Below are 56,682 nucleotides of genomic sequence, written 5' to 3'. Positions count from 1 at the left end.
CTAAAAAGAAAGGTGTTAATGCAAAAAGAATTTTTGAGTTGTGATGAGGTTTTGCAAATACTAAATATTAATTCTAAAGAGTATTTGAGTAGATATTTAAAGAAAAATGGAGTCAAGGTTTTAAGAGGAAAAGCTAAACCTTATCCAAAAGAAGAAATATTAAAGTTAGCTAAAAAAAGACAAGATGACAATCACCATAACTCAAAGCAAAATGAAATAGCACTTTTTATAGACGAAAGCATTATAAAAGAAAAACCAAAAAACAAGCAAATGGTTAAAGATGAAGAAATAAGTAAAAGTAGCTTAAATTTTCAAGCAATAGAGCAAGAATTGGCTCAAAAAGTAAAAAATGACTTGATTAATTTAGGAATTTATGATGATCTTGAAGATGATATTATTAAAGTATATGCTAAAAATCTTATCTTATTGGAATGTTCAAGTAAAGAGGTGGAGAAAAAAGGTTTTTGCACCACAAGCGATAAAGGAACGCAGATTATCACTCCTGAGCTAGTTGCTTTTAACTCTTTAACTAAAAATGTAGTAGGCTTAGCAAAAATTTTAGGTATCGGTGCTCCAAGTAGAACAAGGGTAAATCCAAAAGAGCAAAAAGAAAGCTCTCCTTTTGACGTTTTATTGGGGAAAGAAGATGAATGATATTAAGTTAAGATCTAGGGAAGATATTTTAAATTATGCTAAAAAATATATAAAAGCAAAAAACGAAGAATTTCAAAATTCTCCATTTTATATAGATACAAAAATAGCTTTAAACGCAGTTGTTTTTGTGTCTTTATTAAAACATACCGATGGAGAATTAGCAGGAAAGCCATTTGTTCTTTTAAACTTTCAAATAGAATTTATAATAGATATTATCGCCACATATTCAAAAGAAAAAAATGCTAGGAGATATTCTTATGCCTTATTATTTATTCCGCGAAAAAATGGCAAAACAGAGCTTATAGGAGCTATTTTACTTTATTTTCTTTTTGTAGATAAAGAAAAAGGAAAGAAAATATATTGTGCGGCAAATGAAACTGAACAAGCAAAATTAGTTTTTAATGCAGCTTCATCTATGATAAGTCAAGAAAGGCACTTAAATGATATATGCTATCAATACAAGACTTATAGGGAAATCCGTAAAAAAAATACAAAATTTGAAGATTTTATAAAGGTTTTGACAGCCACTAGCGAAACTAAAGATGGATTAAGACCTTATGTTTTTATTTACGATGAGCTTCATGCTGCAAAAGATGGAAAATTATACAAGGTTTTAGAAGAAGGAACAGCAAGTCGTTCTAATTCTCTTTGCATAGTAATATCCACAGCAGGTTATAATCAAAATTCAGAGATGAAAAAACAATATGATTATTGTAAAAAGGTTGCTTGTGGTATTATAAATGATCCCTCTACATACTCTAAAATTTACGAACCAAGTGAAAATGATGATTGGCATGATGAAAAAGTGTGGGCAAAAGTAAATCCTGCTTTAGGGTATGGAGTTAAGATAGAAAAATTAAGAGAGTATTATGAAAAAGCAAAATCAAATGCAAATGATGAGGTTAGTTTTAAGACAAAGCATTTAAATATATGGACTTCAAATGCTGGTGCTTTTGTAAAAGATGATGATTTTATGAAGTGTAATCTTGGAAAAATAAATTTAACTTCTGATGTTTTTATGGGAATAGACCTTTCAGCTACGACAGATTTGACTGCACTAGCTATAATCTGCGAAATTGATAAAATTTTACATGTTGACTTTAAATTTTATGCTCCTAGACTATGTGCTGAGCAAAGAAGTAGAAGAGATAAGGTTCCATATTTAGAATGGGCTAGGCTTGGGTATTTGACTTTAACACCAGGTAATAGTGTAGATTATGATATGTTGATAGAAGATATTATTTGTTTTAGTAAAACACTTAATATCAAAATGATAGGTTATGATCCTTGGAATAGCACTGAAGTAGCCAAAAAACTTAGTGAAGAAAACTTAGAATGCGTACAAATTAGACAAGGTTTTGCAAGTATAAGCGAACCGCTAAAAGAGTATCAAATAAGAGTATTAAAACAAACTATAAACCATAATGCAAATCCTATTTTTAGATGGTGTAATAATAATTTGGTAATAGATAAAGATGCAAGGGAAAATATAAAACCTGATAAGAAAAAATCAAGCGAAAGAATAGATGCAATTTCAGCTTTAGTAACTGCTATAGCAACCAAAAATACCTTTGCAAAACCACAAGAAAGTATTTATGAAAAACGGGGTATTAGGAGCTTGTAAGGTTTAGGAAAGCCATAAGCTCTCCTTTCTAAAAACTAGCAAAAGCATTATAACCTTCTTTTTAGAAGCTAGCTAATTAAATTTTATTTTAAAAGGAATTTGTTATGAACACTATAAACAAATTTCTAAAAACTAGCCCATTAATTAAACCTACACAAACCAAACTAAAAGCTGCTTTTGCTTGGGTTGGTGGTAAAAACTATTTAGCTAAAGAAATCATTGCTTTAATGCCAGAGCATAAAACTTATATAGAAGTCTTTGGTGGAGCTTTAAGTGTTTTTTATCAAAAAAGCCCATCAAAAATAGAAGTTATTAATGATATAAATAACGAGCTTATCAATTTACACCTTTGCATAAGAAACAAACCTCAAAGTTTAAATAATGTATTAAATTCTTTATTTGTAAGTAGAAAGATATTTGCAATGATAAAAAATAAAGAATTAAAACCAAAAAATGATATAGAAAGAGCTGCTTTTTATTTTTATCTTATAAGCACTTCTTTTGGATCAAGTATGGGACAATTTGCTATGAGTAAGCAAAGAGCGCCAAAAAGATTACTTAGAGATTTTAGCTTACACACACAAAGGCTTAAGCATACTAGCATTGAAAATAAAAGCTTTGAATATATTTTAAAAGAATATGATTACAATGAGGCTTTATTTTATTTAGATCCACCTTATGTGGGAACTGAGAACTATTATAAAAACACTAATGGTTTTGGAATAAAAGAACATAAACTATTAAATGAATTGCTAAAAAATATCAAGGGTAAATTTATGCTTTCTTATAATGACTGTGAGCTTGTAAGAGAGCTTTATAAAGGCTTTAATATCAAAGAATTAAAGATAAGATATTCTTTAAATAACAATGTTTTAAAAAGAAAAGAAAGTAAGGAGGTTTTGATAATGAACTTTTAATTATTTTAGAGAATATTTATATTCTCTAAAATAATTTATTATTTAAGCAAAATGGTTAAAAATTCTAAAGCTTCTTTATTAGATTTTACCCCATACTCTAAATAATCTTTCTCTAAAGTAGCTCCGTATTTTAATAAGAGCAAAATAGCTCCAAAATTATTGTGATTAATAGCATAAATTATTGGTAGTGTTCCCATAGCTTCTTTTGTAGCACTCACACCATTTTGAAGATACTCTAATACAGCATCATTATCACTATTGCAAATTGCTCTTATAAAATCTCTTGTATAACCTTGTTTTATATTATTTTGTATTCTTGACATTTTATATCCTTTTGTTTTATTAAGACTACAATAGCTTGGTAATGCTGAATGTGTGCTGTTGTAAGCTATATTGTTTTAACCCAACTTGATACTACATTTAATAAATGATTATAGTCTTTACTTGTAGCTTCTTTAAAAAACTCATCTCTAATATTTTTGTGTATTTTAGCTTTTTTCAAAGCACTATCAACTCTAGCTAAAATTGAAAAAGCATTACCATCTTCTCCGATTAATTTAACTTTTATATTTGGATATTTTATACTCATTTTTAACCCCTTAAAATTCACAAAAAGTGCTTTTTAATTCATATCTTTGTTTTTTATCATTGTATTGAACTACAAATTTTCTACCAATTATGTATCTTTCAAATAAAGGCACTTGTATAATGGTTTTATCTTCATTCATTTTAAGTATTTTTGCAATAGAATAAGAGTTTATACCCATATTATAAATGCTCATAAGCTCTAAAATATTATCTCTTGCTAGATAATCTTTTTCTTTTGATAGTCTTTTATGTAAAATCTTAAATTCATCTTCTAAATCTTGCATAATTTTTTCTTTTAATTCTTTATCAGTATAGTTTTTAATCTCTTTCATTTTTTCTCCTTTTGTTGATTACACACACAATAGCTTGGCAAAGCTTATTGTGTGCTGTTAGATTTTAGAAAACTCTCCAACTACCACTCCAACTAATAAAAAATCTCCATTTTTATAAAATATGTCTTTATATAAATGGTTTAAAGAGTGTAAAATTACTCCATTATCTTGTTTTAAAACTTGTTTGATAAAAAGTCCATCTTTAGTATTAATTACACAAATACTTTTGTTTTTAAAAGTTTTATTTCTATCTATTACACAAATACTTTTATCTTTGATAATTGGTTCCATACTCTCACCATAGCAAGTAATAAGCTCACAATCTTTTGTTTTAAAAAAATCTAATATCTTTTGATCTATTAATATGTTTTCAAAATCTAAAATATCATTAATCCCACCTCCACCTAAACTAGCATTGGTTTTATATAGTTTTAAAATTTTATATTTGTATTCACATTCTAATTGATCTTTTGGAGAGCTTCCATAAAAGAAGTAATTAATACTAATGTTTCTTTTTTCTAAGAAGTTTAAAATGTGTGCATAGGGAATGGAGTTTCTAAATTTCATAGAATTAAAAGTGTCTGGGTGGATACCTAATTCTTTAGCTATATCTTTTGTTTTTAATTCACGCTTACCTTCACTTGCAAGTATATCTTTTAACTTCTCAATTACTTCTTGCATTTGCATATTAAATCCTTTTATTTTAATTTAAAAGAATTTAACAAAAAATTACAAAAAGCAATGAAAAGATTTTATTTTGAAAGCTATAAATTATTCTATTAGTAGCTTTCTTAATACACTATTTTGTGAATTTATATATTCTAAAACAACACTTTTTTTTATTTTATTTTCATCTAAATCTAAAAAATCTAAATAAGCTTGAAATAAATTATTATTTAAATCATCATCAAATTTATGACTTGCAACCATATTCATAGAAAAATGATTAAAAAATTTCTTACAAAAATCGTTATTATTTTTAAATAGCTGTACCAATTCTTCTCTTTTAAAAAAATTATATTGCTTAATCGCTTCAGGATAAAAACTACTTTCTATATTTTCATAGCTATTAATAAAAGCATTAATATTTTCATACTTGCCTGTTTTGTATTTTTCTTTGGTATCTTCATAATAACGCTTCCATTTTTCATCTTTTAATAATTTTAAAAGATCTTTATCTGATTTATAATCATCGCGAAAATCAAATTCTAATTCTTCCATAACAAGAGCTTTTATATAGTGTTTATTGATTTTTTCTTCTATGTTGCTTAATTTTTTATTTGTAATTTGTGTGTAGGTTGAAAGTAAAATTTGATAAAAACCATAAGGAAAGTGTGTCATTCCATTTTTTGAATAAAAATCTATTTTTAAAAGTGAATTTTCAATATCTTTTACGAATTGCTCATCGTTTAAATTACCTACTAAATATTCTATCTTGCAGTTTTGAAGTTTATAATAAAGATCAATTTTTAAAGTTTGATAAAAATCGCGTCTTAGTTGATATTTTTCTTCTTTACTTAAATAAAACATATTTTTTAGGTATTGTTCATAAAGATGGTAGTTTGAGGAAAATTCATTTTTTTCTATTGTAATAGAAAGATATTTTTTAGTTTTAGATATTAATGATTTATAACTTAATTTTAGAGCATCTGAAAATGTTTTTTTATTATCATACTTACAAAACAATAAAAAACATTGCGTGTTAAAATAATCTATATGCTCTAAGGCATGATATAATAATCTTAGATTTCCATTACATTGTTCTTTATATCTTTCGAAAATAATATTTTCAATAATATTTCTTATCTCATCTGTAATTTTAGTATATTTATTTACTTTATCTTTGATAATTGCCTTTGCTACTTCATCATTGTCTTTTATGGTTATTTCACAATCAATAACCTTCTCTTTGTATATTCGATACCAGTTTTTACTATTGTATTGTTTAGTCTGTTTTTCTTTATTGTTTTTAGCCAGATTGCTATCTTGTTCTTTTAATTCTTCCTCATGAAAAATCACAACAACATTGCATTCTTTTTCTTCTTTAAGTAAATTTACAAGTCCTAAAATTTCTTTCAAAGAAAGATTATCAGTTCTTCTTTCTATGTTATCAAAACATACAATAATATTATTAAAATCATCTTTTTTAGCAAAAGAAAAAATAGCATTAGGTTCTATTTTTATAAACTCACAACTTGCTTTTTCTATAAGCTTGCTTACAATATTGGAAGCTTTTTCTGTAATAGAATTATAAGTTCCATATAATTTAAAAACTATTTCTTCTAATATTTGCTTATAACTTTCTTTACCAAAAAGATCGATATAAACAACTTTTTTATCTGCATTTATTTTTTCTTCAACTTGTTTCCATAGATGAGTTTTACCTATACCCCAAGACCCATTTATAGCCAAACATTTTTTAGAGTTGCTATCTAAAAAATTTGCAATATTATCAATCTTATTCATTGTCTATTCCTATTAAATATTTACCATATATTATCAAAATTATTTTTTGCTTTTATACCAAATACGCATTCTAACGCCTCAAAGTTTTTTTAAAATACTTAGAAAAACGAGGTTTTGAATGTTAGATAAAATAAAATCATTTTTTAAAACACAAAAAAGAAATCAAGATTATCATGCCTTAGAGTTCCTTTCAGAAGAAAAGGTAAATTCTGATGAGCTTTCGGCTGTAATTGCAGCTATATCAAACATAAGCGAAACCATAGCTTCTTTACCACTAAATTTATACAAAAAAGAAAAAAATGGCTCTGTATTAGCCACTAATCATCCTTTGTTTGATCTTATAAAAATTGCACCAAATGAAACCATGACACCATTTACACTTATAGAGGCTTTTATGGTGCAAATGCTAATTTATGGAAATGGCTTTTTATATCCTATGCGAAGAAGAAATGGACAAATTTTCTCCATAGAACTTATACAAAACAAAGATATTTTGCTGTTTAAACAAAGTGGAAAATACTTTTATAGTGCATACTCTAGTAATGGCAGTGTTGTTTTAAGTTATGATGAAATGGTCAATGTTCCATATCATACAAAAGATGGTGTCAATGGAATAGCACCTTTAAGAAAAAGTAAAACCACAGCAAAGTTAGCTACAGCCATAGAGCAACATGGACTTAGCTTTTTTCAAAATGGTGCTTTTACAAGTGGTGTTATTACTGTTCCAAATGAGCTTAGTGATCAAGCATATGATAGATTGAAAAAATCATTTAAAGAAAATTATAGTCAAAAGAAAGCTTATAACATATCCATTTTAGAAAGTGGTTCTACATTTACTCAAACTACAAGTGCAAATAAAGATAGTCAATTTATAGAAAGCAAGCAATTTCAGATTATAGAAATTGCAAGATTATTTAATATACCACCGCATAAGCTAGGAGATCTTTCTAGAGCAACATTTTCTAATATAGAACAACAAGAAACAAACTACATGGTTCAAACAATCACGCCTCTTACTACAAAAATAGAACAAGCATTTAATCGCTTTTTGCTTACTAAAAGCGAATGGGGAAAATATTATTTTAAATTTAACATCAATGCTATTTTAAGAGCTGATAGCGCTTCAAGATGGGAAAGCTATACAAAAGCTTTAAATAATGGAGTTATGAGTATTAACGAGGTTAGAGCATTAGAGGAAATGAACCCAATTACCAATGGAAATGAGCATTTTGTAGCATTAAATTTAGGAAAATTAAATGAACTAAAGGATGAGGTTTGGAAAAAATAGAATTAGAAGGTCTCGTAGAATTAATGAAAGATTTAAACACGCTAAGTAATTCATCATTATCAAAAGCTGCTAGAAAAGGAGCTATGAGTGTAAGCAAGGAAATTACTAAGCTTTATAAAAAAACAGCACCTAAAGAAAGCGGTCTTTTAAGATCAAGTGTTAGATCTGTTACAAGTAGAAATTTAGAAAAAGGTGTTTATAGAGCAGCTGCTGTTGTATTTAAAAAGAAAAAAGTAAGTCAAAAAAGATATGAAAAACTAAAAGGTTTTAAAAAATGGACTTTAGAAAAAAAGAATGAAAGGAAAAACAAATTAGAATATTTTTCTAGCGCTTATTATGCACATTTTTTAGAGCATGGATTTTGGCATAGAGGAGGAAAAAACAAAAAAGGCAAAACAAGTTTTGTAAAAGGATATAAAACTATGGAAAATGCTATAAAAAAAATAGAACCAAAAGCAGACATTTTAGTCCAAAACGAATTAGAAAAAGAATTGAAAAAAATAGGGTTTTAAATGAAAATGCACAAAGAATTTTTAGTCCGCTTTTTGCAAAATTTAGAAAATGAATTAAAATTAGATATTTATCCTATAAAAGCTACTATAAATAACAAAGAAAATTTCATAGTTTATGAAATAAGCAATGAAGAAATTGTTTTAAGTATTGATAATAAATTATTAGTAAAAGAAATAGAAATATCCCTTATTATATATAGTAAAAAGTATCAAAAATTAAGAAACATAAAAGAAGATTTTGAAAGTTTATTATTTAGCATAGACAAAAAGCCATCAGATATACTCATAGCTGGAGAAGATGAAGAAGATGGATTTTATAAAAGTAGTATATTCTTGACTTTTAAAATTTAATACGCCTTTTAACGCCTCAAAGTTTTTTTAAAATCTCTTTGTATTTTATAACAAGGAGTAAAAATGCCAAAAGAAAAAATAATTTCAAATGCACCAGATGTTCAAGGACTTAGAGTATTGGTTTTATCAAGAGCTATGGAAGCTGCTGGTTCTACACCAATACAAGCAGGTTTTTTAACTAGCATTTCAGGGCTTAAAGGAGGAAGTAGAGAAAGTCAAAAACTAAGCCCAATTAATGATAGAGACTATGAAGAATTAAATGCAGTAGGTAAAAAAACAAGTGCTACTGTAAATATGTCTTTACTTTACAAATTTGCAAAAGATGGAAAAACACAAGATTTTGAAGGAGTAAATTATCTTGAAAAGGCTTTTGAAGAAAATGAAGAAGTTTTTATCATTGTTGAGGTTAATGATGAAAGAAAAACAACTTTAAAAATAAAAATGAAAATAACAGGCTTTGAAGTTACTAGTGAAGCTAACAATAAATTTAGTGCAAATATCACAGCAGAAAAAATAGGAGAAGCAAAAGACATCACTCCTTTTAGATTTGAAGATGGAGAAAATATAGAGCATACTAGCGATGCATTAGTAGTTGGTAATGTCTATTCAGATAAAAAATCAAAAATAGTTTATCACTATCCAAAAGCAAGCACCTTAAAAACACCACAAATTAATGATGAGAGATTTATATATATTTTTGATAGTGTTAGAGGGGTATGTCCACATGCTAAAAAGCAAGTTTTTGATAAGAGTAAAGAATTTATAGATAGTGAGCAAGAACAAGAAAACAAGTGGGAAAAAGAAAATGATGAAAATATCATTCATGAGACTGAAAATGAGCCAACCCAAGGACAATCTTATGAGGAATTAAAAGGTAAAACAATTTATTTTTACCCAAATCCTTTAACGCTAGCGTATCCAGCAAATAAAGATATAAGAAAAAAATATACTTGTGATGAAAGCAGTGGAGTAGCTTCATCTGCTACAGAGGAAGAATTTAATAACAATAATTTTGCACAAAAAGGAAGAAAAAGATGAATTTAAAAGATTTTTTACAAAATAATTCCCTTAAAACAAAAGAAATTAATGTTGATGGTATTGATGAAAAAATAACCATAAAGCAACTTTCCATGTTAGAACAATATGAGCTTATGAAAAATCATAAAATAGAGTTTAAAAAAGATAGTAAAGATGGGGATGATACTAATGAAATCAATATAGAAGCCATAAGTAATAATTCTAATTTTAGAACTGAAGTTGTTTTAAAAGGACTTGTAGAACCAAGATTAAGCAAAAAAGAAATCACGCAACTTAATCAAAATGCACTTATGATTATTTCTAAAATAGCTGATGAAATTTTAACCTTTAGTGTAGAAGTCCCAAAGCAAGAGAGCAAGGGCGATTAAAATATCGCCTAGCCCTTGCATTAGGAAAAACAATAGGCGAGTTAGAACAAAGCATCACACAAGCTGAATTTAACGAATGGATGGAATTTTTATCTAATGAGCCTTTAGCTTGTGATAGAAATGAAATACAAATAAGCATTTTGCTTAGTATGATTGCATCCTTTATGGGTGTTAAAAATAAATGTGAAGATTTTTTACTAAGTGAGCATTTAAAACCAATATCAATTAAGCAAAGTGCTAAGAAAAATCAAAACATAGATTTAGAAAAATTAAGTTTAGACTTTTTAGAGCTATTAGGATAATAAATTATGATTAAACTCTATAATAAATTCTTTCTCATTTGGATACTTTTGCAAAATCTGATAAAACTGCTTTTTTATAGAAACTGTAAAAAGATTATTTTTTATAGCAAATTGTATAGTTTGTCTACTAAGCAAAGTTTTTGTGGGCTTATTTTCTTTGAAAAAAATATCAATATTTTTAGCAAAATCAGCAAGCTCTTTATCAATAATCTTTTCTTTAAATTCTTTTTTACTCTTAGTTTTAGCCATAAAAAATACCACAAGCAAAAACAACAAAGTTGCAAAAGTAAGTGGCTCATAAGAGTAAAAAAACATCCTAATACCTTTTTTATTTTCATTCTAGCTAAATTAACATAAAAGGAAATTAAAGTGGCAAAAAATGTAAAAGTTGGCATAAGTGTTGATACAAACAAAGGAGTTGTCAGCGTTAATAAACTAAGTCAAAGCTTTGTTAATCTAAATCAAAAAACAAAAGATGTTAAAGAAAGTTTTTTGGGTTTATCTAAAGCTGTATTGAACATGAATGCACATTTTGTGCAAAGCTATCATGGTTATAAAGCTATGTTTGATAGCGTAAGCAATTATGCCAAATCTTTTATAGATTTAAATTCCCAATATGAAAAGACAAAGAAAAATATAGCTTCTTTAATCGCAGTAAATTCATCTAATGTTGCATCTTTTGGCAAGACATTAAATATACAAGAAAAATACCAATTATCATTAAAACAAAGTGCTAAAACACTAGAACAGTTTAATAATTTATCTTCTAAGTCAGGATATGCAGTATCAGATTTAGCGGATATTTTTTCTAGTTTTTATGCTGGTGTTTCAAAAAATATGAATTTTGATGAAAGCATAAAATCTTTTGAAAATTTAATGCAAACTCTTAAAATATCAGGTCTTGGAGTAGAACAGCTTAAAATGACAATAGATGGTCTTGGAAATGGAGTTGTATTATCAAGTTCTGATCTTGGTAGATTTTTAAAACAAATCGGACTTACCAATGAAGCTATTAAAGAAGCTAATGCAAATGGTAATTTATATAATTTAATTATTCAAAAAACAAGTGAAAATGTTAAGGTTGCTCAGCTAGCTCTTGGAGGTTATGAAGATAATATTAAACTTTTAAAATCAAATATAGATAAATTAAAAAGAGATTTAAGTAAGCCTATATTTGAAAGTGTAAATGAAAGCTTGTTAAAACTAAATATTTATATGGAAGAAAATAAAGATAGCATTTCTAGTTTTATTAAAACTTTTCAAAGCTTAACACCTATACTTATTAATGTTTCTTTGGCTTTTGCTAGTTTGAAGATATATTCTAAAATAGCTCCGATTTTATCCAAAGGATTTTTAGAGTTAAAAGCTTCAATACTAGATGCTAAAAATGCTTTATATTTACAAAGAGTTGGACTGCTTTCTAATGCTCAAAGTATAAGTGAAGTAAATAAAAGGACTATTGTTTTATCTCAAGGATTTAAAGCACTATCAAATGTTGCTAAGAACGCTATACCTTTAGTTTTAATAGAAAGATTATTTGCTATAGAAGATGCTTTGGATAAAGCATATGAGAAAACAGAAAAATTAAATTCTTCTTTTAAAAGAAAGATTGAAATTTTGGATATAGAGGATTTAAAAAAACAAAAAGATGAATTAGAAAAAGAATTAGAAAGTATATCAGATATTGGAAGATTTCAAAATACAATAGGTAATTTTTTAAAAGAATATTCATTTGATTTCATAGGCGAAGAATATAAAAACGCAGTTTCTTATTTGCAAAAAATAGATTTTTCTTTTATGGGAAATATTAGAAAACAAAGTGTCGAAGATGCAAGAGAGATTGCAAATGTAGCTCAAAAAATAGCATTTTTAGATGAAAAAATTAAGCAAAACGCAAAAGAGGAAGTAAAACTAAGGAGTGTAGAAAAACTTAATAAGGAATTAAATGATGCAGTTGAGTTAGTAACAAAAATTCAAATTCCAAAAATAGAAAGTCAGGAGTTGGAAAAAACAAACAAGGCTTTAGATGATTTAAATAAAAAATTATTAGAACTTGTTAGTATTAGCAATTGGGAGCAAAATAGTGCATTAGTAGAGCAAGTTGATATTATATCTAATGCATTAGCTCATGCTGTTAAAGCAGATGAGGTTAGAAAAATACTAGAGCAAGAAGAAAAAGCAAAACTTGCTCAAGAAAAGCATACACAAATCATAAAAGAGCAAAATCAAGCACTCAAAGAACTTTCACAAATCACTATGAGTGAGTATGAAAAAAGCTTAGAAGCTATCAATGAAAAATTGAAACATTTTAAAAAAATAGGTTTAGATGGCAAAACCATACAAAAAGCTAAAGAAGAAATGATTATAGATCTGGATTTAAAAGAAAGCCAAAAAGAATTTCAATCCTATAAGAGTTTAATGCTTGAATTTTATGAAAGTGTTGGTAAAAAACAAGAAGCTTGGGCATTAAAAGAAATAGAATTAAGAGAAAAATTTATAGATATTTTAGATGAAGAAGATCTTAAAAAACTCATAAAGACACAAAAAGAAGCTTTTTTAAATGTAGAAAAAAACGCATCAAAAACATTTAAAAATGTAGAAAATGATTATCTTAAGATGATAGCAAATATGCAAAGAACCATAGAAAGCCGTTTTTTTGATTTCATAGAAGGAAAAATAAAAAATTTAAAAGAATTATTCATAGGTTTAGGTAAATCTTTGGCTATGGATATGCTATCACCTGCCATTAGTTCTATTAGTGGTTCAATATCAGGCATTTTTACAAATTCATTAATGGGTGTGAACAATTCTTATCAAAATGTTAGTTTGATTTCTCAAGATTTGGGCTTAAAAAAAGATAATAATGGAAATTTTACAGGTGTTGTAGATGGTAAAGAAGTTGTTATATCTTCTAGTGGAGAGGTTGAAAAAGGACAAGATGTATTAAATGGTGTATCTAATGTACTAAGTGGATTTAATGCATTAGAAGGTATTTTAAGTGGTTCTACATTTGAAAAAATACAAAGTTTTACTAGTTTTGATTTTAGTGGTATTGGTGATAGCTTTACTTCTGTATTTCAAAATTTTTCTAATTTAATAAAGAATATAGGGACATTAGGAAGTAATATTTTAAGTTTAGGAAGTGCATATCTTGGTAATTTTTTTGGATCAACCGCTCTAACATCTTTTAGCTCTGGTGCTTTGTGGAGTTCTTTAGGTATTAGTGGAATGAATGGAGCTTTAAGTGGTGGTATTGGATCTACTTTGGGTTTTGTTGGTGGTTTAGCAACTAATGCATTAAGTGGTGGTCTTTTAGGTTATGGAATAGGAAAACTTGGGGATATGTTATTTAAAACTGATACTCATGCTGGAAATGGCGGTGCTATAGGTGGGATTTTAGGTTCTTTGATAGCTCCTGGCATAGGTACTTTAGTAGGAGGTCTTTTAGGCAGTGTTATAGGTGGAATTTTTGGAAAAACTAAAGCTACCGGAAGCGGTCTAAGACTTTGGCAAGATATAAATTTTAAAGATCATTTCTCACAAGGAAATTTACAAAGCTATATTGATTATCAAAAGAAAGGGTGGTTTAGCAAAAAAAGCTGGACTGAGTATCAAAATATAAATGATAGAAAGATAAAAGAGCTTAATTTATTCTTAGACAATCAATATGCATTATTAGAAAAGCTAGGGGCAAATTTAGACAAATATGAGATAAATGCTGGAAAATATAGCGGTAATTCTCTTATAGATACAGCCGTTCCAAATGCTTTATTAAAAAGTTTTTTAAACACTAATGATAAAGAATTAATCAACGAACAAATTAAATCCATACAGCAAGCTGCTAAAGAAGCAAATATATCTTATGCACAGCAACTTTCTAAGCAATTTGGTCAGTTTATGAGTATGCAAAGTAATATTTTAAGTCAAATATATAAAAATGATCCTGTAAAAGTAGCTAAAATTACTCTTGATGATACTATGTATGGATTAAAAACTGCCATTAGAAATATAAGTGGTGGTTTTGATATATTAGGGCTAAAAGAAAATGAATTTAAAAATATTTCACAAATTTCACTAGATAAACTTAATGAGGCTTATAATGAAAGCTTAAGAAATGATTTTTCAGCTGAAAATGTAGAAGCTTGGGAACAATTATTACAAGCCTTAGCAAATGCAAATGAGCAAGTAAATAATATCTTACAAACTATTATCAATAAAACAAGTGAGTTAATGCAGATAAATCAAAGCTTTGCTGGCGTTAATGGACTAGATACTAGTATTTTTAAAGTTAATGATTTACTCAATCAGTATGCTACTATAATGGGTGGTTTAAAAGATGATTTAAGCAAAGAAGAACAAGATATTTTCAAAGATATTTTTAATGCTAATGATAAGTTATTAAATCTTGGATATGATGGAATAAATGATTTTTTAAGCACTGGTAACACTGAGCTTAGAAAACAATTAATATCCATTATTACTTCCTTTGAGCAAATAATGAAAGAACAAGGTGGCTTGATTTTTTCATCAGAGCACTTAAATGAGTTAGCTAAGGTTGATGAACTTATAAAAGCGTATGAAGATGAAAATTCAAAAGAATATGCCAAAATTAAAATTAATGAAAATAACAAACTTTTAGAAAATTTAAATAACCAAAAAAATATTTTATCTTCTCTTACTAGCTTTAGTGATAATTTAATTAAACAAACTATTCAAACACCGCAAATGATAAATAAAAACTATGAGAAGTTACTAAAAAAGGCTAGTGAAGATTTTAAAAATAATAATTTTAATTCCTCTTCTTTTGAAGAATTAAAACAAGCAGCAAGTGCCAAAGCAAATGATTTAAGAAATTCCTCATCCTATGAAGAATATCAATTTCAAATGTTAAAAATGGCAAATGATATGAAAGATTTAGGAGGTGAAGCTGATTTAAATACCATACAAAATGAGATTAGTAAAATCATATTAGAAAATGAAAAAATAAACGAAAAACTTCAAGAAACTATAAAAGACACATCTTCTATGACATTAGAAGAATTAAAAAAATATAGAGAAACTCTTTTAGAGCAAAGTCAAAAAGAAGTTCAAGAAATGATTAAGTATCTTGGAGAAGATTCTCCTATAGCAAAATACTTAGATGGTATGATTAAAGAGTTGAAAAATGGCAGTTCTTTAAGTGTAGCTGCTATAGAAAATCTAAAATATGCTTTACTTGCGTATCAAAACAATTCTAATAAAGTAGATGATGCTTTAAATCAAGAAATAAAAAATCCAAATAAAAAAGCGGTCGCCTTTGCAGATGGTGGAATAATAACACAAAAAACAAATGCCATTATAGGAGAAAATGGATATCCTGAAGCTATTATTCCATTAAAAGATGGCAAAGGCTTAAAGGTTGATGTTTCTAATATGTTTGAAAAATTAGAATTAGCTCTTTTTAAAGGCATAGATAATGGTTTTAAGCAATTAAATTCTAAATTTGATGGACTAATTACAAAAATAGATAATGTAGATAAAGGCATTAAAAGACTTTGTATGGATATGTCAATACTCACAAAACAAACAAGAGAAATCGTAGAAAGGATTGAAGAATGATTATAGTTAGACCTTTAGAATTCATAATAGAACAAAACACCATAAGCAAAGATAAAACACCACTTTGGAGCAAAGAAAATACTTATAAAATTAATGATGAGGTTTCTTTTAAGGGTTATGTTTACAAAAGTGCAAATGATGAAGACAAACATGAAGAACCAGATATTTATTTTGACAAATGGGTAAAAATGCGACCAACAAATGAAAACGCATGTTTTGATGATGAAATAAATACTCAAAGCAAAGATAATAAAACTTGGAGTGTTATTATAGATACAAAAGAAAGTTTTGACGCTTTTGCTATTTTAAATGCAAATATATCTAAAATTAAAATTCAAACGTTAGATAAAAGAATTATTTATGAAAAATCTATGTTTTTTAAAAAATCACGCACTTGGTGGGAATATTTTTTTGGTAAATTTAAAATCAACAAAGATGATTTCATCTTTTTTGATTATCCAATTAATTCTAAGATAGAAATTACTTTTTACGCATTAAATGACATAGCTAATGTTGGACATATACTTTTGGGCAAAAAAGAAAAATTAGGTATTACTATACACCCTGCTAATCTTACTTATCTTAATTATTCTAAAACAAATACAAATGAATGGGGGCATACTACTGTAGTAGATGGTAAAAGGGCTAAATTTTTAGAATTCATAATTGCCTTAGAAAAAGTTCATTTTGATTATTATGATAATTTAATTGAAAGCATTTACAATAAAAAAACTTTATTTATAGCAGATGAAAGCGAAAATGGTTTTAAAAAATTAACTACATTTGGTATTTTAAAAGATTATTCAGCTCCTATTGAAGATTATGATTTTTTACAAATTAAATTAAATATACAAGGTCTAATTTAATCTAACACGCACTTTAACGCCTCAAAAAATTTATAAAATCTTTGCAAAATATATTTTTAAGGAAAAACATGAACCTTATAAGATCAGATACTGCAAAAATTAAAAGTGTAGATGAAACTGAAAGTATTTTAAGTTTTGTAATGATTTCAAATTCTAATGCTTGTATGCGTTGGGATTGGGAGTTAGGTGAATACATAGAAGAATTGGATGTTGGTGGTGCGAAATATAGCGAATTAAGAACACTTTTTAAAGATCATGAACCAAGTGTAGATAATGCTATAGCAAAAATTGAGAATATAAGAATTGAAAATGGTGAATTAGTTTGTGATTGTATTTTTGCTAAAGATGAAAAAAGTCAAAATATTTTTAAAAAATACAAAGATGGAATTTTAAGTGATGTATCTATAGGGTATAAAATCTTAAAAAAAACTACAGATAAAGACAGTATTCCTAAAAAAATTCTTGTAAATGAATTTGAAATTTTTGAACTCAGTGCTGTTTGGAAAGGTGCTGACAAAAATGCAAAAAAACGTTTTTTTGATGAACAATCTCAAAAAGAAGCTAAAGCTTTAGCTCAAGCTAGAGATCGTGAGCTAGAACTTATGATTAAAACACTTTAAAAGGAGAGAAAATGCAAAAAATAAGAGAAGATATAGGTGCTTTACATAAGCAGATGTCAGAACTTTCTAATAAAGCAAAAGATGAAAAAAGAACATTTAGCACAGAAGAAGAGCAAAAATATAACCAAATGGTTAAAGACTTTGAAAGCAAACGAAATGAGCTTTTAAGGCTTGAAGAAGAACAAAAAAGAGAGAGTTTTTTAAATGAAGTTGTAAGTGTAAGATTGGAACAAAATCCACATCCACAACGAGAAGATGAAAAAGACTCTATGAAATCTTTTGTTAAATACTTAAGAAGCGGAATTATCGATAAATCTTTGCAAAGAGATGCATTAAATGAAAGTGCAACAGATAAAGGTGGAGTTTTAGTTCCTACAACTTTGCAATCAAAAATTAGATCAAAATTAACAGATCTTAGTGTGATTAGAAAACTTGCGACGGTTCAAAAATCATCCACAAATCAAGACATACCAATACTTGAAGATATAAGCGGTTTTGGATGGATTGATGAAATGGCTAATTTTAATGAAGCCAACGCTTCTTTTTCAAAATTAACCATTGGAGCTCACAAACTCGGGGGTATTATTAAGATTAGTGAAGAATTACTAAATGACAATATCTCAAATTTAGAAAGCTTTTTAATTAGAAAAAGTGCTGAAAAAATCGCACAAACAGAGGAAGAAGCATTTATAAAAGGCGATGGAAATAAAAAACCAGCAGGTATTATAAATACAAAAACACAATACGAATTAGCAAGTAATAGCGGTATTACAAGTAATGATGTAATAGATGCGTTTTTTACTCTAAAGAGTGCGTATAGAACTAATGCTTCTTGGCTTGTAGGGGATGATTTTATGAAAGCACTTTATAAGTTAGTAGATGGTGATGGTAGGCCTTTGTGGATGCCAGCACTTAGTTCAGGTGGATATGACACTATTTTAGGTAAAAAAGTGACTTATTGTTCTTCTTTAGATGGTTTTGGTGCAAGTAAAACTCCTGCTATTTTTGGTGATTTTAGTTTTTATGAAATTTGGGATAGAGAAACTATGAGCTTTACAAGATTAAATGAGCTTTATGCTCAAAATGATTTAGTTGGGATTAAAGTTAGATCAAGACTTGATGCAAAACTAATTACAGATGAAGCAATTTGTAAAATTGTAACCCCATCTTAATTTCATTAAGGTCTAAGATATGAAAAAAGTAGAGTTTTTATTATGTTTAAGCGGAGATGTTTTTTATAAAAAAGGCGATGTTGTGGAGCTTGATGATAAAGAAGCTCTACACCTTAAAAATAAAAATATTGTAAAGATAATAGAAGAGCAAGTAGAAGAAGAGCAAGTAGAAGAAGAATTGCAAAACAAAAAAGGCAAAGGTAAAAAATGATTATCAAAGAATTAAATGTACCTGAAAAAACTCTTGTAGATATTAAAGAATTAAGAGAATTTCTAAGAATAGACAGTGATGTGTTTGATGAAAATTTAAATCAATCCTTGAAGGCTGCCATAACAGAATTTGAAAACAGAACTAATCGTATATTGGTTAAGAATAATTATGAAATATCTTTTTTTAATGAAAGAGTAGTGCTAGCTCCATTTAATTCTTTAGAAAATGCACAATTTAAAGCAGAATTTAAAACAAATTCTAATGTTTTATATTGTGAGGGTAGTGGAAGAATGATTGTAAGCTTAGGTTATGATATAGCACCTGAGGATATAAAACTTTGGCTAAAAAATTATTGTTTGCATGCTTTTGAAAATACAAATTTTCCTAATGTAAGTAAAGCTCTTATAAATAGATACAAAATAACATTTTTTTAAGGACTATTATGAATGCAAAAGCATTAAAACATCGTTTAAAAATATACAAAAAAGAGCAAATTAAGAATGAATTCCAAGAACTAGATCATGAAAAGGAAGTATTTGTTAAAGAAGTTTTTGCAAGTTGTAAAAATTTAATTATAGAAAACAAAGAGCACAATAATATATCTTGTAGGTTGTATCAATGCGAATTTGTAATTAGATTTTTAGAACTTGATATGTCTTATTTTTTTATATTTAAAAATGAAAAGTATGAAATTTTAAATATGCAAGATGAGGGCAATAATGGGCAGTTTTTAAAAATAAAGGCTAAGAAAATAAATGAAAACGATAACAACTAAAATAAACAAATTACCAAAAGCTCCAAATTTAGAAAATCCAATAGATTTTGACAAACATGCTGATATTTTTGTTAGATCTTTAAATCCTTTTGGCGATGAATTAAATGAATTAGCACAACAAATTAACGAGGTGAGTTTTTTTGTCGAGCAAAAATCAGATGAACTTGTGAATTTCATAAAGTTAAGATTAGAAGAAATTAAGTTAAAGTCTAACGAAGAAAAGCTAAATCTTTTAGAATATTCAAAAGAATTAGAAAATGTAATTTTAAAGCACACTCAAGATAAAACTAAAGAAGTCTTAAACATTATAGATGAAAAAGGATATGAAATTATAGAGCGATTAAATGATAATTGCTTGGGAGCTGATTATCTTGCTTTAAGCCAGTCTTTAGCACACAATATTTCTATCGAACGATTCTTATGGGAAAGCAATATAATAAAGCTTAGTCAAAAAGATATATCAAACAATGAACAACTAATCATAGAAACATTAATCAATAAAGATAATATTAAAAGTACAGCTAAAATTTTACAACAACTTCTAAGCCTTATCAATACACAAAATGAAATTAATCAAATTTTAAAAAAGGAGAATAATGATGAATCCAAGAGTTACTAATCTTATGTTGTATTCTACTTTAGAACAAGCAAGTAAAGATATAATAGCCATAAGAGAATATTTATACAATAGTAAAGACAAGATAGATGAATATATATTAGAGCATGTGAGCGATTTTGAAAAAAAAGTAAAAGATGCTTTATCTTCTTATGAAAATTTAAGTAAAGAAAAACTAAGAATTCTTGAAGAGCTTTATGAGCAAGTGGTATATCCTTTTGATTATGCAAGTAGTGACAATAAGCCAATTAATCCAAAAATAAATCAAATATGGTTTAAAAAATCTACATGTCAAATTTTACAATTTTTACAAAATCCTACTATTAATTTTATACAAAAAAATCCACCTAATCAAAAGAATGAAGGTGCTATTTGGTTTAAACCTCTTAACGAGGAAGACATCACAGAAGGAGAAATTTATGTTTGCGAGAAAGTTTTAAAAAATAAAACTTGGATAAATCCAGCCTTACCAAGAGAATTAAATCCTGCTTTTATTAGTGAAGAAGAGCCAAGCCAAGCTAATTTAGGTGACATTTGGAAAAAACAAAGCACTGGGGAGTATTTTGTATATGTAAGAACAACAGATGATAATACTTGGGTTTTAAAACAAGATTTAAAAATAGATCCATATATTTGGGTTGATCAAAAAGATGAAGATATTAAATATATACTTTCTTTGCTTGGTGATTTGCAAAGCAAAGATGAGGTTCAAGAAAAACATGAGAATGAAGTATTAGAAAAAGAACAAGAACTAAATAGCAAAAAAGATGAATTAGAAAATATAAAAAATCAAATTCAAGAAGAACTTAATAAAGTTCCATCAGGTGATGTTTCTTCCTTAGAAAAAGAAAAAACAAAACTTGAAGAAGAAATTAGCCAAATTCAAGAAGAGTTAAATGGTAAAAAAGAAGAGCTAGAAACTATTTTAGAAGAAAAAAGACTTGTAAATAAAAAAATGTTAGATGAGGCTTTGAAAACAAAAGTTTCTATAGAAGGAAACAAGACAATAAACGGAAATATAACTTTAAGTGGTGCTTTAACGGCAAATGGAACTACTAATTTAAATGGAAATACTACTTTTAAGCTTATTCCAAATTGTGCGGTTGATCCAACAGCTGATACACATTTGGTTAGAAAGTGGTATGTAGATTATGGTGGTGGGATTAAAAATCTAGGAGCAGTAGGATTAATAGACATGGACTTAAGCCAAGCTCAGCATTTTGAGCTAATTGCTAATGCTGGAACTCAATTAGGAGTAGCTAATTGGGGTGGGGCAGGCAAAAGCGGGACTATAACCATACACAATTGCCAAAATGTTACAGCCTTTAAAGCCCCATTTAATTTTAGAATACCTCAAAGTGGTTTTAGTGGAACTGAGACCTTTGCTTACTTTTGTATAGCAGCAAATAACATCAGATTAGTAAGGTCTTAACATGAATGCTCTAATGCTTGCAAATTCAATATTTCAAGTTGATTTACCTCCAGAACTTGGCGGAGGCGTGGCTAATTATAATTATATGTTTAGTTTAAATAATCTAGTAAGACCTAATGAATATGTGGTGCCTGCTAATTTAGCAAATAAAGAAGTTTTAGTTATAGGAGAGGTTTGGAGTGCTTATAATATGAATAATAGAACTTCAGCCAATTCCATAGCCTTAACTTGGAATAATTATTCTAATTCACATACTTTATATGGAACAGCAAGGAAGTATGAAGCTAATAAAAAAATACCTATAAAAATGAAAATTGTTTTTAGTTCTATAAACTCAAATAAAATTAAATTTTCTTCCTATCAAACTGGTAGTCATAATGCTAGTAGAGGATGGGATACTAGAGATTGTAATTTGCAATGTAGAGGAAATTTAACATTTTTTTATAATTAAAGGAGAGTAAATGTTTTATAAGATAGATGAAGAAGTTTTTTTTAACCAAAATGTATATATAAAAAAAGTTGATTTAGAGGGCTTAGAAGGAGAAGATACTTATTTTTTAGATAAATTAAATGATGATGAGCTTAAAGCTCTTGGTTTTGCTAGAGTGAGTGAGCAAGAATTGCCAAGTTTTGATGAAAAAACACAAGATCTTATAAGGGAAGAAGGGCTTGATGAGTCAAGTAATACCTTTCATATAAGATACAGAGTGCAAGAAAAAAGCTTAGATGCTCTTAAAGAAATCAAACTTGACGAAATAAGAGCTAAAAGAGATGAAGCTTTAGAAAGTGGAATTGTTTATAATGAACATACTTTCCAAACAAGCCAAAAAGACAAACTCAATATCAACGGAGCAGTAACTAATTTAATGCTTGATATGCAAAGTAGATCAGGAAGTATCAAAGAAATTGTTTGGATTGATATTGAAGATAAAAAAGTAATTTTTACACCGCAAGAGTTTTTACAATTTGCTGCAGCAGTGGCTTACAATACTCAAGAAATCACTTTTAAAGCTAATGCACTTAAAGAAAAAGTAGAGCAAGCAATTTCCAAAGAAGAGTTAGAGGGTGTAAAATGGGAGATATAAATCCAAGTCAAGAAGCCATAACTAATACTTTACTTTTTAGTGGTAGTGCGATAATGGCTTTTTTTTATCAATCTTTAGCATTTTTAGGTATTAATACCGCCCAAGTTATAACATTACTAGCTATATTTACTTTTAGTGCTATCGTTGGATTTTTTAAAACTCTAACTTTTAGTGATTCTTTAAGAGTTTATATGCTTGGAGATTTATTAGCTAAGACTTTATTACTTGGCGTTCCTTTTATATTTGCTTTGGGTGCAAAACAAATTAGTGCATTATATTATTTTGTAGATTATAGTTTTAGTTTTTTGATTTTAGGAGAAATTCTAACAATTGTTATCAATATACAAGCTATTAGAACAAGAAAAAAAATAGAAGAAGTGGATATTTATAATGTTTTTGTCGAAAAAATGAAAAGATTTACTTCAAAAATCATAGAAAGTAATGTTTATATCAAAGAAGATAAGCATTCAAAAAAGGATTAGCATGTTAAAAAAAGTCATAGTAAAGCCTTTTAATAAGGATAGATTTGAACTTCAAAAGGAATTTGAAGTTAGTTTGTGTAATTTAAAAATTACTATACCAAAAGGTTTTACAAGTAATGGAGCAAATATTCCTAGAATTTTTTGGAGTATTTTTCCACCTAATTCGCCTGAATATCTAAGTGCGGTTGTTGTACATGATTATTTGTGCCAAAAATCAAATTCAAGAGATGATTATAAAATAGCAGATTTGGCTTTAAAAGAAGCTATGCAAGAATTAGGATGTTCAAGATTTAAAACCTTTGTTTTTTATCATGCATGCAATAGTTTTCATCTTGTTAAATGTTTTTTAAAGGAGTTTAAATGAAATCCGTATTAGAAGAAATTAGCAAAAATGCAAAAGAATTAAATAAAGAATTTGATGAAAGTTTAGATATTTTAAAAGAACTTTATAAAAATGGAATAAAACTAGATGATGTACAAATTAAAAAAAATGTATTAGAAATTTTAGAAAGTAGTAAATATAAAGGTGAAAAAGGTGATGCAGGAGAAAAAGGAGATACTGGACAAAGTGCTTATGAGCTTTGGCTTAGCAAAGAAGGAAATGAAGGAAAAAGCGAAGATGATTTTTTAGCTTCCTTAAAAGGAGAAGCTGGCGAAAAAGGTGATACGGGAGAAAATGTTTCTAAAGAGGAATTACAACCTATAGTAGAAGAAATTATAAGTAATTTACCTCAAAAAAGTGGGAGTATAGTTACTTCTTTTGAATTACCAGATCCTGATATAAAAGCTGAAGTTGGAAGCTTGATAAATTATGTTAATGAGGAAAGCTCTACTATTTATTTATGTATAAGAAATCAAGGTAGAGGTTCAGTGTGGCTTGATTTGTTTTCTAAGAAAAAAATAGCTAACCAAGAATACACAAAAATAAAATTTAAAGTAAAAACTCTTTCAGGACAATATGGAGGATGTTTAAGTGATGTATTGTTTGCTTTTTCTAATGGATTTGCACATACTATAATGACTGATGAGTATAGAAATGATAATTTAGAAGAAGGTAACTTTATAATCAAAAAAAGTGGAATAGGAGGAACTTCATCTACTTCTCAACCTCAAAGAGGAGATTGTATCTCTCAGGTATTAGCTAAAGATGAAGTTTTAGGGAAAATTAAAACTACAGGAATATATCCAGCCTCAGGACATAATATTCATAATTCTTTAGCAAGGTATTTTAATTTTGATGATAGTGCTGCAAATGAGCAATCTTATTATACTTGTTGTTTATGGAATCAAAGTGGTGAATATGAAGTTGAAATCATACTTTTTAATGATGAAGTACCTAATAAATTTTTTGTAAGAGGGACTGGATATTACGGACAAGTATATATTCATAGTCTAAGTGTCGAAAAAATTGTTGCTAAGGGTGATGAGATTAAAGAAACCATACCTTTTAACACTCAAGTTTTACCACCTTTTGGCACCGCTAAAGAAGATGAAAATCACGCTGGATATATTTTTGATGATTATTATAAAGCTTATTATCAAAGTAATACTAGTGCCAATGATGAACAAAATAATTTATTTAGTGATTATGGACAATTTGCTAATTTATTTTTAATTACACAAAAGGAGAATGAATGAAAAAAAATGAATATTTTAAAGAAAATGAATTTAAGTGCAAATGTGGTAAGTGTGAATTGCCTGCTAATGTTCCAAGTGATGAGCTTATAGATATACTTTGTGAAATTAGAGAGCATTTTAACTCACCTTTGATTATAAATAGTGGATATAGATGCCCCAAGCATAATGCTAAAGTTGGAGGAGCTACTAAAAGTCAACATACCACAGGAAGTGCAGCGGACTTTATAATTAAAGGTGTTAAAACAGAAGATGTGCATGAGTATATTTTAAAAACATATGATGATAAACCTTTAGGAATTGCCATAAAGCATAATTTTGATAATCCTTACATGGGTTTTGTGCATATTGATACGCGTGGCAAAAAAGCACGATGGACTTATGCTTAAAAATTAAGAAAGGAGTAAATTTAAAGTAGGTTACCACATAATCCCCTTAAAAAAAGGGGAACAAGGTTAATAAGCCTTGACTATAATCATACTTAGTAGTATAATTGTAGAGATTATGTGGATTGTAAGCTTAAATTAATCACCTACTTTCTAGGGTTAGATTAAGCCATAGGGGGTCAGACCTACGGCTAACCCTTGAAAGTATTATACAAAAACCTACTTTAAACTACAAACAATATGTCATTTTTATTTGGAAATACAAAGCTTTATATTGCTTTAGCTTTAATGCTTGCACTTAATGTGTTTTTATATTTAAAACTAGATAGCACAAATGCAAGATTAGAAAAAAGTCAAAGTGATTTAAATTTAGCTTTAGGAATTAATAATGAACTCACGAGGATTACTCGGGAGTTGAAAATAAGACACGAGCAAGAATTAAAAGTACTTACTAATGCAAACATTCAAAAAAATCAAATCAAAACAAAGGTTGATGATGTTAAAAACTATATATCCAAAAGTAATGAAACCAACACTACTAAGCTTTTTAATACTATGCTTGATAGGTTGTTCGAATAAAACACAAGTTTTAACCAAGGTTCAAATTCAAAAGGTGCAAATACCAAATGAGCTTTTAAAGTTAGAACCTTTAAAAAAACCCATTGTTGAAAATGAATTAGATATATTAAAAGCTTATAATGAACTTTTTTATCACTACAAGCAATGTGAGATCAATATAGAAAAAATCAAGGAGTTGAATCAGTGAGAAGCGCAATGATATTTTATAAAATTAGTAGTAGTGTTCGGTTTTTGCTAAAAATAATCCAATTACATTTATATTTGGATCTAGTTTTTCTAATAAGATATTCTTACAAGCTTTAAAATGTCCTCCAGTTGTTAATACATCATCTATTAAAAATATGTTCTTATCAAAAAGAATTGGTGGATTAAATAATATTTCTTGTTTTAAATCATTAGGATTTCTACATCCATTATGATGTGCTGGTACTAAGTTATTTTGAACATCAAAACAATCAAATATTTTATAGCTACTATCTAATTTTAATAATTCTTCCATAGTTTGTATTAGTCTATTGTTAAATTCTGTTGAATTCTTTGGCTTTGATGTAGGCATTGGAATAATATTGAATATATTTTTATTTATATTTAAAAATGCATTGTTTATCATTTTTGCAAATTCTTTAATAGCATCATTTCTATAATACCAAGATGAATGATTTTTAAATGATAAATCTTTTTTAAAGTTAAATACCAACGAGTTAACATCGAAACCGGAATTTGGCTTATAGTCTAAAAAATAATAACAAGCGTCATCAAAATTTAGATAAGGGATGCTATCTATATTTAAATCAACTTTAATAGGTTTCATAGGTTATCCAAAATATCTTCAATTTTTTTAACTCTAATTGCACCTTTTTTTTCGTAAGTATATGGCCATTTTAAACCATTTTCAAAGCATGAATTTAATATAAAAAGCTTTCTTCCAATTTCAATACAAGCTCTAGCTTGTGTTAAAGTTCCACTCGTTTCACTTGCTTCTACAATGACTGTAGCATCCGATATTGCAGCCATAACCGCATTTCTTTCAGGAAAGTAAAATTTCTTAGTTGAAAATGGCTGTTTAGAGTATTTATAAAAAGGTACATGACTTACTAAAAGATGTTTATTTGCTATCTCATCTTGAAGTTCTTTGTTTTCAATAGGATAATATTCATTAATAGGTGTACCTATTACCCCAATAAGATTTCCATTGTTTTTAAGAGTAGATTTCATTGCCGCTGTATCAATTCCATGTGCCAATCCAGAAACAATTATAAAACCTTTGTTCGATAGTTCTTTTGATAATTTTATAGCTCTTTTTATTCCATCTTCTGTCGCATTTCTTGCTCCAACTATGGCGATTTTTCTAGGCTTACTAAGTAAATCTAAATTTCCTTTATAGTAAAGTGATTTTATATATGTATCTTTTAAATTTTTAGGAAATTGATAGTTATATTCAGTTAAAATAGAGAAGTCTTTTTTATCTAATTTCAATAGGAAATCTTGTATTTTTTCTTTTGTATCTTGAGAAGTAAAATCTTGCTGTATTATTTGTAAATCTTTAAACTTTTTTAGACTTGAATTTTTAATACTACTCCATACAAATTCGTATTTTAACATTTCCTCATATAAATTTATGGCATTTAAAGACAACATAATAAATCCTTTTTTATATAACAGAATTATATTTTATCACAATTAAACTTATATCTTTTTATAGTTAAATTTTCCATTTCATAATTTGGAACTTTATAACATTCTTTAAAATTATTACCTTTTACAATCTTAATATAAGAGATTGGAATAGCAATTTGATTTTTTATTCTTTGTGGGTTGCTATCATAATTAACTAAATTTAAAACTTCAATTTCTCCAAGCTTTAAAGCTGCTTGTCTTTCTCTTTTTTCAATCTTATTCCATACTTTTTGATTAATTTGTGGATTTTGTGGAGTAATATTACTCATTAAGAATGTACTTCTTTGGGCTTGAGTAGTTTTTCTCATAGAAGCATTGGAAAGAGTGTGTCCTCTATCATAACCACTATTTTTATAATCATTCCAAGTAGTGCGATATTTTTTAGGTATATTTGTATCATCTTCAAAGCGTGGGCGTTTTTTGATTTGTTCTCCTTTTAGATTATCTGCTTCTAATTTATAAGCTACTGCTTTAGTACCTTTATAGTTATAATCATAGCAATTAATATAATAAAATTTATCTAAAACTTGAGAGCAGTTTTGTTTAGTAAAATACTTCGCAAAATCTTCACTCGGTTCATATTGTGTGTACTTTGCAAAAGACAATGAGGTAAATAACGCTAATAAAAATATCTTTTTAAGCATTTTAAACCCTTTCTATTTGATTTAAGAATGTTTTAGTGTTACACGAACAAATTACTACACCTAAAAATACATAATCTTTTAATGCAGATTTTTTGATTTTTTTGTCTTCAAAACCTATATTGTCACTACTTATGATAATTTCATCATCAAGGACATTTTTTCTTATGCGTTTACAAAATAATTCACCATCGTATCTAAAAATAGCCACATCCGCATTTTTGATTTTATCGAGTGAATTTTTATTAGTATCAACTATAACAAAACTTCCATTTTGTATAAAAGGCTCCATGCTATCGCCAAATATTTTTATCATATCATATTGCGTCTTATAAGGAATACCTAATATTTCTACTAAAAAATTTTTATCAAGGTATATAGTTTGAAAGTTTTCATCACTATTATCATTGCCAAAACCTGCACTAGCGTAAACATTAGGAAAATATCTGATTTTAATTATATTTTCTATATTGCTTGTATTATTTATATTCATTTGAGTATATTTAAGTATATTTTTTTCTGGTATATAACCTCTTTGTTTCCAAATATCTATAGTATTTGCGGCAACACCTAGATAATTTGCTAGTTCTTTATAGGTTTTCAGGTTTTGTTCTAGCATCCATTTTTTCAATATTTCTTTTACTTCCATAATGTGAGTATTATTAGTTGGAAAATTAACAGAGTTGTTTTTGCCTTGCAATATGATATTTTCATTCTCTTTAGAATTAATATCCCAGTTGATAATTGTATCAATATTAACACCCAGTTTCTCTGAAAATTCTTTGATTCTTTTTAGGGGGATTTCCCCTCTAACCGCCCAAGTGTTAAATGTAGTATAATTTACATTAAGTATTTCGCTTAAATCTTTGATAGTATCAGCATTGGCAATTTTTTTTAGTATTCTAATAACTTCTTCATAATCCACGGCTATATCCTTAAAAAATAATTTAATATTACAAATCAAAAAGAATTGATTTTAAAATATTTTTATATTTTGACTTGACAATTAATTCAAAATGAATTATAATTCTACACATAATTAATTTTAAAACATAAAAATAATTATTTTTTAGCAAAAAGAATACCAACTTTTTGCTTAAGTATAAAAAAGGATACATAATGCAAGATTTGATTATAGCTGGTGTGATTATAGTTGTCTTATCAATTATACTCGTAGTTATAAATATAAAGGAAGCAAAATGATAAGTGCATACGCAAATACTATTATGAGTATAGTTAAAGATGAAAAATCTATAAAAAAAGACGCGCTTTTTAAACGAATGAATATGAAAGAAAGTGAATTTAATGAGAGTTTAGGCTTTTTACATGAGCATGCATTTATAAGGCTTGAAGCTATCAGTGATGGTTTATTTGAAGCTATCATAGTTCATTATGAGGGTAATTAAATGTGTATTAATGAAAAAATTAAAGAAAAATTAGGACTAAAAACTTTTGATGAAGTAGAAAGAAAACTCAATTTAAAAAATCAAACATTAAAAGTTTGGCTTAGTGATAAAAGTGTAACAAATTCTAAAGTAGAAAAAGCACTTTTAAGACTTGGTTTTTTAAATGAGGATTTAAGATTGTCTAAGAGATTAAAAGATTTAAAGCTAAAGCATAAAAAAATAATAGCTTTAGTAGAAGAAAAAACAAAAACCATACAAGAAATATCAGATATTTTAAAAGAAATTGATGAGGTAGCTTAAAAACCTCATTAAGCACATTTTTTAAGTGTGTTTAAATGGTTTTTAAAAGCTTGAAACTAGGTTTTAAGTGAATTTCCTTATAGCTAGCTTGATTACAGCTAGCTTGTTCTTTATTTATCACACTCCATGGCGACAGGTGGGAAAGTGGGCTTTTTAAAAAAGCTTTGTTGATAGTCAAAATACTAAAAGTTTAAATAACTTTGAATGCAGGCCCTATGTTTTGGCATAAGTAGTGTTTAAATGGGAGTTAAACTCCATTTTAGTCAATTAGACACTTTTTATTTTTGAATAAGCCACATATAGTGGCTTTTTTAACTTTCATTTAAGCACTATAAAGAAGGAAAAAAATGTCTTTTAAAGAAAAACTAAATACAGCCATAGAACATGTAAGAGCTTTGGCTTTAATTAACAAAGAATGCTTAGAGTTGGTTGATTATATGGAAGAGTGTGATGAAGAAGAAATAAGATCTAATCTAGATGATTTAAAAAAACTCTTGATAAAAGCAAAAGAATTGCTAAAAGGATAAAAATGAATTTCAAACCTATACAAAAAAACAATAAAGCTTTAGAAAAAGCAAGGAAAATAGAATGCTTGATTAGTGAACTTAGTTCAAAAGGTTTTGAACTTACAAAAGCAAATTCAAAATCTTTAGTTATGAAAAAAGGTTTTGATGAGGTAGCAAAATAACAAAAAAAAGAAAGGAATAAAATGCAAAACATAGGTTTTGATAGTATTAAATTTGTAATCCCGAAATTTGCATTTTACAAATTTCTTAAAAAACATGACTTATACACAAAGCTTAGAAAAACAAACCGCAATAAAGCTATAGAAAAATACACAAAAGAAAAATTCAAAAGTATAAAAACTAAAGATAAGTATTACGAATTTAAAGTTAGATATATAAATATAAAACCTAGAAATAAAAGTCTTTCAAATACCATAATAATAATAGAAAATTCAAAAGATACTCATGAGCTTGCTAGAAAAAATAAAAAGAAAAAAGACTATTATGTAGAAGTGCAATTCAATGGACTTTTTCAACCTAGCAAAAGTGTGATGGGTGATGTGTATAAAATTTTAAGCAAAATGGTTAAAAGATTTAAAGCTTATAGTTTTGATATATCTTGTGATTTTTTTGATGAAAATACTTCTTTAAGAAAATATGAAGATGCTTTACGTGAATTTTCATATGAAAAAGAACTTAATGGAGAAATGATTTTTTACAAAAAGTCTCTTTATGTAAATAAAGTACATAGTAAGTTTTTTAACCTTGATAGAATTTTGATTTATGATAAATATGAAAAGCAGACTAGTTATCATAAAGAAAAAATTAAAGAAGAATTTAAAGGCTGGAAAAGATTAGAATTAACTTTCAAACTAAGAGATAAATTTTTAAAATACATTCAACATAAACATATTTATGATGCTTTAGATTTTATATATGACTTTATAGCTTTGCTTGATAAAACTGACAATTTTACAAAAGAAGTGCTACTTATTAAACAAACAAAATATTTAATAAATCCAAGATGGGCAAAAGATATAAAACCATATGCATTAAAGGAGGCTGTATGAGTAAGCCAACACATATAATTGAAGCGAATGAATTAGCTCGTGCATGTTTAAAAACAGATTTAAAACATAGTTTAAAAGAAGCAAGGATTATTTATAGTGCAGAAGAAAGGATGTTGTGTTTTTACTTTGACAATCCTTTTGCTATAGCTTTGTTTGAAAAAAATAAAGAAGTCATTAAAAATGATCTAAGAATTGAATATAAGAAAAAAATAGAATTTTACAAGCGTATTGACTTTGTGTTTTATGATATTTGTTCTAAAAATACTAAAGAGCTTAGTTCAAGAACAACAGAAGAAAGACAAAGGCTTCAAAAGGGATTGGATATGCTAGAGGATATTATAAAAAGGAGTAAAAATGGAAAATATGAATGATCAAAGTGAGTTGAAAGAACTATCTATGAAGATTATATCTTTATATAAAGCTATAGAACATGCAGAGTATGAAAGAAGTTCTTTAAATTCAACTATTAAAGAATATAAGGAAAGTTTAAAAACAGCTATAAGAGAGCTTGAACAAATGAAAGAGCCAAATCCTTTTAATCAAGAAAACAAAGAGGAATGAAATGCAAAATATTAAAGGTTGTGATTTGAAATTAAAAAAAAGATTTTTTTAAAAGTGCAAATAAGATTATGTTTAAGTATTATATAAAGAAGTTTATTTGTCTCAGTAAAGTTTTGGTAAAATTAAAAAACTTAAATTATGGAGAGAAAAATGGGCTTATCAATAAATTCAATTGATGATTTGCTTACGATTTTTGAAAAACTTTCAAATGGAGAAAATGTTAAAATAACAGAAGTTGGCACAATACAACATACTATTAAGTTGCAGGGTGGGAGATTTGAGGATTATAATATAGGATATATAGATGCAGAAATTGCAAGAGTAATTGCTTCTTACCAAGATAGTTTTTATAGAGTTGCTGATATATTAAAAAAGGATTTTGGAATTGATGGTATTGATAAAAATAAATTAATTCGTTTTTATTTAGGAGAAGGTAGCTTAGAAATCAAAACAGACGAGCTTTTAACAAATTTATTAGGAGTGATTAAAGATATGGAAAGTCAAGATCAGCTTATTCTCTTAACTATAATAGCATTAATTATTGGAGGTTGTTGGGCATTTGGAAAATTTTTAACTCATAATGAAAAAATAGAAGAGATAAAAAGTAGAAATGAAGGTGGAAGAATTATAGCCGAAATCGCCAAAAATAAAGAATTACAAAATGCTTGCAATGCTCCAAAGACAACATTGGTTAAAATACTAAAAGATGATGAAAAAGCTAGCTTTAGTTTAGGAAATGATGTTATTACTAATCAAAATAAAGAAGATTACAACTTTAAAGAAATAGAAGACACCACACAAACAGAAGATGTTGAAGGAAATTTTAAAATTTTAGGTTTTGAAAAAACAAATGACAAGAAAAAATTTAAAATAATTTTAGACGGTAAAACTCATTGGGCTAATGCAGATATAATAGATGTTAACGCTAGAATGAAACTTGCCAAATCTAGCATACAAGAACAAGAAGCAAAACTAAAACTAAGAATAGTAAAAGAATATAATAAAATCAAAGAAATTGTTATATTAAATGTAGAATAAGTTTTATATAAAGGAGAAAAATGACAAGTGAAGAATTAAAACAATTTTGCAAGGAAAGAAACTTAACTTATAAAGAACTTGGCGAATTAAAAAATTAAAAAATATAAAAAAAGGAGTGTTATGATAGAACAAACCTATGAGTTAAAATTTGAATATCTTGACGAAGAAAACGCTACATTATTTTTCCAAAAAATTACAGATTTTTTATTAAGTATTGATAAGTTAAATAATTCTTTAGTGTCTATTTTTAGTGTAGAAGTTGATGTAAATATTCAAATTAAATCCATAGATAAAGGTTCTATAAAAATATGGATTGTTGAAAAACTTAGCAAAATAAGTGATGAAGATATCAAACACTATGTAAATAATCCAAAAGAATTATTTGCTGATCTACTTATAAAATCTAAAAAGATGATTTTAGAGAAGATACAAGCAAAGCAATGTTCAGATATTCCAAAAAAATACAAAGACATTATAGAAGAAAGTGATTTAAAAAATTTTGGATATAACAATAATGAAGCCGATTTATTAAGTTGTGTATCAGATTTAACATATAAAGCAAAGGAGTTTAAACATAAACCTATGATAATTTTTGAAGAAAAAGTATATGGTATAAATGAGACATTTGATTATAACCTAAAAACAGCTGATGGAGTTAAAGAGCAAATAAGTAGAATGCAAGGTGCCTTTATAATAAAAAAACCAGACTTAACTGGAGAGAGTAAATGGGAGATTGTTAACGACAAGATTATAAAAGTCAAAATTAATGATGAAAATTTTAAGAAGAAATTGAAAAATAGAAAAATAAAGCTATCTTATGGAGATATGATAGAAGGTAATTTAATTTGTAAAACTTATATTAGTAAAAATTTGGAAGTTTTAGAAAATGAGTATTTTTTAGAAGATATTAAAGGTGTTGTTGAGCCTAATTGTGTACAAGAGCAAAGTTTGTTTAAAGACAAGGAGAAATAATGGGATTAGATGTTTATAAATTAGATAGCATAACAAACGAAAGAATAGTCATAAATGGAACGCTTAAAGATAAAATTTTACTAAACACCAAAATAAAAAGAGGTAGTGAAAAAGAAATCATTGGTGAGATTTTACCACAAATAACAAATATATTAGGTTTTAAACCCTTTTATCATAATGGAGGAAATCATATAATTTTTAAAAACCCTAAAACAGATGAAAATCTTTATTGTATAGAATGGCATTTTGCGATGAATACAAAAGAAAACATTGTTAAAAAAGTTTGTAAAGAATTGGATATCACGCAAGCTGAGTTAGGAAGACAATTAGATGTCCCTGCTTCCACAATAAATACTTGGGCTAGTGGTAAAATTCCAAAAATGGCTGAAGTAGCATTAACTCTTATGTTAGAAAATAAACAGCAAAAAGAGATACTAGAAACAATTAAAAAAGCAAGAGATTTTATAGGTAGGATTTAAAATCCGTCCTATAATCGAACTTTTTTTAAAATAATATTCAAAAAATCGTTTATTATTATTGACTTTTATCTTAAAATCGTTTATTATTATAATAAAAAAACGAAAATAAGACAAAAGGACGATTTTATGAACGATTTAGTTACAAACCATAATGGAGCATTAGTTACTACACAAAATGATATTTCAACATTAACCAACAACAACGAAAACTCTATCCAAAAGTTAATTAGAATTTATAAGGCAGATTTGGAAGAATTTGGAATATTAGAGTTTGAAAACCAACTTATTATAAATTCAAAAAATGTTAAAAACTATAAAAAGATTTATTTCTTAAACGAACAACAGGCAACGCTACTTTTAACTTACATGAAAAATAGTGAAAGTGTAAGAAATGCTAAAAAAATTTTAGTTTTTGCTTTTTATCAAATGAAAGAAAAACTTAAAAACTTAGAACAAGAGCAAATGCAAAAGTTAGCTTTTCATCAAAGCTTAGGTTATAAATCTCAATTAAAACAACAAAAAACTAATTTCAAAAATCAAATTAAAGCTTTAAAATATGATTTAATCCAAACAAAAGATGAGTTAGATATTTGTAAAGGTGCATTAGAGGTTTTAAAAAGAAGAAAGGATTTTAGCAATGAAGAAAATTTAAGACTTTTACAAAAAGAACTAGCTAAATACGGCTTAGTAGTTTTTAATGAATTAGATTTTGCTTTATGGAGTGAAAATCTTACAAAAAACATCATAGGTGAAACAAAACGAAGGCTTGATGATTTAACAAAATATAATTATCAACTTTTGAAAGATAAATTCAATAAAAGATTACATATAAAGGATACAAAATGCTAAAAATGATGAAAGAATTTTCAAAACAAAGAAAATTGATAGAAGAACATTTAGAAGAAACAAAAAATCAATTAATGATAATGCTTAAAGAATTTCTTTCTGTACAAGATGATCTTTCTTTTTCTTATGGAAACAACTCTTTGAAAAAAGAAATAGAATGTTATTGGAAGATAGAAGCTTGGCTTGATTTTGAGCTTAAAAAAATATGTATAAAGGTTGTAGATACAAGGGTTTCTTATAATCGCTTTGAATTTGAAAATATTAAATTTTAATATCCCATTCTTTGAGCTATGAAGAACAAATAGCTATTATAAAATCATTAAATTTAGAAACAAATATAAAAAAGGATTAATATGAAATTATTAAGTACAAAAGAAGTTGCACAATATTTGGGTTTTAGTGTTGATAGGATAAGAAAAATGAGAATGAGAAAAAATCAAGCCATTTATAACTTTCCAAAGGGTGTTAGAGTAGGAAAAGTTTTAATGTATGAAAAGAAAGAAATCGATGATTGGATAAAATATTGCAAGGTTAGCTAAGCTTTCCTGCAAGTTTTTCTATATAATCTCCCCACCACTGCATTAATCTTCTTTTTAATTCTATATTTTTACTTCTATTATAAGCTTTTAATATTGCATTTTTTTGCTCATGAGCTAAGCATTGCTCTGCTATATCCATACTTACTCCATGTTCTAATTGCTTTTCGTTTGCAATGCTTCTAAACATAGCACGAAATCCATGTGCGCTTTGAATTCCTTTATATCCTAAGCGTTTATTGGTATTGCATGTGATATTTTCACTATTACATCCTTTTTAGAAGTACCAGCAAAAACATAATCATTGACTTTAATCGCATATTGATTTTTTAATATACTTATAGCTTGTTTGCTTAATGCTATATTATGCTCTTTACGCATTTTCATTTTTTGAGCTGATATAGTCCAAATTTCATTTTTAAAATCTATCTCATCCCAAGTAGCTTTTATAACATTGCCAGGTCTTTGAGCTGTTAAAAGTATAAAAAGCATTAAATTTTTATGACTTTGCTTGATATCTGAGTGAATTAGAGTGTTTATATATTCTTTAATATCAGATTCATCTAATAGGGTAGGTTGGTGTATAACCTGATTTGGTTTTTTAAATACAATATTATTTTTGATAGAAGCTACAGGATTGTTTTCTATGAGCTCAAGTTGCAAAGCATATTCAAATACTTTATTTATCCATATCTTTGCTTTTTGAAGCGTAGCGCTTTTATGCTCTATGGTCTTTAAAATATTAACAATATCTACTCTTTTTATATCATTAATATTTTTATATTCTAAAGATTTAAAAATACCTTCTTTATAGCTTAGTCCTCTTTGGATTGTTTTCGCTGCTAAATTACTCTTTCTTGCATTTTCTAATACTTCATCATATAATATGCCAAATTTCAATCTTTTCGCATTGCTTATGTTTTGACCCTTGGCTTTTAGTTTGTGCGAATTTATAGCTATTTCTCTAAGCTCTGCTAGGGAAAGCAAGGGGTATTCCCCAAGTGTTATATAAGTATCATTAGCTTGTCTTGTTTTAAATAGTTTTCTACCACTAGGATAAACAAAAACATATAATCCTTTTATGCTAGGATCACTAAATTTTATAAATTTTTTACCATTATCACATTTTACGCTTTTTAAGAAACTATCTGTAAGTTTATTAATTTTTGCCATTTTTATTCTTTGTATTATTGTAAAAAGTAACCCATTTAGTAGCCCACTTTTTTAAAAGTAACCCACTTTTTTTGTAATATTTTAACACAAAAAATAACAAAATAGAATAAAAAAGAATGCTTATATAAGTCCTTAACTATAAGACTTTAAAGACAATTTATTAAAAAATAACACTTGAGAGTAAAAAACAAATGGTGCCCGAGGTCGGACTCGAACCGACACAAGGTTGCCCTTACCAGATTTTGAGTCTGGCGCGTCTACCAGTTTCACCACTCGGGCTTCTTTGAAGAAAGAATTGAAATTATATTAATTTATTTTTAAAATAATATAAAATACAATAATAGCAAAAAAATATCAAATTATTGTCCTAGTTTGGAACTTTTTTTGCTTATATTTTTAATAAAAATTTGCACGGAGTTTAATATGAGAATAAGTAATCAATACAACTTCTACACATCGATACAAGGTTATACAGATGGTCAGGCTATGCTAAACAAATATAATCTTCAGCTTCAAACAGGACAACAAATACAGCACTCTTTTGAAAATGCAAATACTTACATAAATGGTTCGAGGTTAGAATACGAATTAGCAAATATTAATCAAATCATTCAAGGAACTCAATCAGCACAAGAAATTGCGAAAAATACAGATACTGCTTTAAAAAATATTACTGAGCTTTTGGAAAAATTTAAAGTACTTTTAACTAAAGCAGCAAGTGATGGTAATGATCAAACATCAAGAGAAGCTATAGCAAAAGAATTAAAACTTGTAAAAGAATCTATAGTTAATATCGCAAATACTAGTGTTAATGGGCAGTATCTTTTTGCAGGTTCAAACACGGCTATAAGACCTTTTGATAAAAATGGAAATTATAGCGGAAATAAAGATAATATCTTTGTCGTAAGCGGTTCAGGGACTGAAATACCTTATAATGTACCTGGTTGGGATTTGTTTTTTAAACCAGATAGCAATATAAAAAAAGTTATTTCTACTAATGTTTCTTTGATAGATAATAGATATGATGTAAAAAATAGTCCTAGCGATAAGAAGTATTTAAATGGAGATTCTAAATTTTCTCATCTTATAGGTCAAAATTATGTCGCAGGTGGTAAGCTTGATATAGACAAGGATTTTGAATACGAGAGCACCAAACTTCCTTTTCCAAAATCTTCTATGTATGTTCAAGGTGTAAAACCTGATGGAACAAGTTTTAAAGCTACTCTAAACATAGGTCCTGAAGATAAAATCGGTGATGTTTTAGAAAATATAGGTAAACTTTATGGTAATACAGATGCAAATAAACTTGTAGATGTTACTATAAATGATAGCGGTCAGATCGAGATTAAGAATTTAAAAGAAGGAAATAGTTCTTTAGATTTTCACGCTGTTGCTTTAACCCCGCAAGTGACAGACAAAGCACAACTTCAACAGTTACAAGATGCGGCTAGAGCAGCTGGATGGGATCAAGATCGACTTGCTAATGAGATAATGCGACAAGCTGCTCCTAATGGAAATTTGAATAATATCACTAATCCCGTAAATATAACTATTGGTAATCAAAATTTTCAATTAAATATCCATCAAACAGATTTTATAAAAAGTGATGTTAATGGTAATAAAACTAATGGAAAAGATTTTGATGTAGCTTTTGAAAAAGATGGCAATAAAGTCTTTGGAAATGTTTCTCAAGTTATTAGAGGAACAAGCCAATATGCAAGCGATGAGACAAAATTAAGCGAAGTAATAGCTAATGCTAATGGAAGCATGGCAGGACAAGAGCTTCAAATGAATATTACTTCTAAAAGTGGCAGGACTTATAATGTAAATATAAATTTGGAAACTTCTACAGTAAGTTATACTAATAATGCTGGTCAAACTATAAACTTTCCTATAACTCATTCCCAATACAATGAAGCAAATGGGACTACCACAGGTGTTGTTACTAATCCTCAAGATATTACTTATAAACAATTAAATGATATTTTAGGTATGTTTGCAAGTGATAATGTGCCAAATGCGACTATTAATGCAAATGCCAATGGCACCTTAAATAATAACGATTTTCAAACTATTCAACAAAACATATCCAATTCAAAAGATTTTGTTGAAGTAAGTATGGATTACAAAGGAAGAATCAGTATCAGTGATAAATTTTCAACCAATACAAACATTGGTTTAACTATGAAAGATACTAATTCAAATGCTAATTTTCCACCTTCAAATCCTCCTGGACAAGTAAGACCTGGATCAAGTTTTACCTTTAGTGCTAATAATTCTTTGACTATTGATGATCCTAATGTAGATTTAGTTAAAGATTTAGATGAGATGATAGATGCAGTTTTAAATGGCACTATGAGAGCAGATTCTGAAGGTAAAGATCCTAGAAATACTGGATTACAAGGTGCACTAGCAAGAATTGATCATTTACAAGAACATGTGAGAAAAACACATACAACCATAGGAGCATATACGAATTCTATAGAAGAAACTAACAAAAGAATGACTTTTTTAAATGTAAATGTATCTACTATTAAAAGCGGTGTAACTGATGCTGATTATGGAGAAACTTATATGCAATTTATGCAATCAATGGTGTCTTATCAAGCAATGCTTTCGGCAACAGCTAAAATTTCTCAAATGAGTTTGTTAAACTATATGTAATTGTAATTTTGATATAATAGCCTTTTTATTTTAAAGGATTTGCTATAAAAAAAGAGGCTATTTTTGTAATTTCTAATCTTTTGATTTTGTATTTTTGTTTTAGTGCCTTGATACCTGAGAAGTCTTTGGTAAGTATGCTAGGGTATTTTGTAGCACGACTTAGTTATTTTTTGTTTGGATCTTTAACCAAATTTTATCCCTTTACTTTATTTTGGTTTAATTACTTGTTTTATAAAAATGATTATAAGTTAGATTTCATAAAACGTAGACATAGTATTGCTGTGATTTCTTGTGTTATTGCTTTATTGATATTTGGTGCAATGTTTTTACAAGATAAAGGTTATATAGCTTCTGCAATGTTTTTGATACTCAATGGACTTTTTGGAAAAGTAGGTTCAGTTATTTTGATAATACTGCTTTTGTCTTTTGCTTTTAGTATAACTTACCCGCAAATTTTAAAAGAATTTTTTAAGATAGAAATTGATTTTGATTTTTATGTAAAACTTGAAACATTGATTAAAAATAAGATTTTTGGATTTTTTGGTGGTGATAAATACCAAGATGAAACCAAAGAAGAGCAAGAAAAACTTAAACAAGAATTGCTGATAAAAGAAAGAGAAGTTGAAATAAATTTAAAAAAAGAAAATGTGGTGAAAGAAGATCCGTTAGAAGAAAAGAAATTTAGTTTAGAGGAATTAAAAAATCAAAATTTAGATGAATTTGTGATAAATGATGATGAAAAAAATATGAGTTCTAGTTTTATACATGAACTTTCTGAGCCTGTGGCAAATTTCATGCAAAAGGCTAGTAAAATAAATACAAAGGAAGAAGAAATGACGCCTGAAGAATATTTATCGAAGTATAAAAATAAAAGCGAAGATATATATACTCAAATTTTAAAAAGTAAAAATTTAGATGAGCCAAGTTATAAAAGACGGAATATAGATGTAGAAGATGAGAAAGAAGTTCAAGAAGATTCTTTTTTTGCAAAAGAATTAAAACAAAGAGAAGAAATGCTTAAAAAGACTAGATTGCTTGAAGAGTATAAAGCCTTACAAAAAGAAAAAATCTTAGAAGAATTAAGTGAGGATTTTAAAAGAATAGAAGAGTTAAATGCAATCGAAGCACAAAAAGAAATTGAATTTAATAAAATCAAAGGTAAAACAAATTTTTTAGGCAGTGAAGAAACAAAAGAAATAAAAGAATTTAAAGATGAATATTTTTTTCCACAAAGTGAAGTTAAAGAGCTTGATTTTAGCGAAGAAGCTTTTGCAAAACCTATAAGTATCGATGAACTTAGAGCTAAAAAAGAGAAAGATGATTTTTTCTCTGAAGAAAAAGAAGAAATTATGATTTCTGAAGAATATTTTGTTATGGAAAAACAAGAAAAAGAAAAAGAGAACTTACGTCACCATTCTATAATAGATGGATTAAGTGAAAATAAAGCTCTATTAAAAGAACTTGAATTTGGAGTTTGTGAAAAACCACAAGATTTTATCTTGCCACCTTTAGATTTTTTATCTATGCCAAGTGAAGGTAAAAATGAAATTAATGAAGAAGAAATTGATAGAAAAATATATGATTTATTAGAAAAATTAAGACGATTTAAAATTGGTGGAGATGTTGTTAGAACCTACACTGGTCCTGTTGTAACAACTTTTGAATTTAGACCAGCTGCTGATGTAAAAGTAAGTAAAATTTTATCTTTGCAAGATGATTTAGCAATGGCTTTAAAAGCACAAACTATAAGAATTCAAGCGCCTATCCCTGGTAAAGATGTAGTTGGTATAGAAGTTCCAAATGAAAGAATAGAAACTATTTACTTAAGAGAAGTTTTAGAAAGTAATGTTTTTAAAAATTCAAACTCTCCTTTAACTATAGCTTTAGGAAAAGATATAGTAGGAGATCCTTTCGTTACGGATCTTAAAAAACTTCCCCATCTTTTAATAGCAGGAACTACAGGAAGTGGTAAAAGTGTAGGAATAAACTCTATGCTTTTGTCTTTACTTTATAGAAATTCTCCAAAAACTTTAAGACTTATGATGATTGATCCTAAAATGCTTGAATTTAGTATTTATAATGATATACCGCATTTGCTTACTCCTGTAATTACTGATCCTAAGAAAGCGGTAAATGCTTTGTCTAATATGGTAGCTGAAATGGAAAGAAGATATCGTTTAATGGCAGAAGCAAAAACTAAAAATATCGAAAATTACAATGAAAAAATTAAAGATCAAGGTGGAGAAATTTTACCTTTTATCGTCGTGATTATTGATGAACTTGCTGATTTAATGATGACAGCTGGCAAAGATGTAGAATTTTACATAGGACGTTTAGCGCAAATGGCAAGAGCAAGTGGTATTCATCTTATTGTTGCTACTCAAAGACCTTCTGTTGATGTGGTTACTGGTGTTGTTAAAGCAAATTTGCCAAGTAGAATTTCATACAAAGTAGGGCAAAAAATAGATTCCAAAGTTATACTTGATAGTATGGGTGCTGAAAGTCTCTTGGGTAGAGGAGATTGCTTATTTACTCCACCAGGAATAAGTTCTCTTGTGCGTTTGCATGCTCCATTTGCAAGTGAAAATGAGATAGAGAACATAGTGGAATTTTTAAAACAACAACAAATTGTAGAATATGATGAAAGTTTTTTAAAAGATGATAATTCCGAATTAAATAATAGAAGAAGTGATTTTAATGATGAAAATCTAGATGAGCTTTATGAAGAAGCTAAAGCTATAGTTATAGAAGATAGAAAAACTAGCATTTCCTATGTTCAAAGACGTTTAAAAATAGGTTATAATCGCGCTGCTAATATCATAGAACAACTCACTCAAATGGGTGTTTTAAGTGAGCCTGATTCTAAAGGACAAAGGGAAATTTTATAATTAATTTTTTATGGCTTTATTGTGATCTTTGAGATTAGTTGAAAAAATGTGTTTATTTGTTTTTTTATCTCTTACAAAGTATAAATAATCACTTTTAGCTGGGAAAATAGCAGCTTTTATCGCATCAATAGAAACATTACAAACAGCTTCTTTAGGGATTCCATTAAATTTATAGGTATTGTAAGAAGTATCATCTTGTCGAATTCTTTGAGGAGTTATTTTTTCATGGGAATATTTTCCATAGTTTAATGTCCCATCCATTTGTAATTTCATATCTTTTTTTAAGCGATTTCTAATAACTGAAGAAACTATTGGCATTTCTTGATTATTAGCGGCTTCTTTTTGTATGATCGATGCTATAATGATATAGTTATGCCATTTATTTTCATTATACTCTCTAAAAATTTTATAAGATATCTTTTTAAATTCGTTAGTAGAATAACTCAATAAATATTTGATTAAAAGTTCTTCAGTGATTCCTTTTGGAAATTTATAAGTCTCTGGAAAAAGCATTCCTTCTTTAAATGGACTTTGCTTTTGAAATTCTTGCATTAAAATCTTAGCATCTAAATCAAGTTTTGGTGCTAATTGTTCGAAAAATATTTCGGTTGTTTCACCAGGTATTAGTGTGATAGTTTCAAGTGCAGCTTTCGCAATGGTTAATTTGTATAAAAATTCAACCCTGTTTAAAGGTGCCAAGCCTATGTTTATCCAACCTGATTGAGGATGACCTAAAAAATATAAAATATATTTATCAATACTACTCATTTTATAATTATTTTTATTTAATTGAGTTATAATTTTAGCAACAGAACCTTGTGGGATAAATACTACAGAGTTTGTTTTAATAGGTAAGAGTAAGTAAAAGAAAATGGATAAAATAAAAATTAAAATCAAATCACAACTAATCAAAAAAATTCTTAAATTTTTAACTTTGCCTATAATATTATTCATTGCTTTGTTTATTTACCTTAAAATTGGAATTCATATCGAGAAATTAGAATTTTATTCTTATAATTTAGAGAAATTATATATTAAATTAGATAAAAAACTTATTTTAAATGTAAAAAAAGTAGATATTCATTCTAAAGAAAATAATTATAATGATGATGAAAAAACTTTAGTAAAGGCTATTGATCTCATTAAAGAATTAAAATATATTTATTGGTTTTTTGAAGAAATAGATATCAAAGAATTTTATATCAATAACTATCCTATAAAATTTTTATATAAAAATAATTTCTTTTTTGTTGATGGAAAAGATTTATTGGTAAAAGTTGATGTTAAAATAGAACATAATAATATCCAAGCAAACATCAATAATTTTTTGTTTAAAGATTATAACCTTAGTATGAATGGAGCTTTAATCATCAATCCTAATACTAAATTTTATAATTTTAAAGGAAAAATTATTAGCGATTTTCTAAAAGGTAATGTTAATTTATCTTCCAAAAGAGAAGAGCTTTTTTACGAATTAAGTAATGTTAGTTCTAATGATATTTCAAAAATTTTTAAAATTTTAAAAGAAAATAAAATTACATTACCAACAAATTTAGATATTTGGGTTGGTCAAAAAGTTAAAGCAGATTATTATTTTATAGAGAAACTTAGCGGTTTTATAGATTTTAATAAAAATAGATTCTATCTTGATAAAATTAATGCCAATGGTTATGTAAATAATTTAAAAATAGTTCTGGATGAAGGTGTTGATCCTATAACTAGTCCTTTTGTAAAACTTGATTTTAATAAGCAAAGATTAGATTTTAAGTTTGATGAACTTAAATTTAATAATTATAATTTAGCTCAAAGTCAAGTTTATATTTATGATATGCTTAACAATAAAGCAGGAATTTATATCAACATCAAAAGTGATGATGTTAGGGTTGATTATAGGGTAAATAAAATTTTACTTTTGTATCATATATATGTTCCTTTTTTGCAAGATAGTGGTAAAACTAAAACAAACTTAGTATTAAAATTTCCTTTTGAATACCCTGAAAAAATTGATTACAATGGACAATTTAACATAACAAATTCTAATATTAATATAAAAGATTTTAAAATTTTAAAAGCTAATATAGATCTTAAAAAAGATAAGCTTGAAATAAAAAATGCAAATATAGAAGGTGAACTTGCCAGTGGAGATCTTAATGCAAGTTTAAATTTAAAACAAAAAAAAGGATATGTTAATGCTTATGCTTCTTATGTAAAATTGCCATATGAAAGTTTGAATTTAATCAATAAAAATTTAGATATAGAATTAAACTTTGATCAAAATATTACTTTAGTCAATGATGAATTAGGAATTTTTGTTGATTTAAATCAAGGTTTAAAAACCTATATTGCACACCTATCAAAACTTAAACAATATTCTAATTTTATGCAAAAAAATAATATTTATGATGGAGAGTTAAGCATAAATACAAATGATTTTAAAAATTTTAAAATTGATTTAAACAATGCAAGTTTTGATTCTTTTTTGTTGCATAAAAATCACAATCCTTATGAATATGATAATTTTAGTATGGATATTAAAAATGGTGATTTTAATCTTACTAGTAAAAGTGGTGTCGTTTTAGTTCAAAGTGAAAATAATGAAACAAATATTACTTTAAATAATATCGATTTGTTAATTTCGCAAAAAGGTGCTAAAAATACCTTAGAAGATACTGACGAATATAATATTTATGCAAAAAATATTGATATTTTACTTAAAGATTATAATAAAACTTTAGCTTTTGATAATTTTAAAACAAAAATTAAAAAAAATTATTTAAAAGTAGATGCTAATAAAAATAATGCGAAATTTGATTTGTTATTAGATAAAGATAAAATTAAATTTCAAGTTTTGAAAATGGATGACAATTTTTTAAATACATTCATGGGAGAAGATATTTTCGAAAATGGTGAATTTGATTTGTATGTTGATGGTGATAATATAGATTTTTTTAAGGGAAAATTTTTGTTTAAAAATACCTATCTAAAGAATTTAAAATTTCATCAACAACTTTTAAGTTTTATTGATACTATTCCTAGCTTGTTGCTTTTTAAAGCTCCAACCTTTAATGAAAAAGGTTTTAATATAGAAAATGCTGGTATAAGTTTTAGCAGAAAAAAAGATTTATTTGATATTGACGCATTAAGTTTTAATGGGGATAGTGCTGATGTATTTGGAAAAATTAAGATAAATTTGCGAAATTTTGAACTTGATGGATTGTTAGAATTAAGAACTCTAAAATCCGCAACTTCGGTTATTTCAGCGGTTCCAATTATTAATCAAATTATTTTAGGTAAAGATAGACAAATTAGTACTTTGGTTAAACTTTCAGGAACCATAGATAATCCAAAATTTCAAACTCAGCTATTAAGTCAAGGTATACAACTGCCTTATAATTTGATCAAAAATATTTTTGAATTACCAGCAAATTTAATTAAATAAAAATTTTGTTAAATTATGAAATTTTAATTGTAAATGCTTATTTTTCTATATTTTTGTCTTTAGATGTTACTTTGCGTTATAAATTTCCTTTACTTTATATTTATCTTTTAAATATTATTTCATAAGAACCTAATTTAGATATAATGTGGGCTTTGATTAATATAAAAATTGTTAATATACCGATAAAATATTGAAAGGAAAGTAAATGGTTGCTCCAAAAGATACACCAGTGTGGGTAGATGAAACAAGATGCAAGGCCTGTAATATTTGTGTGAGTTATTGTCCTGCTGGTGTTTTGGCTATGAGAGATGAGATTAGTTCTGTGTTGGGACAGATGATTGAAGTTGTTCATCCGCAATCTTGTATAGGTTGTAGTGAGTGTGAAAGTCATTGTCCTGACTTTGCTATTTTTGTTGCTAAAAGAGATGAGTTTAAATTTGCAAAACTAACTCCAGAGGCTAAAGAAAGAGCACAAGCTGTCAAAGAAAATAAATATAAAAAACTAAATGCTTAGGAAAGAGTAATGAGAGAAGTAGTATCAACTGGTAATAATTTAGTAGCAAAAGCAGCCATTGATTGTGGTTGTAAATTTTTTGGTGGTTATCCTATTACCCCAAGTTCTGAAATAGCACATGAATTAAGTCATATGTTGCCAAAAAATGACGGTACTTTTATACAAATGGAAGATGAAATTTCAGGTATCAGTGTGGCTCTTGGTGCTAGTATGAGTGGTGTTAAATCAATGACTGCAAGTAGCGGTCCTGGTATTTCTTTAAAAGCTGAGCAAATTGGTTTAGGTTTTATTGCTGAAATTCCACTTGTTATTGTTAATGTTATGAGAGGTGGTCCTTCAACTGGTTTGCCAACTAGGGTTGCACAAGGAGATTTGTTTCAAGCAAAAAGTCCAACTCATGGAGATTATGCTAGTATAGCTTTAGCTCCAGCTTCACTAGAAGAAGCTTATACTGAAACTATTAGAGCGTTTAATTTAGCTGAAAAATATATGACCCCTGTTTTTTTGCTTTTAGACGAAACGGTTGGTCATATGAATGGTAAAGCTATTTTACCTGAATTAAGCGAACTTGAAATCATTAATCGTAAAAAATTTAGTGGTGATAAAAAAGATTATAAGCCTTATGCAGCAGGTGAAAATGAAGCAGCAACATTAAATCCATTTTTTCAAGGATATCGTTATCATATAACAGGTCTTCATCATGGTGATATAGGATTTCCAACCGAAGATGGTGTTATAGTCGATAAAAATATAAAAAGATTATTTGGTAAGATAAAAAATAATACAAATGAAATTTGCACTTGGGAAGAGTATATGATCGACGATGCAGAATTCTTAATTATTGCCTATGGAAGTGTAGCAAGATCGGCTAAAGAGGCTATTATGAGACTTAGAGAAGAAGGTTTAAAAGTAGGATTATTTAGACCTATTACACTTTATCCTGTTGCAGAGCAAAAGATAGCACAAGTTGTTAGCAAATTTAAGAAAGTTATGGTTAGTGAATTAAATATGGGTCAATATTTGGAAGAAATTCAAAGAGTAAGTAAAAGAGATGATTTTATTAGTTTACATCGTGCTAATGGTCGTCCTATAACTCCAAGCGAGATTATTGTTAAAGTAAAGGAGAATATATAAATGGCTTTTAATTATGATGAATATTTAAGGGTAGATAAACTTCCTACACAATGGTGCTGGGGATGCGGTGACGGTGTTGTTTTAAAAGCTATTATTAGAGCTATACAAAAATTAGGCTGGAATATGGATGATGTGTGTTTAGTTTCTGGTATAGGCTGTAGTGGCAGGATGAGTTCTTATGTTAATTGCAATACTGTGCATACAACTCATGGAAGAGCTATTGCTTATGCTACAGGAATTAAGCTTGCAAATCCTAATAAGCATGTTATTGTAGTAAGTGGTGATGGCGATACTTTAGCAATCGGAGGTAATCATACTATTCATGGCTGTAGAAGAAATATTGACTTAACTCATATTTTAATTAATAATTTTATTTATGGACTTACTAATTCTCAAACTTCTCCAACTACTCCACAAGGTTTTTATACAGTAACTGCTCAAGCTGGTAATATCGATCCGAACTTTGATGCATGCGAGTTAACAAAAGCAGCTGGAGCTTCTTTTATCGCAAGAACAAACGTTATAGAATCAAGCAAACTTGAAAATATTATATTTAAAGCCTTATCGCATAAAGGTTATAGTTTTGTAGATGTTTTTTCAAATTGTCATATTAATTTAGGTAGAAAAAATAAAATGGGCGAAGCTGTCACTATGCTTGATTGGATTAAAGATCGTTGTGTTGAAAAAAATAAATTTGAACAATTAGATGCCGAGCAAAGAAAAGATAAATTTCCTACAGGAATTTTACATCAAGATGAAAACAAAGCTGAATATTGTGATGCTTATGAAGAAGTTAGACGAGCATTAAAAGAAAAAAGAATGATTGACTTAGGAGCTCTAAAATGAAATACCAATTAAGATTTTGTGGCGAAGGTGGTCAAGGAGTTATTACTGCTGGAGAAATTTTAGCTAAAGCAGCTATTAAAGAAGGTCGAAATGCTTTTAAGGCTTCTACTTATACTTCTCAAGTAAGAGGTGGTCCTACTAAAGTAGATATCATTATTGATGATAATGAAATCTTTTTTCCATATGCTGTTGAAGGTGAAGTTAGTTTTATGTTATCAACTGCAGATAAAGGCTATCAAAGCTTTAAAGAAGGTGTTTCTAATGGTGGTATTATGGTAATAGAACCAAATTTAGTTCATCCTAGTAAAGAAGATTACGCAAGATGGAAAATTTTTGAAATTCCAATTATTACTATTGCTAAGGAAAAAGTAGGCAATGTAGCAACTCAATCAGTCGTAGCTTTAGCTATTGCTGCTTATATGAGTAAATGTATTGATATTCAAGCTTTAAAGACTATTATGTTGGATATGGTTCCATCTAAAACTAGAGATGCTAATGCTAAAGCATTTGATTTAGGATTAGAATACGCAAGTAATACTCAAGCAAATTCTTAATTTTAAGAATTTGCTTTCTAATTTCATATTTATTAAACTATAGTTATAATACTTCCCATTTTAATTAAAGGCAAAAAATGATAGAACTAAGTGGCTCGCAAATGATTTGCGAAGCACTAAAAGAGGAAAAAGTTAAAGTTGTTTTTGGCTATCCTGGTGGTGCTGCCTTAAACATTTATGATGAAATTTTTAAACAAAAATATTTTCGACATATCTTAGTAAGACATGAACAAGCTGCTTTGCATAGTGCTGATGCTTATGCTAGAATAAGTGGAGAGGTTGGTGTAGCTGTAGTAACTAGTGGTCCAGGTTTTACTAATACCGTAACAGGTTTAGCAACAGCCTATAGTGACTCAATTCCTCTTGTTTTGATTTCTGCTCAAGTTGCAAATTCTTTAATTGGAACAGATGCTTTTCAAGAAATTGACGCAATAGGTATTTCAAGACCTTGTGTAAAACATAATTATTTAGTGAAAAATATTGAAGAGTTGCCAAAAATTTTAAAAGAAGCTTTTTATATAGCAACAACTGGAAGAAAAGGTCCTGTGCATATTGATATTCCTAAAGATGTTACAGCTGATTTTGGTGTATGGGAATATCCAAAAGAAATTACTATGAAGACATATAAGCCAACTTATAAAGGTAATATTAAGCAAATTAAAAAATTAATCGAACTTCTTAAAAATTCGACTAAACCTTTATTTTATCTTGGTGGTGGTTGTATTGCATCAAATGCAAGTGAAGAAGTAAGATCATTAATTACTGTAACTCAAATTCCTGCCGTTGAAACACTTATGGCTTTAGGTACCTTAAAAAATGATGATAAATTAAATTTGAAAATGGCAGGTATGCACGGAAGTTATTGTGCTAATATAGCTTTAAGTGAATGTGATTTGTTAATAGCTGTTGGTGCAAGATTTGATGATAGAATTACAGGAAAAACAAGCGAATTTGCCAAACATGCAAAAATAGTTCATATTGATATAGATCCAAGTTCTATTTCTAAGATTATCGAAGCACATTTTCCTATAGTTGGAGATATAAAAAGTGTTATTGCTGATATTTTGAAAGAATTAAATAAAGAACATTTTGATTTTAAAAAGCATCAAGAATGGCTAAAAACTTTGGAAAATTATCAACAACTTTATCCTTTAACCTATGAAGATAGTGATGAATTTTTAAAACCTCAATGGGTTATACAAGAATGTGCAAAACTAGCACCTGATGCGAGAATTATCACTGACGTTGGACAACATCAAATGTGGGTAGCACAATTTTATCCTTTTAATTACCCAAGACAATTAGCAACTAGTGGAGGTCAAGGAACTATGGGATATTCTTTGCCTGCTGCTTTAGGGGCTAAATTGGCAGCTAAAAACGAAGAAATCGTGATAAATTTTGCCGGAGATGGATCTTTTTTGATGAATATTCAAGAATTGATGACTGCTAGCTCTCATAATATAAAAGTAATTAATATTATTTTGAATAATTCTTTTTTGGGCATGGTAAGACAATGGCAAAGTATGTTTTATAAAGAAAGATTTTCAAATACAGATTTAAGTGATCAACCAGATTTTATTAGTATAGCTAAGGGTTTTAAATGTGAAGCTTATGATGTATTTACAAAACAAGAATTTAAAGATGCTTTTGATAAAGCTTTAAAATCTCCTAAAACTTCTATTTTAAATGTGGCTATTGATAGATTTGAAGATGTATTACCTATGGTTCCAGCAGGTGGAGCTATTTATAATATGATTTTACCGAATTATAAAAACAAGGATAGAAAATGAAAAGAAGGGTAATTTCTGTTATTGTTTTAAATGAACATGGGGTTTTATCACGAGTTGTAGGCTTATTTTCTGGAAGAGGATACAATATAGAATCTCTCACAGTAGCACCTCTTGATAATAAGGAATTTTCTAGAATTAATATAGTGACTTTAGGAGATGAAAGAGTTTTTGAACAAATTATCAAGCAGCTTCATAAACTTATTCCAACTTATAGAGTAATAGATTCTAGTGATTTTATAGAAAAAGAAACAACTCTAGTTAAAATTCCTTTAAATGAAAATTTTGCAGGATTAGATGCGATTTTAAAAGCATATAATGGTAATGTTACTTATAGTGATAATGAAGGCATTATAGTTATGGCTAGCGATGATGCTTTGAAGATTGATAACTTTTTAAAAACAATAAAAAAATATAATCCTATTAGTATTGTAAGAAGTGGTTCTATTTTAATGGAGGTAAAATGAAAATTAGTGAAATAACAAAATTTTTAGGTATACAATATAATGGAAATGATATAGAAATAACAGCTTTAAATTCTTTAGATAATGCATCTTTTACAGAATTAAGTTATTGTGATGGAGAAAAAAATTCTAAAAAAATTTCAACTACAGGAGCTGGAGCTGTATTAATTTCAAAGGAATTTGAAAATTTAGTACCCGAAGATAGTATCAAGCTTGTAGTAGATAATCCTCATTTATCTTTTGCTTTATTGAGTAAATTATTTGCTAAGCCATTAAGTTTTCAAAATCAAGAAAAAAAAACAAAAATAGCAAAAAGTGCCAAGATTATGCCAAATGTATATATAGGAGATAATGTTGAAATAGGCGAAAATGTTGTTATTATGGCTGGAGCTTATATAGGAGACAATGTAAGTATAGGAGAATATACTATCATACATCCCAATGTTGTTATTTATAATGATACTAAGATAGGAAAAAAATGTCATTTGTTGGCAAATTGTGTCATAGGAAGCGATGGTTTTGGATATGCTCACACTAAAAATGGTGAACATTATAAAATTTATCATAATGGCAATGTAATTTTAGAAGATTTTGTAGAAATAGGAGCTTGCACAACTATTGATAGAGCAGTTTTTGAAAGTACAATTATAAAACAAGGGACTAAAATAGACAATTTGGTACAAGTAGGACATAATTGCGAAATAGGAGAAAATTGTATCATAGTTGCACAAAGTGGAATTTCTGGTTCAAGTATTTTAGGAAAAAATGTTACTATGGGGGGACAAAGTGCCACAAGTGGACATTTACAAATTGGAGATTTTGCTACCATTGCCGCAAGAGGTGGGGTAACTAAAAATTTGGAAGGCGCTAGGGTTTATGGAGGTTTTCCTATCATGCTTCAAAAAGATTGGTTAAAATTTCAAGCAAAAATTATTACAACATTTAAGGATAAGCATGAGTAAAAAAATTCTTAAAACAATTGAACTAAATGGTAGTAAAAGTGGAGAAATTAGCATATGTAATCTTTCTAGTCCTTACGGAGTAGGAAGTAATGATGTTTTAAGCATAGGAATTGCTTTAAAAAAAGAGAATGGGATGGATTGGAAAATTCATATTCCATATGAAAATTTAAAAGAATTAATCACAGCACTTCAAGAAATAGAAAAAATGAAATTTAATTCAAAAAATTAAATTTCATAAGATTTATATAGAATTATTATTCTTTTAAAAGAGTGGTGATTTTTTCTACAATCTCCAATTCATTCAAATTTTGCACTTCGTCTTTATTTAGAAAGTTCATTATAATATTTAGTTGTTTTGCACTAATAAAGCCAGGATAATTAAACATAGTCTTGGCTTTTTTATTTAAAATTACAATTGTTGGGGTTGCATTAATATTATATAAATTAGAAAGTTCTGTAGTACTTAGATCACTAGTATGATTTCTTTTAATAGTATGAATTTTTTTATAGCTAATATTGATGTAGTAAGAACTAAAATCATTTTTAATTTGATCTTGTAAATTTTGATCTTGTAAAATTTCTTTTTTTAATTTTTCACAGTATATACAATCATTAGCACCAAAAATAATTAAAATATTTTTATCATCATTTTGTATTTGAGTATTATCTTTAAATAAGTAGGCAACATCTTTATAAGATTGTACATCGACATTTGATTGCTTTATATCGTTCCCTTTATTATCAAAACATGCTATGAAACATAAATTAATAGCAGCCAATAAAAGTATTTTTATCATTTTTATTCCTTAAAATTACATTTTACTTATGGTACCTACAACTTTGCCTACGATTAAAAAATCACCATTTTGATAATGTACATCAGCATAGCTGAGATTAAAAGAGTGCAAATATACTCCCTTTGCACTTTTGAAAATTTGTTTGATAAATAAGCCATCTCTAGTATTTACTGCAAAAATTCCACCATCTTTGAAATTTTTATTTTTATCTATTAAACATAGAGAATCATCTTTTATTTCAGGTTCCATGCTATCGCCTATACACGGAATAATATCGCACTGATTAGAGCCAAAAAAATCACTAAGTTTGTTATCTATAATCACCTCAGAAAAACTAATATTATCATTTAAAGCTCCACCACCCATAGAAGCATTAACATCATAATACTTTAAAACTTTATATTCATTAATGGTATTTTCACTCAAAACATTTTCATAAAAGAATGTATTGATATTAATATTTTGTGTATGTAAAAATTGGAGTATTTGTTTATACGGAATAGAATTTCTAAATTTCATACTATAAAAAGTATCAGGATTTATATTTAATGCTTTAGCAACATCTATGTCTTTAGCATTAGGTAGTCCATTTTGCTGAAGAAGTATTTTTATTTTTTCTACAATTTCATTCATTTGCATATAAATTTCCTTTTTAAATGAAAAATTATAACAAATATGATTTTATTTTGCAAGATATCTTTTAAAATAAAAGATATCTATGATATTAAAAATTAATTTTTCATTAAGCTTTTAATGTATTGATCTGCCATATATAGACCATTACCATTGTCGCTTATTAATTTTATTTTATCCACAATGCCTCTAAAAAGAGCTTCTTCCTCGTGTTGTTCACTAACATACCATTGTAAGAAATTAAATGTTGAATAATCTTTACTAGAAAGCATGAAATCAACAAGATTATTTATAGAAGCAGTAATGCTTTGTTCATGTTGGAAAGTTTTTTCAAAAACATCTAATAAAGAATTATAATCACTACTAGGATTTTTAACTTCTTTTAATTCTACTTTAGAATCTGTCTCATTTAAGTATGTGATTAACTTTCTAGCGTGATCACTTTCTTCTTTAGCGTGTTCAAATAAAAACGCTCCAGCACCATCAAAACTATGTTCATAGCACCAAGAACTCATACTTAAGTATAAATTTGCTGCATACATTTCTTTGTTGATTTGCTCGTTTAATAAAGCTACTACTTCTTTTGAAAGCATTTTTTCTCCTTTTTTAATAATGATTTTATAATGATATATTTTAAAGTTTAAAATATACTAAATTTATATTTTATATATAATTACACTAAAAAATAAAGAGTAAAAAATGCAAACAAATACTTTTAAAGTTGATAAAGCTATAACAAGCAAAAATGAAGATTTATTTAACAGAAAAGAAAATGCTGCTACACTAGCGAAAATTATAAAAAGTTATCAAGATGAGGATAGTATTTCTATAGGTATTATAGGGGATTGGGGTAGCGGGAAAACTTCATTTATAAATATGGTTTTAGAAGATTTTAAAGATGATGAAAAATTCATTATAATAAATTTCAATCCTTGGAATATTTCCACTAGAAAACAACTCATTAGTGATTTTTTTACAATGCTTTCTAAAGAAATTTGTAAAGTCCCATTTCCTGAATTTAAATGTAGAAATTTAAAAAAAATATATTCTCATTTTAAATTTAAATTTTTTTCTGAAGTATCCCAAAATTTAGAAGACTTAGCATTATTGTTTAAAATGTCATCTTATGTGATCGCAGATCCGGTTACTTCATTGGCAATATCTAAAACTTCAAATGCTATCAGTGATTTTAATAAATTATTAAATGCAGAGAAAAAAGGTTTAGATGAAATTAAAAATAAAATCAACACTGCTTTATCAAATATAGATACAAAAATCATTATAGTCATAGATGATCTTGATAGATTAGCCGATACAGATATACGAGAAATTTTTCAACTTGTTAGATCTATAGCAGATTTTAAAAATACTATGTATATTCTTGCTTATGATAATGAAATAGTCGCTAAAGCTTTAGACAAAATCCAAAAAGATAAAGGTGAAAGATATATAGAAAAAATAGTGCAAGTTCCTATAGTGCTACCTAAATTAAATAAAGCTAATTTAATAGCGATTTTTATGCAAAAAATTGAACAATTTGGCTTTGTTTATGAAAAAATCGATAAAAATGAATTTATAGAGAACTTAAATACAAATAATTTTGCAGGTGCTTTTGAAAATATAAGAGATATTAATAGATACTTGAATGTTTTAAAATTTGAAATGAGCGCTATAAAACAAGAGTTATATTTATATGATTTTGCTGTGATTACTTTGTTTAAAGTTTTTGAACCAAAATTTTATGAGTTTATTTATAATCATTTTGAGATTTTTGCTGGAACTGCTTTAGCTAGTTATGAGATTGATGAAGAAGAGCAAAAATCCATATATACTAAAATGATTGACGAGCAAATAGAAAATTTAAATAAACTAAATAAAGAAGTGATCAAAAAATTGTTGATTTCTATTTTTCCTAAAATATATGATTTATATAATAGATATTTTTCTGATTTAAAAGATAGAAGAAAATATAAGCATAAATACAGGATAGCTTCTTTAGAATATTTTCAAGATTATTTTGTGTTAAATTTTGCAGAAAATGTTATCAGAAAAGAAACTATAGATAAAATTATAAAGGCAAATTCACACCAAGAGTATGATGATATTTTTAATGAGTATGATTTAAAAGAACTTGAAATATTTAAACAATTAGCTTTTAAAATGAGTGTTTACGCTAATGATTTTAAAAGCAGTGAATTTATTTATTATCTTTGGGGTATTTTTGATGAAATTTATGGAGAAAAAGATTTTTATTGCTTTAACAAATGCAGAGCTTATTTGGAAATATTTTCCAATCTAAAAGAAAAGGAAAGTGTAGTTAGCGATAAATTGCTTGATGATACCTACTCACTAGATGTAAGAATGTTATTTATATATAGTTGCAATTATTCTATGAGAGAAAAAGGGTGTTTTTATGAGAAAGAATTAAAAATACTATTAGACAAATTACTTCAAGAAGATAGTGAAAAAGTAAAAGAGAAAATAAAAGCACATATTTATGCTCTTATAACAAATAATTTTCATTACCTAGAAAACACTTTTAAAATTTTTGCACAAAATTCAAAAATATTTTTCTTGGTTTTAGAAATTTTTATAGAAAAAGATGAAAATAATCAAAAACACATTAATCAAAATTTATTAAATCATATTAAACCTTATAAATTAAAAACTATGGTTGAAGAAACTTTTAAAAATCCTACTGATGAACAAAAAGAACTTATAGAATTTTATAAAAATGACTTACAAAAAAAATCTTCGTGGTATTAATCCAAGAGGATATGTTGAAAAATAATTTTATTTTGCTTAAAATTGTAAGTTTATTTATTATCAAAGGTTGAAAATGCAAAAATGGTTAAAAATAGATGAAGAAACTTTAAAAAACAAAGTGCGTGAGGCGTA

The 56,682-nt window shown here is 27.3% G+C and carries 68 protein-coding genes and 1 tRNA gene (1 of these 69 running past the window's edge); 52 read left to right on the top strand and 17 right to left on the bottom strand.

The features are described 5' to 3' along the window. Positions 1-18 precede the first annotated feature (18 nt). The 3 genes from CINS_RS04240 (at position 19) to CINS_RS04230 (ending at position 3,195) form a co-directional block, all read left to right on the top strand. Positions 19-654 (top strand): P27 family phage terminase small subunit, encoded by a 636-nt coding sequence (locus CINS_RS04240; protein WP_039650132.1) that lies wholly within the window; start codon positions 19-21, stop codon positions 652-654. After that, positions 647-2,278: a terminase large subunit gene (locus CINS_RS04235; RefSeq protein WP_039650130.1), complete on the top strand. Its 1,632-nt coding sequence runs from the start codon at positions 647-649 to the stop codon at positions 2,276-2,278. Before CINS_RS04240 ends, CINS_RS04235 begins: the two co-directional genes overlap by 8 nt. A gap of 104 nt (positions 2,279-2,382) precedes the next feature. Further along, on the top strand, positions 2,383-3,195 hold the full coding sequence (locus CINS_RS04230; protein WP_039650128.1) for a DNA adenine methylase: 813 nt from the start codon (positions 2,383-2,385) through the stop codon (positions 3,193-3,195). 38 nt (positions 3,196-3,233) lie between these two features. Here CINS_RS04230 and CINS_RS04225 read toward each other — a convergent pair whose 3' ends face one another. From CINS_RS04225 to CINS_RS04205, 5 genes are all read right to left on the bottom strand, one after another. Further along, positions 3,234-3,518, bottom strand: a complete 285-nt coding sequence (locus CINS_RS04225; RefSeq protein WP_039650126.1) for a hypothetical protein — start codon at positions 3,516-3,518, stop codon at positions 3,234-3,236. Between the two features lie 65 nt (positions 3,519-3,583). Then, entirely contained in the window at positions 3,584-3,778 is a 195-nt protein-coding gene (locus CINS_RS04220) for a hypothetical protein (RefSeq protein WP_039651386.1), read from the bottom strand. A 16-nt stretch (positions 3,779-3,794) separates the two neighbouring features. Continuing rightward, a complete protein-coding gene (locus CINS_RS04215) occupies positions 3,795-4,115 on the bottom strand; it encodes a hypothetical protein (protein WP_039650124.1) in 321 nt (106 codons plus the stop codon). A gap of 57 nt (positions 4,116-4,172) precedes the next feature. Next, positions 4,173-4,802 (bottom strand): S24 family peptidase, encoded by a 630-nt coding sequence (locus tag CINS_RS04210; protein WP_039650122.1) that lies wholly within the window; start codon positions 4,800-4,802, stop codon positions 4,173-4,175. 84 nt (positions 4,803-4,886) lie between these two features. Next, on the bottom strand, positions 4,887-6,581 hold the full coding sequence (locus CINS_RS04205; RefSeq protein ID WP_052251970.1) for a KAP family P-loop domain protein: 1,695 nt from the start codon (positions 6,579-6,581) through the stop codon (positions 4,887-4,889). Between the two features lie 118 nt (positions 6,582-6,699). On the opposite strand from CINS_RS04205, the gene CINS_RS04200 reads away from it, so the two are divergent. The 6 genes from CINS_RS04200 to CINS_RS04175 all read left to right on the top strand — a co-directional run bounded on the left by CINS_RS04200 (position 6,700) and on the right by CINS_RS04175 (position 10,440). Beyond that, positions 6,700-7,869 (top strand): phage portal protein, encoded by a 1,170-nt coding sequence (locus CINS_RS04200; protein ID WP_039650120.1) that lies wholly within the window; start codon positions 6,700-6,702, stop codon positions 7,867-7,869. Next, entirely contained in the window at positions 7,857-8,381 is a 525-nt protein-coding gene (locus CINS_RS04195) for a hypothetical protein (protein ID WP_084593986.1), read from the top strand. Before CINS_RS04200 ends, CINS_RS04195 begins: the two co-directional genes overlap by 13 nt. Beyond that, positions 8,382-8,732: a hypothetical protein gene (locus CINS_RS04190; protein WP_052251969.1), complete on the top strand. Its 351-nt coding sequence runs from the start codon at positions 8,382-8,384 to the stop codon at positions 8,730-8,732. 63 nt (positions 8,733-8,795) lie between these two features. Continuing rightward, positions 8,796-9,770 carry a hypothetical protein gene (locus CINS_RS04185; RefSeq protein WP_039650119.1) on the top strand — a complete coding sequence of 325 codons (975 nt, stop codon included), beginning with the start codon at positions 8,796-8,798 and terminating at the stop codon, positions 9,768-9,770. Beyond that, entirely contained in the window at positions 9,767-10,138 is a 372-nt protein-coding gene (locus CINS_RS04180; protein ID WP_039650117.1) for a hypothetical protein, read from the top strand. The genes CINS_RS04185 and CINS_RS04180 overlap by 4 nt, the downstream gene beginning before the upstream one ends. Positions 10,139-10,170: 32 nt before the next feature. Further along, on the top strand, positions 10,171-10,440 hold the full coding sequence (locus CINS_RS04175) for a phage tail assembly protein T (RefSeq protein ID WP_442861390.1): 270 nt from the start codon (positions 10,171-10,173) through the stop codon (positions 10,438-10,440). Here CINS_RS04175 and CINS_RS04170 read toward each other — a convergent pair. Continuing rightward, positions 10,432-10,755, bottom strand: a complete 324-nt coding sequence (locus CINS_RS04170) for a hypothetical protein (protein WP_039650113.1) — start codon at positions 10,753-10,755, stop codon at positions 10,432-10,434. The two genes, CINS_RS04175 and CINS_RS04170, sit on opposite strands and share 9 nt — an antisense overlap. A 54-nt stretch (positions 10,756-10,809) precedes the next feature. Here CINS_RS04170 and CINS_RS04165 point away from each other — a divergent pair, with 54 nt between their 5' ends. The 17 genes from CINS_RS04165 (at position 10,810) to CINS_RS04085 (ending at position 26,084) form a co-directional block, all read left to right on the top strand. Next, a complete protein-coding gene (locus CINS_RS04165) occupies positions 10,810-16,038 on the top strand; it encodes a coiled-coil domain-containing protein (RefSeq protein ID WP_039650111.1) in 5,229 nt (1,742 codons plus the stop codon). Further along, a complete protein-coding gene (locus CINS_RS04160) occupies positions 16,035-16,904 on the top strand; it encodes a hypothetical protein (RefSeq protein WP_039650109.1) in 870 nt (289 codons plus the stop codon). Before CINS_RS04165 ends, CINS_RS04160 begins: the two co-directional genes overlap by 4 nt. 68 nt (positions 16,905-16,972) lie before the next feature. Further along, on the top strand, positions 16,973-17,524 hold the full coding sequence (locus CINS_RS04155) for an HK97 family phage prohead protease (RefSeq protein WP_039650107.1): 552 nt from the start codon (positions 16,973-16,975) through the stop codon (positions 17,522-17,524). Positions 17,525-17,535: 11 nt separating this feature from the next. Next, on the top strand, positions 17,536-18,696 hold the full coding sequence (locus tag CINS_RS04150; protein ID WP_039650105.1) for a phage major capsid protein: 1,161 nt from the start codon (positions 17,536-17,538) through the stop codon (positions 18,694-18,696). A 19-nt stretch (positions 18,697-18,715) separates the two neighbouring features. After that, positions 18,716-18,907, top strand: coding sequence for a hypothetical protein (locus CINS_RS04145; RefSeq protein WP_039650104.1), 192 nt, complete (start codon positions 18,716-18,718; stop codon positions 18,905-18,907). Next, the gene (locus CINS_RS04140; RefSeq protein ID WP_039650102.1) at positions 18,904-19,341 is read left to right on the top strand and encodes a head-tail connector protein; all 438 of its coding nucleotides are present in this window, start codon (positions 18,904-18,906) and stop codon (positions 19,339-19,341) included. The genes CINS_RS04145 and CINS_RS04140 overlap by 4 nt, the downstream gene beginning before the upstream one ends. Positions 19,342-19,349: 8 nt before the next feature. Next, on the top strand, positions 19,350-19,682 hold the full coding sequence (locus tag CINS_RS04135) for a phage head completion protein (protein ID WP_039650100.1): 333 nt from the start codon (positions 19,350-19,352) through the stop codon (positions 19,680-19,682). Beyond that, positions 19,663-20,301, top strand: a complete 639-nt coding sequence (locus CINS_RS04130) for a hypothetical protein (RefSeq protein WP_039650098.1) — start codon at positions 19,663-19,665, stop codon at positions 20,299-20,301. The genes CINS_RS04135 and CINS_RS04130 overlap by 20 nt, the downstream gene beginning before the upstream one ends. After that, positions 20,279-21,730, top strand: coding sequence for a hypothetical protein (locus CINS_RS04125; protein WP_170161463.1), 1,452 nt, complete (start codon positions 20,279-20,281; stop codon positions 21,728-21,730). Before CINS_RS04130 ends, CINS_RS04125 begins: the two co-directional genes overlap by 23 nt. 1 nt (position 21,731) lies before the next feature. Continuing rightward, on the top strand, positions 21,732-22,181 hold the full coding sequence (locus CINS_RS04120) for a hypothetical protein (protein ID WP_039650095.1): 450 nt from the start codon (positions 21,732-21,734) through the stop codon (positions 22,179-22,181). Between the two features lie 10 nt (positions 22,182-22,191). Continuing rightward, positions 22,192-22,815 (top strand): DUF4376 domain-containing protein, encoded by a 624-nt coding sequence (locus CINS_RS07630; protein ID WP_052251968.1) that lies wholly within the window; start codon positions 22,192-22,194, stop codon positions 22,813-22,815. Next, complete coding sequence (locus tag CINS_RS04110) at positions 22,803-23,297, top strand: hypothetical protein (RefSeq protein WP_039650093.1); 495 nt, start codon at positions 22,803-22,805, stop codon at positions 23,295-23,297. Before CINS_RS07630 ends, CINS_RS04110 begins: the two co-directional genes overlap by 13 nt. Position 23,298: 1 nt before the next feature. Next, positions 23,299-23,661 (top strand): DUF1353 domain-containing protein, encoded by a 363-nt coding sequence (locus tag CINS_RS04105; protein ID WP_039650091.1) that lies wholly within the window; start codon positions 23,299-23,301, stop codon positions 23,659-23,661. After that, complete coding sequence (locus tag CINS_RS04100) at positions 23,658-24,935, top strand: hypothetical protein (RefSeq protein ID WP_039650089.1); 1,278 nt, start codon at positions 23,658-23,660, stop codon at positions 24,933-24,935. The genes CINS_RS04105 and CINS_RS04100 overlap by 4 nt, the downstream gene beginning before the upstream one ends. Then, positions 24,932-25,321, top strand: a complete 390-nt coding sequence (locus CINS_RS04095; protein ID WP_039650087.1) for a peptidase, M15 family — start codon at positions 24,932-24,934, stop codon at positions 25,319-25,321. The genes CINS_RS04100 and CINS_RS04095 overlap by 4 nt, the downstream gene beginning before the upstream one ends. Before the next feature lie 237 nt (positions 25,322-25,558). Then, complete coding sequence (locus CINS_RS04090; RefSeq protein ID WP_039650085.1) at positions 25,559-25,897, top strand: hypothetical protein; 339 nt, start codon at positions 25,559-25,561, stop codon at positions 25,895-25,897. Next, a complete protein-coding gene (locus CINS_RS04085; protein ID WP_235362643.1) occupies positions 25,878-26,084 on the top strand; it encodes a hypothetical protein in 207 nt (68 codons plus the stop codon). Before CINS_RS04090 ends, CINS_RS04085 begins: the two co-directional genes overlap by 20 nt. 24 nt (positions 26,085-26,108) lie before the next feature. On the opposite strand, the gene CINS_RS04080 is transcribed toward CINS_RS04085, so the two are convergent. Genes CINS_RS04080 through CINS_RS04065 form a run of 4 tightly spaced genes read right to left on the bottom strand, consistent with a single transcriptional unit; the run spans position 26,109 to position 29,140 of the window. After that, entirely contained in the window at positions 26,109-26,708 is a 600-nt protein-coding gene (locus tag CINS_RS04080; RefSeq protein WP_039650083.1) for a phosphoribosyltransferase, read from the bottom strand. Then, positions 26,705-27,535 (bottom strand): DNA-processing protein DprA, encoded by an 831-nt coding sequence (locus CINS_RS04075; RefSeq protein WP_039650080.1) that lies wholly within the window; start codon positions 27,533-27,535, stop codon positions 26,705-26,707. The genes CINS_RS04080 and CINS_RS04075 overlap by 4 nt, the downstream gene beginning before the upstream one ends. A gap of 26 nt (positions 27,536-27,561) precedes the next feature. After that, positions 27,562-28,218 (bottom strand): DNA/RNA endonuclease G, encoded by a 657-nt coding sequence (locus CINS_RS04070; RefSeq protein ID WP_039650078.1) that lies wholly within the window; start codon positions 28,216-28,218, stop codon positions 27,562-27,564. A gap of 1 nt (position 28,219) precedes the next feature. Next, on the bottom strand, positions 28,220-29,140 hold the full coding sequence (locus CINS_RS04065) for a LexA family transcriptional regulator (RefSeq protein ID WP_039650076.1): 921 nt from the start codon (positions 29,138-29,140) through the stop codon (positions 28,220-28,222). 274 nt (positions 29,141-29,414) lie between these two features. Here CINS_RS04065 and CINS_RS04060 point away from each other — a divergent pair, with 274 nt between their 5' ends. The 13 genes from CINS_RS04060 to CINS_RS04005 all read left to right on the top strand — a co-directional run bounded on the left by CINS_RS04060 (position 29,415) and on the right by CINS_RS04005 (position 35,932). Beyond that, positions 29,415-29,621 carry a hypothetical protein gene (locus CINS_RS04060; protein WP_039650074.1) on the top strand — a complete coding sequence of 69 codons (207 nt, stop codon included), beginning with the start codon at positions 29,415-29,417 and terminating at the stop codon, positions 29,619-29,621. Further along, complete coding sequence (locus CINS_RS04055) at positions 29,622-29,921, top strand: hypothetical protein (RefSeq protein WP_052251965.1); 300 nt, start codon at positions 29,622-29,624, stop codon at positions 29,919-29,921. A 347-nt stretch (positions 29,922-30,268) separates the two neighbouring features. Beyond that, positions 30,269-30,448, top strand: coding sequence for a hypothetical protein (locus CINS_RS04050; RefSeq protein WP_039650072.1), 180 nt, complete (start codon positions 30,269-30,271; stop codon positions 30,446-30,448). Positions 30,449-30,450: 2 nt separating this feature from the next. Then, the gene (locus tag CINS_RS07860) at positions 30,451-30,609 is read left to right on the top strand and encodes a hypothetical protein (RefSeq protein WP_158336217.1); all 159 of its coding nucleotides are present in this window, start codon (positions 30,451-30,453) and stop codon (positions 30,607-30,609) included. A gap of 21 nt (positions 30,610-30,630) precedes the next feature. Beyond that, positions 30,631-31,497 (top strand): hypothetical protein, encoded by an 867-nt coding sequence (locus CINS_RS04045; protein ID WP_084593985.1) that lies wholly within the window; start codon positions 30,631-30,633, stop codon positions 31,495-31,497. After that, on the top strand, positions 31,494-31,868 hold the full coding sequence (locus CINS_RS04040; protein WP_039650071.1) for a hypothetical protein: 375 nt from the start codon (positions 31,494-31,496) through the stop codon (positions 31,866-31,868). Before CINS_RS04045 ends, CINS_RS04040 begins: the two co-directional genes overlap by 4 nt. Then, a complete protein-coding gene (locus tag CINS_RS04035; protein ID WP_039650068.1) occupies positions 31,852-32,058 on the top strand; it encodes a hypothetical protein in 207 nt (68 codons plus the stop codon). The genes CINS_RS04040 and CINS_RS04035 overlap by 17 nt, the downstream gene beginning before the upstream one ends. 150 nt (positions 32,059-32,208) lie before the next feature. Further along, a complete protein-coding gene (locus CINS_RS04030; RefSeq protein WP_039650066.1) occupies positions 32,209-33,096 on the top strand; it encodes a hypothetical protein in 888 nt (295 codons plus the stop codon). A gap of 120 nt (positions 33,097-33,216) precedes the next feature. Further along, complete coding sequence (locus CINS_RS04025) at positions 33,217-34,068, top strand: hypothetical protein (protein ID WP_039650064.1); 852 nt, start codon at positions 33,217-33,219, stop codon at positions 34,066-34,068. Next, positions 34,068-34,547, top strand: coding sequence for a helix-turn-helix domain-containing protein (locus CINS_RS07940; protein ID WP_232012935.1), 480 nt, complete (start codon positions 34,068-34,070; stop codon positions 34,545-34,547). Before CINS_RS04025 ends, CINS_RS07940 begins: the two co-directional genes overlap by 1 nt. 126 nt (positions 34,548-34,673) lie before the next feature. Next, the gene (locus tag CINS_RS07895; RefSeq protein ID WP_039650062.1) at positions 34,674-35,396 is read left to right on the top strand and encodes a Rha family transcriptional regulator; all 723 of its coding nucleotides are present in this window, start codon (positions 34,674-34,676) and stop codon (positions 35,394-35,396) included. Then, entirely contained in the window at positions 35,390-35,665 is a 276-nt protein-coding gene (locus tag CINS_RS04010; protein ID WP_039650058.1) for a hypothetical protein, read from the top strand. The genes CINS_RS07895 and CINS_RS04010 overlap by 7 nt, the downstream gene beginning before the upstream one ends. A gap of 81 nt (positions 35,666-35,746) precedes the next feature. Further along, positions 35,747-35,932 (top strand): helix-turn-helix transcriptional regulator, encoded by a 186-nt coding sequence (locus CINS_RS04005; protein ID WP_012661534.1) that lies wholly within the window; start codon positions 35,747-35,749, stop codon positions 35,930-35,932. Here the strand turns inward: CINS_RS04005 and CINS_RS07935 are convergent. From CINS_RS07935 to CINS_RS03995, 3 genes are all read right to left on the bottom strand, one after another. Then, the gene (locus tag CINS_RS07935) at positions 35,925-36,119 is read right to left on the bottom strand and encodes a hypothetical protein (protein ID WP_232012934.1); all 195 of its coding nucleotides are present in this window, start codon (positions 36,117-36,119) and stop codon (positions 35,925-35,927) included. The two genes, CINS_RS04005 and CINS_RS07935, sit on opposite strands and share 8 nt — an antisense overlap. Before the next feature lie 38 nt (positions 36,120-36,157). Continuing rightward, entirely contained in the window at positions 36,158-37,102 is a 945-nt protein-coding gene (locus CINS_RS04000; protein ID WP_232012933.1) for a tyrosine-type recombinase/integrase, read from the bottom strand. 192 nt (positions 37,103-37,294) lie between these two features. Continuing rightward, positions 37,295-37,381: transfer RNA gene (locus CINS_RS03995), tRNA-Leu, on the bottom strand. Positions 37,382-37,525: 144 nt separating this feature from the next. Between CINS_RS03995 and flgL the strand changes: the two genes are divergently transcribed. Beyond that, positions 37,526-39,766 (top strand): flagellar hook-associated protein FlgL, encoded by a 2,241-nt coding sequence (gene flgL, locus CINS_RS03990; protein WP_039650056.1) that lies wholly within the window; start codon positions 37,526-37,528, stop codon positions 39,764-39,766. Between the two features lie 356 nt (positions 39,767-40,122). Further along, the gene (locus CINS_RS03985) at positions 40,123-42,654 is read left to right on the top strand and encodes a DNA translocase FtsK (protein ID WP_414973613.1); all 2,532 of its coding nucleotides are present in this window, start codon (positions 40,123-40,125) and stop codon (positions 42,652-42,654) included. Here the strand turns inward: CINS_RS03985 and mltG are convergent, their stop codons facing one another. Further along, positions 42,655-43,608, bottom strand: coding sequence for an endolytic transglycosylase MltG (gene mltG, locus CINS_RS03980; RefSeq protein ID WP_084593984.1), 954 nt, complete (start codon positions 43,606-43,608; stop codon positions 42,655-42,657). Between mltG and CINS_RS03975 the strand changes: the two genes are divergently transcribed. From CINS_RS03975 to CINS_RS03935, 9 genes are all read left to right on the top strand, one after another. After that, positions 43,589-46,093: a YhdP family protein gene (locus tag CINS_RS03975; RefSeq protein WP_052251964.1), complete on the top strand. Its 2,505-nt coding sequence runs from the start codon at positions 43,589-43,591 to the stop codon at positions 46,091-46,093. The genes mltG and CINS_RS03975 overlap by 20 nt on opposite strands. A gap of 205 nt (positions 46,094-46,298) precedes the next feature. Further along, on the top strand, positions 46,299-46,607 hold the full coding sequence (locus CINS_RS03970; RefSeq protein ID WP_039650050.1) for a 2-oxoglutarate:acceptor oxidoreductase, delta subunit: 309 nt from the start codon (positions 46,299-46,301) through the stop codon (positions 46,605-46,607). A gap of 9 nt (positions 46,608-46,616) precedes the next feature. Then, on the top strand, positions 46,617-47,741 hold the full coding sequence (locus CINS_RS03965; RefSeq protein ID WP_039650048.1) for a 2-oxoglutarate synthase subunit alpha: 1,125 nt from the start codon (positions 46,617-46,619) through the stop codon (positions 47,739-47,741). Then, a complete protein-coding gene (locus CINS_RS03960) occupies positions 47,742-48,587 on the top strand; it encodes a 2-oxoglutarate ferredoxin oxidoreductase subunit beta (protein WP_039650046.1) in 846 nt (281 codons plus the stop codon). It begins immediately after the preceding gene. Continuing rightward, complete coding sequence (locus tag CINS_RS03955) at positions 48,584-49,141, top strand: 2-oxoglutarate:acceptor oxidoreductase, gamma subunit (RefSeq protein WP_039650044.1); 558 nt, start codon at positions 48,584-48,586, stop codon at positions 49,139-49,141. The genes CINS_RS03960 and CINS_RS03955 overlap by 4 nt, the downstream gene beginning before the upstream one ends. Positions 49,142-49,218: 77 nt before the next feature. After that, on the top strand, positions 49,219-50,931 hold the full coding sequence (locus tag CINS_RS03950) for an acetolactate synthase III, valine-sensitive, catalytic subunit (RefSeq protein ID WP_039650042.1): 1,713 nt from the start codon (positions 49,219-49,221) through the stop codon (positions 50,929-50,931). Continuing rightward, positions 50,928-51,395: an acetolactate synthase small subunit gene (ilvN, locus tag CINS_RS03945; RefSeq protein ID WP_039650040.1), complete on the top strand. Its 468-nt coding sequence runs from the start codon at positions 50,928-50,930 to the stop codon at positions 51,393-51,395. Before CINS_RS03950 ends, ilvN begins: the two co-directional genes overlap by 4 nt. Then, on the top strand, positions 51,392-52,354 hold the full coding sequence (gene lpxD / locus CINS_RS03940; RefSeq protein WP_039650038.1) for a UDP-3-O-(3-hydroxymyristoyl)glucosamine N-acyltransferase: 963 nt from the start codon (positions 51,392-51,394) through the stop codon (positions 52,352-52,354). The genes ilvN and lpxD overlap by 4 nt, the downstream gene beginning before the upstream one ends. Beyond that, positions 52,347-52,583, top strand: a complete 237-nt coding sequence (locus tag CINS_RS03935) for a hypothetical protein (protein WP_052251963.1) — start codon at positions 52,347-52,349, stop codon at positions 52,581-52,583. Before lpxD ends, CINS_RS03935 begins: the two co-directional genes overlap by 8 nt. A gap of 25 nt (positions 52,584-52,608) precedes the next feature. On the opposite strand, the gene CINS_RS03930 is transcribed toward CINS_RS03935, so the two are convergent. The 3 genes from CINS_RS03930 to ftnA all read right to left on the bottom strand — a co-directional run bounded on the left by CINS_RS03930 (position 52,609) and on the right by ftnA (position 54,377). Further along, on the bottom strand, positions 52,609-53,151 hold the full coding sequence (locus tag CINS_RS03930) for a SoxW family protein (RefSeq protein ID WP_039650035.1): 543 nt from the start codon (positions 53,149-53,151) through the stop codon (positions 52,609-52,611). 15 nt (positions 53,152-53,166) lie between these two features. Further along, on the bottom strand, positions 53,167-53,790 hold the full coding sequence (locus CINS_RS03925) for a S24 family peptidase (RefSeq protein WP_039650033.1): 624 nt from the start codon (positions 53,788-53,790) through the stop codon (positions 53,167-53,169). 92 nt (positions 53,791-53,882) lie between these two features. Beyond that, the gene (gene ftnA, locus CINS_RS03920; protein ID WP_039650030.1) at positions 53,883-54,377 is read right to left on the bottom strand and encodes a non-heme ferritin; all 495 of its coding nucleotides are present in this window, start codon (positions 54,375-54,377) and stop codon (positions 53,883-53,885) included. Between the two features lie 106 nt (positions 54,378-54,483). On the opposite strand from ftnA, the gene CINS_RS07680 reads away from it, so the two are divergent. Together CINS_RS07680 and CINS_RS03910 are read left to right on the top strand one after the other, a co-directional pair. Then, a complete protein-coding gene (locus CINS_RS07680) occupies positions 54,484-56,550 on the top strand; it encodes a KAP family P-loop NTPase fold protein (protein WP_069107216.1) in 2,067 nt (688 codons plus the stop codon). Between the two features lie 73 nt (positions 56,551-56,623). Beyond that, positions 56,624-56,682, top strand: the 5' portion of a protein-coding gene (locus tag CINS_RS03910; protein WP_039650028.1) for a hypothetical protein. Its footprint extends 2,377 nt past the window's final position; only the first 59 of its 2,436 coding nucleotides appear in the window; its start codon is at positions 56,624-56,626; the stop codon falls past the right edge of the window.

It is taken from the genome of Campylobacter insulaenigrae NCTC 12927, assembly GCF_000816185.1.
Taxonomy (GTDB): Bacteria; Campylobacterota; Campylobacteria; order Campylobacterales; family Campylobacteraceae; genus Campylobacter_D; species Campylobacter_D insulaenigrae.
The sequence above is the reverse complement of the archived record's forward strand: the minus strand, read 5'-3'. Positions and strand labels throughout refer to the sequence as shown.

Excerpts from the sequence above, each read along its gene's own strand:
- CINS_RS04125 (WP_170161463.1), top strand. The coding sequence starts at position 20,279 with ATGATGAATCCAAGAGTTACTAATCTTATGTTGTATTCTACTTTAGAA.
- CINS_RS04160 (WP_039650109.1), top strand. The coding sequence starts at position 16,035 with ATGATTATAGTTAGACCTTTAGAATTCATAATAGAACAAAACACCATA.
- CINS_RS04240 (WP_039650132.1), top strand. The coding sequence starts at position 19 with ATGCAAAAAGAATTTTTGAGTTGTGATGAGGTTTTGCAAATACTAAAT.
- ftnA (WP_039650030.1), bottom strand. The coding sequence starts at position 54,377 with ATGCTTTCAAAAGAAGTAGTAGCTTTATTAAACGAGCAAATCAACAAA.
- CINS_RS04010 (WP_039650058.1), top strand. The coding sequence starts at position 35,390 with ATGCTAAAAATGATGAAAGAATTTTCAAAACAAAGAAAATTGATAGAA.
- CINS_RS07680 (WP_069107216.1), top strand. The coding sequence starts at position 54,484 with ATGCAAACAAATACTTTTAAAGTTGATAAAGCTATAACAAGCAAAAAT.
- CINS_RS04055 (WP_052251965.1), top strand. The coding sequence starts at position 29,622 with ATGTGTATTAATGAAAAAATTAAAGAAAAATTAGGACTAAAAACTTTT.
- CINS_RS04000 (WP_232012933.1), bottom strand. The coding sequence starts at position 37,102 with ATGGCAAAAATTAATAAACTTACAGATAGTTTCTTAAAAAGCGTAAAA.
- CINS_RS03955 (WP_039650044.1), top strand. The coding sequence starts at position 48,584 with ATGAAATACCAATTAAGATTTTGTGGCGAAGGTGGTCAAGGAGTTATT.
- CINS_RS03985 (WP_414973613.1), top strand. The coding sequence starts at position 40,123 with ATGTTTTTGATACTCAATGGACTTTTTGGAAAAGTAGGTTCAGTTATT.
- CINS_RS07940 (WP_232012935.1), top strand. The coding sequence starts at position 34,068 with ATGGGATTAGATGTTTATAAATTAGATAGCATAACAAACGAAAGAATA.
- CINS_RS04005 (WP_012661534.1), top strand. The coding sequence starts at position 35,747 with ATGAAATTATTAAGTACAAAAGAAGTTGCACAATATTTGGGTTTTAGT.
- CINS_RS04210 (WP_039650122.1), bottom strand. The coding sequence starts at position 4,802 with ATGCAAATGCAAGAAGTAATTGAGAAGTTAAAAGATATACTTGCAAGT.
- CINS_RS04025 (WP_039650064.1), top strand. The coding sequence starts at position 33,217 with ATGATAGAACAAACCTATGAGTTAAAATTTGAATATCTTGACGAAGAA.
- CINS_RS04100 (WP_039650089.1), top strand. The coding sequence starts at position 23,658 with ATGAAATCCGTATTAGAAGAAATTAGCAAAAATGCAAAAGAATTAAAT.
- CINS_RS04185 (WP_039650119.1), top strand. The coding sequence starts at position 8,796 with ATGCCAAAAGAAAAAATAATTTCAAATGCACCAGATGTTCAAGGACTT.
- CINS_RS04140 (WP_039650102.1), top strand. The coding sequence starts at position 18,904 with ATGATTATCAAAGAATTAAATGTACCTGAAAAAACTCTTGTAGATATT.
- CINS_RS04070 (WP_039650078.1), bottom strand. The coding sequence starts at position 28,218 with ATGCTTAAAAAGATATTTTTATTAGCGTTATTTACCTCATTGTCTTTT.
- CINS_RS04075 (WP_039650080.1), bottom strand. The coding sequence starts at position 27,535 with ATGTTGTCTTTAAATGCCATAAATTTATATGAGGAAATGTTAAAATAC.
- CINS_RS04145 (WP_039650104.1), top strand. The coding sequence starts at position 18,716 with ATGAAAAAAGTAGAGTTTTTATTATGTTTAAGCGGAGATGTTTTTTAT.
- lpxD (WP_039650038.1), top strand. The coding sequence starts at position 51,392 with ATGAAAATTAGTGAAATAACAAAATTTTTAGGTATACAATATAATGGA.
- CINS_RS03935 (WP_052251963.1), top strand. The coding sequence starts at position 52,347 with ATGAGTAAAAAAATTCTTAAAACAATTGAACTAAATGGTAGTAAAAGT.
- CINS_RS03925 (WP_039650033.1), bottom strand. The coding sequence starts at position 53,790 with ATGCAAATGAATGAAATTGTAGAAAAAATAAAAATACTTCTTCAGCAA.
- CINS_RS04230 (WP_039650128.1), top strand. The coding sequence starts at position 2,383 with ATGAACACTATAAACAAATTTCTAAAAACTAGCCCATTAATTAAACCT.
- CINS_RS03950 (WP_039650042.1), top strand. The coding sequence starts at position 49,219 with ATGATAGAACTAAGTGGCTCGCAAATGATTTGCGAAGCACTAAAAGAG.
- CINS_RS04050 (WP_039650072.1), top strand. The coding sequence starts at position 30,269 with ATGTCTTTTAAAGAAAAACTAAATACAGCCATAGAACATGTAAGAGCT.
- CINS_RS04030 (WP_039650066.1), top strand. The coding sequence starts at position 32,209 with ATGGGCTTATCAATAAATTCAATTGATGATTTGCTTACGATTTTTGAA.
- CINS_RS04045 (WP_084593985.1), top strand. The coding sequence starts at position 30,631 with ATGCAAAACATAGGTTTTGATAGTATTAAATTTGTAATCCCGAAATTT.
- CINS_RS07935 (WP_232012934.1), bottom strand. The coding sequence starts at position 36,119 with ATGTTTAGAAGCATTGCAAACGAAAAGCAATTAGAACATGGAGTAAGT.
- CINS_RS04035 (WP_039650068.1), top strand. The coding sequence starts at position 31,852 with ATGGAAAATATGAATGATCAAAGTGAGTTGAAAGAACTATCTATGAAG.
- CINS_RS04200 (WP_039650120.1), top strand. The coding sequence starts at position 6,700 with ATGTTAGATAAAATAAAATCATTTTTTAAAACACAAAAAAGAAATCAA.
- CINS_RS04155 (WP_039650107.1), top strand. The coding sequence starts at position 16,973 with ATGAACCTTATAAGATCAGATACTGCAAAAATTAAAAGTGTAGATGAA.
- CINS_RS04215 (WP_039650124.1), bottom strand. The coding sequence starts at position 4,115 with ATGAAAGAGATTAAAAACTATACTGATAAAGAATTAAAAGAAAAAATT.
- ilvN (WP_039650040.1), top strand. The coding sequence starts at position 50,928 with ATGAAAAGAAGGGTAATTTCTGTTATTGTTTTAAATGAACATGGGGTT.
- CINS_RS04225 (WP_039650126.1), bottom strand. The coding sequence starts at position 3,518 with ATGTCAAGAATACAAAATAATATAAAACAAGGTTATACAAGAGATTTT.
- flgL (WP_039650056.1), top strand. The coding sequence starts at position 37,526 with ATGAGAATAAGTAATCAATACAACTTCTACACATCGATACAAGGTTAT.
- CINS_RS03960 (WP_039650046.1), top strand. The coding sequence starts at position 47,742 with ATGGCTTTTAATTATGATGAATATTTAAGGGTAGATAAACTTCCTACA.
- CINS_RS04060 (WP_039650074.1), top strand. The coding sequence starts at position 29,415 with ATGATAAGTGCATACGCAAATACTATTATGAGTATAGTTAAAGATGAA.
- CINS_RS04135 (WP_039650100.1), top strand. The coding sequence starts at position 19,350 with ATGAATGCAAAAGCATTAAAACATCGTTTAAAAATATACAAAAAAGAG.
- CINS_RS07895 (WP_039650062.1), top strand. The coding sequence starts at position 34,674 with ATGAACGATTTAGTTACAAACCATAATGGAGCATTAGTTACTACACAA.
- CINS_RS04120 (WP_039650095.1), top strand. The coding sequence starts at position 21,732 with ATGAATGCTCTAATGCTTGCAAATTCAATATTTCAAGTTGATTTACCT.
- CINS_RS04235 (WP_039650130.1), top strand. The coding sequence starts at position 647 with ATGAATGATATTAAGTTAAGATCTAGGGAAGATATTTTAAATTATGCT.
- CINS_RS07630 (WP_052251968.1), top strand. The coding sequence starts at position 22,192 with ATGTTTTATAAGATAGATGAAGAAGTTTTTTTTAACCAAAATGTATAT.
- mltG (WP_084593984.1), bottom strand. The coding sequence starts at position 43,608 with ATGAATAATATTATAGGCAAAGTTAAAAATTTAAGAATTTTTTTGATT.
- CINS_RS07860 (WP_158336217.1), top strand. The coding sequence starts at position 30,451 with ATGAATTTCAAACCTATACAAAAAAACAATAAAGCTTTAGAAAAAGCA.
- CINS_RS04130 (WP_039650098.1), top strand. The coding sequence starts at position 19,663 with ATGAAAACGATAACAACTAAAATAAACAAATTACCAAAAGCTCCAAAT.
- CINS_RS04090 (WP_039650085.1), top strand. The coding sequence starts at position 25,559 with ATGTCATTTTTATTTGGAAATACAAAGCTTTATATTGCTTTAGCTTTA.
- CINS_RS04110 (WP_039650093.1), top strand. The coding sequence starts at position 22,803 with ATGGGAGATATAAATCCAAGTCAAGAAGCCATAACTAATACTTTACTT.
- CINS_RS04040 (WP_039650071.1), top strand. The coding sequence starts at position 31,494 with ATGAGTAAGCCAACACATATAATTGAAGCGAATGAATTAGCTCGTGCA.
- CINS_RS03970 (WP_039650050.1), top strand. The coding sequence starts at position 46,299 with ATGGTTGCTCCAAAAGATACACCAGTGTGGGTAGATGAAACAAGATGC.
- CINS_RS04150 (WP_039650105.1), top strand. The coding sequence starts at position 17,536 with ATGCAAAAAATAAGAGAAGATATAGGTGCTTTACATAAGCAGATGTCA.
- CINS_RS03930 (WP_039650035.1), bottom strand. The coding sequence starts at position 53,151 with ATGATAAAAATACTTTTATTGGCTGCTATTAATTTATGTTTCATAGCA.
- CINS_RS04180 (WP_039650117.1), top strand. The coding sequence starts at position 9,767 with ATGAATTTAAAAGATTTTTTACAAAATAATTCCCTTAAAACAAAAGAA.
- CINS_RS04080 (WP_039650083.1), bottom strand. The coding sequence starts at position 26,708 with ATGAAACCTATTAAAGTTGATTTAAATATAGATAGCATCCCTTATCTA.
- CINS_RS04170 (WP_039650113.1), bottom strand. The coding sequence starts at position 10,755 with ATGTTTTTTTACTCTTATGAGCCACTTACTTTTGCAACTTTGTTGTTT.
- CINS_RS04205 (WP_052251970.1), bottom strand. The coding sequence starts at position 6,581 with ATGAATAAGATTGATAATATTGCAAATTTTTTAGATAGCAACTCTAAA.
- CINS_RS04095 (WP_039650087.1), top strand. The coding sequence starts at position 24,932 with ATGAAAAAAAATGAATATTTTAAAGAAAATGAATTTAAGTGCAAATGT.
- CINS_RS04105 (WP_039650091.1), top strand. The coding sequence starts at position 23,299 with ATGTTAAAAAAAGTCATAGTAAAGCCTTTTAATAAGGATAGATTTGAA.
- CINS_RS04190 (WP_052251969.1), top strand. The coding sequence starts at position 8,382 with ATGAAAATGCACAAAGAATTTTTAGTCCGCTTTTTGCAAAATTTAGAA.
- CINS_RS03965 (WP_039650048.1), top strand. The coding sequence starts at position 46,617 with ATGAGAGAAGTAGTATCAACTGGTAATAATTTAGTAGCAAAAGCAGCC.